Origin of the sequence: Streptomyces sp. NPDC051452 (assembly GCF_044454765.1) — a bacterium.
Taxonomy (GTDB): domain Bacteria; phylum Actinomycetota; class Actinomycetes; order Streptomycetales; family Streptomycetaceae; genus Streptomyces.
This window is the reverse complement of sequence record NZ_JBITEB010000010.1, coordinates 56,268-111,941: the sequence shown is the minus strand read 5'-3', so window position 1 is coordinate 111,941 and position 55,674 is coordinate 56,268. Positions and strand designations below refer to the sequence as shown.

The 55,674-nt window shown below is 70.8% G+C and carries 53 protein-coding genes and 1 tRNA gene (2 of these 54 running past the window's edge); 34 read left to right on the top strand and 20 right to left on the bottom strand.

Features of this window, described 5'->3' with window-relative positions:
* Positions 1-908, top strand: partial view of an MBL fold metallo-hydrolase gene (locus tag ACIBA9_RS23225; protein ID WP_399365773.1) — the 3' portion only. It extends 13 nt beyond the left edge of the window; the window shows 908 of its 921 coding nt (coding positions 14-921); its start codon lies beyond the left edge, outside the window; it ends in the stop codon at positions 906-908.
* A gap of 70 nt (positions 909-978) precedes the next feature.
* On the opposite strand, the gene ACIBA9_RS23220 is transcribed toward ACIBA9_RS23225, so the two are convergent.
* Positions 979-1,482 (bottom strand): flavin reductase family protein, encoded by a 504-nt coding sequence (locus ACIBA9_RS23220; RefSeq protein ID WP_399365771.1) that lies wholly within the window; start codon positions 1,480-1,482, stop codon positions 979-981.
* A 246-nt stretch (positions 1,483-1,728) separates the two neighbouring features.
* Here ACIBA9_RS23220 and ACIBA9_RS23215 point away from each other — a divergent pair, with 246 nt between their 5' ends.
* Both ACIBA9_RS23215 and ACIBA9_RS23210 read left to right on the top strand, forming a co-directional pair.
* The gene (locus tag ACIBA9_RS23215; protein ID WP_399365769.1) at positions 1,729-3,309 is read left to right on the top strand and encodes an acyl-CoA carboxylase subunit beta; all 1,581 of its coding nucleotides are present in this window, start codon (positions 1,729-1,731) and stop codon (positions 3,307-3,309) included.
* Positions 3,306-3,530 carry an acyl-CoA carboxylase subunit epsilon gene (locus tag ACIBA9_RS23210; protein ID WP_399365767.1) on the top strand — a complete coding sequence of 75 codons (225 nt, stop codon included), beginning with the start codon at positions 3,306-3,308 and terminating at the stop codon, positions 3,528-3,530. The genes ACIBA9_RS23215 and ACIBA9_RS23210 overlap by 4 nt, the downstream gene beginning before the upstream one ends.
* 43 nt (positions 3,531-3,573) lie before the next feature.
* Here ACIBA9_RS23210 and ACIBA9_RS23205 read toward each other — a convergent pair whose 3' ends face one another.
* The gene (locus ACIBA9_RS23205; RefSeq protein WP_399365765.1) at positions 3,574-3,936 is read right to left on the bottom strand and encodes a MerR family transcriptional regulator; all 363 of its coding nucleotides are present in this window, start codon (positions 3,934-3,936) and stop codon (positions 3,574-3,576) included.
* Positions 3,937-4,356: 420 nt separating this feature from the next.
* Here ACIBA9_RS23205 and ACIBA9_RS23200 point away from each other — a divergent pair, with 420 nt between their 5' ends.
* Positions 4,357-4,731: a hypothetical protein gene (locus tag ACIBA9_RS23200; RefSeq protein WP_399365763.1), complete on the top strand. Its 375-nt coding sequence runs from the start codon at positions 4,357-4,359 to the stop codon at positions 4,729-4,731.
* 208 nt (positions 4,732-4,939) lie between these two features.
* Here ACIBA9_RS23200 and ACIBA9_RS23195 read toward each other — a convergent pair whose 3' ends face one another.
* The 3 genes from ACIBA9_RS23195 to ACIBA9_RS23185 form a co-directional block, all read right to left on the bottom strand.
* The gene (locus tag ACIBA9_RS23195; protein WP_399365761.1) at positions 4,940-6,427 is read right to left on the bottom strand and encodes a DEAD/DEAH box helicase; all 1,488 of its coding nucleotides are present in this window, start codon (positions 6,425-6,427) and stop codon (positions 4,940-4,942) included.
* Between the two features lie 178 nt (positions 6,428-6,605).
* Positions 6,606-6,809, bottom strand: coding sequence for a cold-shock protein (locus ACIBA9_RS23190; RefSeq protein ID WP_398462404.1), 204 nt, complete (start codon positions 6,807-6,809; stop codon positions 6,606-6,608).
* A 462-nt stretch (positions 6,810-7,271) separates the two neighbouring features.
* Positions 7,272-7,646: a hypothetical protein gene (locus ACIBA9_RS23185; protein WP_399365759.1), complete on the bottom strand. Its 375-nt coding sequence runs from the start codon at positions 7,644-7,646 to the stop codon at positions 7,272-7,274.
* Between ACIBA9_RS23185 and ACIBA9_RS23180 the strand changes: the two genes are divergently transcribed.
* Positions 7,621-8,160: a hypothetical protein gene (locus ACIBA9_RS23180; protein WP_399365757.1), complete on the top strand. Its 540-nt coding sequence runs from the start codon at positions 7,621-7,623 to the stop codon at positions 8,158-8,160. The two genes, ACIBA9_RS23185 and ACIBA9_RS23180, sit on opposite strands and share 26 nt — an antisense overlap.
* On the opposite strand, the gene ACIBA9_RS23175 is transcribed toward ACIBA9_RS23180, so the two are convergent.
* From ACIBA9_RS23175 to ACIBA9_RS23165, 3 genes are read right to left on the bottom strand one after another with little or no spacing between them, the layout of a single operon-like run.
* Complete coding sequence (locus ACIBA9_RS23175; RefSeq protein ID WP_399365755.1) at positions 8,068-9,402, bottom strand: Dyp-type peroxidase; 1,335 nt, start codon at positions 9,400-9,402, stop codon at positions 8,068-8,070. The genes ACIBA9_RS23180 and ACIBA9_RS23175 overlap by 93 nt on opposite strands.
* Positions 9,403-9,422: 20 nt before the next feature.
* Positions 9,423-10,436: a hypothetical protein gene (locus tag ACIBA9_RS23170; RefSeq protein ID WP_399365753.1), complete on the bottom strand. Its 1,014-nt coding sequence runs from the start codon at positions 10,434-10,436 to the stop codon at positions 9,423-9,425.
* Positions 10,437-10,447: 11 nt separating this feature from the next.
* Positions 10,448-10,981: a hypothetical protein gene (locus ACIBA9_RS23165; RefSeq protein WP_399365751.1), complete on the bottom strand. Its 534-nt coding sequence runs from the start codon at positions 10,979-10,981 to the stop codon at positions 10,448-10,450.
* A gap of 501 nt (positions 10,982-11,482) precedes the next feature.
* On the opposite strand from ACIBA9_RS23165, the gene ACIBA9_RS23160 reads away from it, so the two are divergent.
* Both ACIBA9_RS23160 and ACIBA9_RS23155 read left to right on the top strand, forming a co-directional pair.
* The gene (locus ACIBA9_RS23160) at positions 11,483-11,749 is read left to right on the top strand and encodes a CopG family transcriptional regulator (protein WP_399365749.1); all 267 of its coding nucleotides are present in this window, start codon (positions 11,483-11,485) and stop codon (positions 11,747-11,749) included.
* Positions 11,746-12,189, top strand: coding sequence for a PIN domain-containing protein (locus ACIBA9_RS23155; protein WP_399365747.1), 444 nt, complete (start codon positions 11,746-11,748; stop codon positions 12,187-12,189). The genes ACIBA9_RS23160 and ACIBA9_RS23155 overlap by 4 nt, the downstream gene beginning before the upstream one ends.
* Positions 12,190-12,360: 171 nt before the next feature.
* Here the strand turns inward: ACIBA9_RS23155 and ACIBA9_RS23150 are convergent.
* Positions 12,361-12,434: transfer RNA gene (locus ACIBA9_RS23150), tRNA-Gly, on the bottom strand.
* Between the two features lie 554 nt (positions 12,435-12,988).
* Between ACIBA9_RS23150 and dcd the strand changes: the two genes are divergently transcribed.
* Positions 12,989-13,564 carry a dCTP deaminase gene (dcd, locus tag ACIBA9_RS23145; RefSeq protein WP_393902887.1) on the top strand — a complete coding sequence of 192 codons (576 nt, stop codon included), beginning with the start codon at positions 12,989-12,991 and terminating at the stop codon, positions 13,562-13,564.
* Between the two features lie 13 nt (positions 13,565-13,577).
* Positions 13,578-14,087, top strand: a complete 510-nt coding sequence (locus ACIBA9_RS23140) for a phosphoribosyltransferase (protein WP_399365744.1) — start codon at positions 13,578-13,580, stop codon at positions 14,085-14,087.
* 366 nt (positions 14,088-14,453) lie between these two features.
* Here the strand turns inward: ACIBA9_RS23140 and ACIBA9_RS23135 are convergent, their stop codons facing one another.
* Positions 14,454-17,042 carry an ATP-binding protein gene (locus tag ACIBA9_RS23135; protein WP_399365742.1) on the bottom strand — a complete coding sequence of 863 codons (2,589 nt, stop codon included), beginning with the start codon at positions 17,040-17,042 and terminating at the stop codon, positions 14,454-14,456.
* 342 nt (positions 17,043-17,384) lie between these two features.
* Between ACIBA9_RS23135 and ACIBA9_RS23130 the strand changes: the two genes are divergently transcribed.
* Positions 17,385-18,116, top strand: a complete 732-nt coding sequence (locus tag ACIBA9_RS23130) for a hypothetical protein (protein ID WP_399365740.1) — start codon at positions 17,385-17,387, stop codon at positions 18,114-18,116.
* Between the two features lie 104 nt (positions 18,117-18,220).
* Here the strand turns inward: ACIBA9_RS23130 and ACIBA9_RS23125 are convergent, their stop codons facing one another.
* The 3 genes from ACIBA9_RS23125 to ACIBA9_RS23115 form a co-directional block, all read right to left on the bottom strand.
* Positions 18,221-18,526: a hypothetical protein gene (locus ACIBA9_RS23125; RefSeq protein WP_399365738.1), complete on the bottom strand. Its 306-nt coding sequence runs from the start codon at positions 18,524-18,526 to the stop codon at positions 18,221-18,223.
* A 371-nt stretch (positions 18,527-18,897) separates the two neighbouring features.
* Positions 18,898-19,938 carry a YIP1 family protein gene (locus ACIBA9_RS23120; protein ID WP_399365736.1) on the bottom strand — a complete coding sequence of 347 codons (1,041 nt, stop codon included), beginning with the start codon at positions 19,936-19,938 and terminating at the stop codon, positions 18,898-18,900.
* 51 nt (positions 19,939-19,989) lie between these two features.
* Positions 19,990-21,471, bottom strand: coding sequence for an FG-GAP and VCBS repeat-containing protein (locus ACIBA9_RS23115; RefSeq protein WP_399365734.1), 1,482 nt, complete (start codon positions 21,469-21,471; stop codon positions 19,990-19,992).
* A 312-nt stretch (positions 21,472-21,783) separates the two neighbouring features.
* Between ACIBA9_RS23115 and ACIBA9_RS23110 the strand changes: the two genes are divergently transcribed.
* On the top strand, positions 21,784-22,110 hold the full coding sequence (locus tag ACIBA9_RS23110) for an antibiotic biosynthesis monooxygenase (RefSeq protein ID WP_362149990.1): 327 nt from the start codon (positions 21,784-21,786) through the stop codon (positions 22,108-22,110).
* Here the strand turns inward: ACIBA9_RS23110 and ACIBA9_RS23105 are convergent.
* Together ACIBA9_RS23105 and ACIBA9_RS23100 are read right to left on the bottom strand one after the other, a co-directional pair.
* Entirely contained in the window at positions 22,107-23,054 is a 948-nt protein-coding gene (locus ACIBA9_RS23105; RefSeq protein WP_399365731.1) for an RNA polymerase sigma-70 factor, read from the bottom strand. The genes ACIBA9_RS23110 and ACIBA9_RS23105 overlap by 4 nt on opposite strands.
* Positions 23,055-23,244: 190 nt before the next feature.
* Positions 23,245-25,524, bottom strand: a complete 2,280-nt coding sequence (locus ACIBA9_RS23100) for a heterodisulfide reductase-related iron-sulfur binding cluster (RefSeq protein ID WP_399365729.1) — start codon at positions 25,522-25,524, stop codon at positions 23,245-23,247.
* A gap of 298 nt (positions 25,525-25,822) precedes the next feature.
* Between ACIBA9_RS23100 and ACIBA9_RS23095 the strand changes: the two genes are divergently transcribed.
* The 7 genes from ACIBA9_RS23095 (at position 25,823) to ACIBA9_RS23065 (ending at position 33,724) form a co-directional block, all read left to right on the top strand.
* On the top strand, positions 25,823-26,842 hold the full coding sequence (locus ACIBA9_RS23095; protein WP_399365727.1) for an MraY family glycosyltransferase: 1,020 nt from the start codon (positions 25,823-25,825) through the stop codon (positions 26,840-26,842).
* Between the two features lie 94 nt (positions 26,843-26,936).
* Complete coding sequence (gene dnaK, locus ACIBA9_RS23090; RefSeq protein ID WP_362149994.1) at positions 26,937-28,784, top strand: molecular chaperone DnaK; 1,848 nt, start codon at positions 26,937-26,939, stop codon at positions 28,782-28,784.
* A complete protein-coding gene (gene grpE / locus ACIBA9_RS23085) occupies positions 28,781-29,443 on the top strand; it encodes a nucleotide exchange factor GrpE (RefSeq protein WP_399365725.1) in 663 nt (220 codons plus the stop codon). Before dnaK ends, grpE begins: the two co-directional genes overlap by 4 nt.
* Positions 29,444-29,482: 39 nt before the next feature.
* Entirely contained in the window at positions 29,483-30,658 is a 1,176-nt protein-coding gene (gene dnaJ, locus ACIBA9_RS23080) for a molecular chaperone DnaJ (RefSeq protein ID WP_362149996.1), read from the top strand.
* A gap of 5 nt (positions 30,659-30,663) precedes the next feature.
* Positions 30,664-31,113, top strand: a complete 450-nt coding sequence (locus ACIBA9_RS23075; protein WP_399365722.1) for a heat shock protein transcriptional repressor HspR — start codon at positions 30,664-30,666, stop codon at positions 31,111-31,113.
* Positions 31,114-31,403: 290 nt separating this feature from the next.
* Positions 31,404-32,510: a sugar ABC transporter substrate-binding protein gene (locus ACIBA9_RS23070; protein WP_399365720.1), complete on the top strand. Its 1,107-nt coding sequence runs from the start codon at positions 31,404-31,406 to the stop codon at positions 32,508-32,510.
* Positions 32,511-32,680: 170 nt separating this feature from the next.
* On the top strand, positions 32,681-33,724 hold the full coding sequence (locus ACIBA9_RS23065) for a LuxR C-terminal-related transcriptional regulator (RefSeq protein ID WP_399365718.1): 1,044 nt from the start codon (positions 32,681-32,683) through the stop codon (positions 33,722-33,724).
* Between the two features lie 9 nt (positions 33,725-33,733).
* On the opposite strand, the gene ACIBA9_RS23060 is transcribed toward ACIBA9_RS23065, so the two are convergent.
* Entirely contained in the window at positions 33,734-34,768 is a 1,035-nt protein-coding gene (locus ACIBA9_RS23060; protein WP_362150000.1) for a helix-turn-helix transcriptional regulator, read from the bottom strand.
* A gap of 333 nt (positions 34,769-35,101) precedes the next feature.
* Here ACIBA9_RS23060 and ACIBA9_RS23055 point away from each other — a divergent pair, with 333 nt between their 5' ends.
* Positions 35,102-35,398, top strand: coding sequence for a (2Fe-2S)-binding protein (locus ACIBA9_RS23055; RefSeq protein ID WP_393902429.1), 297 nt, complete (start codon positions 35,102-35,104; stop codon positions 35,396-35,398).
* Between the two features lie 138 nt (positions 35,399-35,536).
* Here the strand turns inward: ACIBA9_RS23055 and ACIBA9_RS23050 are convergent, their stop codons facing one another.
* The gene (locus ACIBA9_RS23050; protein WP_399365716.1) at positions 35,537-35,950 is read right to left on the bottom strand and encodes a pyridoxamine 5'-phosphate oxidase family protein; all 414 of its coding nucleotides are present in this window, start codon (positions 35,948-35,950) and stop codon (positions 35,537-35,539) included.
* A 123-nt stretch (positions 35,951-36,073) separates the two neighbouring features.
* Between ACIBA9_RS23050 and clpB the strand changes: the two genes are divergently transcribed.
* Together clpB and ACIBA9_RS23040 are read left to right on the top strand one after the other, a co-directional pair.
* On the top strand, positions 36,074-38,671 hold the full coding sequence (gene clpB, locus ACIBA9_RS23045) for an ATP-dependent chaperone ClpB (protein ID WP_399365714.1): 2,598 nt from the start codon (positions 36,074-36,076) through the stop codon (positions 38,669-38,671).
* A 211-nt stretch (positions 38,672-38,882) separates the two neighbouring features.
* Positions 38,883-39,413, top strand: a complete 531-nt coding sequence (locus ACIBA9_RS23040; RefSeq protein WP_362150004.1) for a YbjN domain-containing protein — start codon at positions 38,883-38,885, stop codon at positions 39,411-39,413.
* A gap of 24 nt (positions 39,414-39,437) precedes the next feature.
* Here ACIBA9_RS23040 and ACIBA9_RS23035 read toward each other — a convergent pair whose 3' ends face one another.
* The 3 genes from ACIBA9_RS23035 to ACIBA9_RS23025 all read right to left on the bottom strand — a co-directional run bounded on the left by ACIBA9_RS23035 (position 39,438) and on the right by ACIBA9_RS23025 (position 42,670).
* On the bottom strand, positions 39,438-40,628 hold the full coding sequence (locus tag ACIBA9_RS23035; RefSeq protein ID WP_399365711.1) for a hypothetical protein: 1,191 nt from the start codon (positions 40,626-40,628) through the stop codon (positions 39,438-39,440).
* A 132-nt stretch (positions 40,629-40,760) separates the two neighbouring features.
* On the bottom strand, positions 40,761-41,945 hold the full coding sequence (locus tag ACIBA9_RS23030) for a pyridoxal phosphate-dependent aminotransferase (protein WP_399365709.1): 1,185 nt from the start codon (positions 41,943-41,945) through the stop codon (positions 40,761-40,763).
* An 89-nt stretch (positions 41,946-42,034) separates the two neighbouring features.
* Positions 42,035-42,670, bottom strand: a complete 636-nt coding sequence (locus ACIBA9_RS23025; protein WP_399365707.1) for a DUF4360 domain-containing protein — start codon at positions 42,668-42,670, stop codon at positions 42,035-42,037.
* 352 nt (positions 42,671-43,022) lie between these two features.
* Here ACIBA9_RS23025 and ACIBA9_RS23020 point away from each other — a divergent pair, with 352 nt between their 5' ends.
* The 13 genes from ACIBA9_RS23020 to ACIBA9_RS22960 form a co-directional block, all read left to right on the top strand.
* Entirely contained in the window at positions 43,023-43,370 is a 348-nt protein-coding gene (locus ACIBA9_RS23020; RefSeq protein ID WP_399365705.1) for a hypothetical protein, read from the top strand.
* A 307-nt stretch (positions 43,371-43,677) separates the two neighbouring features.
* Positions 43,678-44,202 carry a DUF2617 family protein gene (locus ACIBA9_RS23015; RefSeq protein WP_399365703.1) on the top strand — a complete coding sequence of 175 codons (525 nt, stop codon included), beginning with the start codon at positions 43,678-43,680 and terminating at the stop codon, positions 44,200-44,202.
* Between the two features lie 379 nt (positions 44,203-44,581).
* Complete coding sequence (locus ACIBA9_RS23010; protein WP_399365702.1) at positions 44,582-46,219, top strand: polyamine aminopropyltransferase; 1,638 nt, start codon at positions 44,582-44,584, stop codon at positions 46,217-46,219.
* Between the two features lie 66 nt (positions 46,220-46,285).
* Complete coding sequence (locus ACIBA9_RS23005; protein WP_399365700.1) at positions 46,286-47,077, top strand: SRPBCC family protein; 792 nt, start codon at positions 46,286-46,288, stop codon at positions 47,075-47,077.
* 138 nt (positions 47,078-47,215) lie between these two features.
* Positions 47,216-48,004 (top strand): aldose 1-epimerase, encoded by a 789-nt coding sequence (locus ACIBA9_RS23000; RefSeq protein ID WP_362150011.1) that lies wholly within the window; start codon positions 47,216-47,218, stop codon positions 48,002-48,004.
* 10 nt (positions 48,005-48,014) lie between these two features.
* A complete protein-coding gene (pyrE, locus tag ACIBA9_RS22995; RefSeq protein WP_399365697.1) occupies positions 48,015-48,563 on the top strand; it encodes an orotate phosphoribosyltransferase in 549 nt (182 codons plus the stop codon).
* A gap of 143 nt (positions 48,564-48,706) precedes the next feature.
* Entirely contained in the window at positions 48,707-49,729 is a 1,023-nt protein-coding gene (gene fbaA / locus ACIBA9_RS22990; RefSeq protein ID WP_399365695.1) for a class II fructose-bisphosphate aldolase, read from the top strand.
* A gap of 62 nt (positions 49,730-49,791) precedes the next feature.
* Positions 49,792-51,249 (top strand): MFS transporter, encoded by a 1,458-nt coding sequence (locus tag ACIBA9_RS22985; protein ID WP_399365693.1) that lies wholly within the window; start codon positions 49,792-49,794, stop codon positions 51,247-51,249.
* A gap of 59 nt (positions 51,250-51,308) precedes the next feature.
* The gene (locus ACIBA9_RS22980; RefSeq protein ID WP_362150015.1) at positions 51,309-51,722 is read left to right on the top strand and encodes a DUF3151 domain-containing protein; all 414 of its coding nucleotides are present in this window, start codon (positions 51,309-51,311) and stop codon (positions 51,720-51,722) included.
* A 153-nt stretch (positions 51,723-51,875) separates the two neighbouring features.
* The gene (locus ACIBA9_RS22975; RefSeq protein ID WP_393901959.1) at positions 51,876-52,724 is read left to right on the top strand and encodes a tryptophan 2,3-dioxygenase family protein; all 849 of its coding nucleotides are present in this window, start codon (positions 51,876-51,878) and stop codon (positions 52,722-52,724) included.
* Entirely contained in the window at positions 52,717-53,910 is a 1,194-nt protein-coding gene (kynU, locus tag ACIBA9_RS22970; protein ID WP_399365690.1) for a kynureninase, read from the top strand. The genes ACIBA9_RS22975 and kynU overlap by 8 nt, the downstream gene beginning before the upstream one ends.
* Positions 53,911-54,132: 222 nt before the next feature.
* Entirely contained in the window at positions 54,133-55,038 is a 906-nt protein-coding gene (locus ACIBA9_RS22965; RefSeq protein WP_399365688.1) for an alpha/beta hydrolase family protein, read from the top strand.
* 104 nt (positions 55,039-55,142) lie between these two features.
* Positions 55,143-55,674, top strand: partial view of a sensor histidine kinase gene (locus ACIBA9_RS22960; protein WP_399365686.1) — the beginning only. Its footprint extends 818 nt past the window's final position; the window shows 532 of its 1,350 coding nt (coding positions 1-532); the start codon lies at positions 55,143-55,145; its stop codon lies beyond the right edge, outside the window.

Genomic DNA, 55,674 nt, shown 5'->3' with positions numbered 1-55,674 from the left:
AGTACGACCCCTCGGCAGCCACCCTGGAGGAGGTGGCCGACGGTGTGTTCGCCTATGTACAGCCGGACGGCGGCTGGTGTCTCAACAACGCCGGTCTGGTCGTCGCCGACGGCGAGGCCGCGCTGATCGACACCGCCGCGACGCAGGAGCGCGCCGAGCGACTGCGCACGGCCGTGTCGGCCGTCGCCCCGGCCCCGCCCCGGCTCGTCGTCAACACCCACTTCCACGGCGACCACGCCTTCGGCAACTTCGTCTTCCCCGAGGCCGTGGTCGTGGCGCAGCACCGGACGCGTACCGAGATGGCCGCGGCCGGGCTGCACCTGACCTCGCTGTGGCCGAAGGTCGACTGGGGGGACGTGCGTCTCGTGCTGCCCACGGTGACCTACGAGGACCGGCTGACCCTCCATGTGGGCGGGATACGTGCCGAGTTGGTGCACCTGGGGCCGGCGCACACCACGAACGACACGGTCGTCTGGCTGCCGGAGCAGCGGGTGCTGTTCACCGGCGATCTCGTCATGGCCGGGGTGACGCCGTTCTGTCCGATGGGTTCGGTGTCCGGTTCGCTGGCCGCCGTGGACCGGCTGCGCGCCTTCGGTGCACGTGTCCTCGTCACCGGGCACGGCCCGGTCGCCGGACCGGAGGTGCTCGACACGACCGAGGGCTATCTGCGCTGGATCCAGCGGCTGGCCGGGGAAGGCGTGGCGGCCGGCCTCGACCCCCTCGACGTGGCCCGCGAGGCCGACCTCGGTGAGTACGCCGGGCTGCTGGACGCCGAACGGCTGGTGCCGAACCTGTACCGCGCCTACGCGGAGGAGCGAGGCGCGGCCCCCGGTGACCCGCTGGACATCGGAGAGCTCTTCGGAAAGATGATCGAGCATCATGGGGGGCTGCCGGACTGCCACGCCTGAGACACGGGGGGTCGCGCCGTTGGGGCGACCCCCGCCCCGGATCACCCGGTGGCCGTGGCGAGTGCCCCGATCACCCCGTGGCCGTGGTGAGTTCGCCCGGCCGCCAGGCGCCGAACACCCCGCGCTGGTGCAGCACCGGCGGCCGGGGGAAGACCTCGGCCCCCTCCACCCTGCCGATGACGATCCAGTGGTCACCGGCCTGCACGGACCGCGTCACCGTGCACTCGGCGTATCCGACCGCGAGGTCCGACAGGACGGGCGCTCCCCCGGCGGCCGCCGAGGGCTGCCACCGTACGTCGGCGAACTTCCGCTCCGATCTGCTCGCGAAGACCCGCGCCACGTCCTGGGCGCCGTCGGCGAGCATGTTGACCACGAACGCTCCCGCCGACAGCAGCGGCCCGAGCGAGCGTGCGGAGCGGTCCAGGCAGACCAGCAGCAGCGGGGGATCCACCGAGACGGAAGTGACGGCGCTGCAGGTGAATCCGCGAGGAGTGCCGTCCGTGTCGACGGTCGTCACGACCGACACGGGCGTGGGGAACGAGCCGAAGAAGGCCCGGAATTCGTCTGGGGTCACCGACATCTCACACCGCCGCCTGGATCCGATTCAACGCGTCCGAGGGTCACTCTCCGCGACCACCCTGGAGCACCGGTGGATCCGGGATCGAGGCGGAATCAGGGCCCACGATGCCGGCAAGTACCGCAAGACGGGCCCTAGTTGGCTTCGAGCGGTGCTGTAGGGCCGCCACGGACGCTCGCCGTCACGGCAGCGTCACCGTATCGGGCTCACCCATGCGGCGTGTATTCCATCGGAAGGGCAGGCATGACCATCGTTGATGACGGGCGGCCGGCGGACTCGATGCGGCTCCGCGTCACCGAACTCGCCCGCTTGCGGGAGGAGGCCCACGGCGGCCCCGGTCCGCAGGCGACCGCGGCGCAGAAGGCCAAGGGCAAACTGACCGTCCGGGAACGCGTCGGGCTGCTCTTCGACGAAGGGTCGTTCACGGAGATCGAGCCCCTGCGCCGGCACCGGGCCGCCGGTTTCGGCATGGAGGCCAAGAAGCCCTACACGGACGGGGTGGTCACCGGCTGGGGCACCGTCGACGGCCGCACCGTGTTCGTCTACGCCCACGACTTCCGTGTCTTCGGCGGCGCCCTCGGCGAGGCGCACGCCGCCAAGATCCACAAGGTGATGGATCTGGCCGAGGCGGCCGGTGCCCCCATCGTGGGACTGTGCGACGGGGCGGGCGCGCGAATCCAGGAGGGCGTGACCGCGCTCGCCGGATACGGCGGTATCTTCCAGCGCAACGTCCGCAACTCCGGCGTCATCCCGCAGATCAGCGTGATTCTCGGCCCGTGCGCGGGCGGCGCCGCCTACTCCCCGGCGCTGACCGACTTCGTGTTCATGGTGCGCGGAACCGCTCAGATGTTCATCACCGGACCCGACGTGGTCAAGGCGGTGACCGGCGAGGTGATCAGCCACGACGCGCTGGGCGGCGCCGACGCGCACGCCGCCGTGTCCGGGGTGGCGAGCCTCGCCTACGACGACGAGGAGGAGTGCCTCGCGGACCTGCGCCACCTGCTGTCCCTGCTGCCCTCCAACAACCGTGAGCTGCCGCCGCACCTGCCCTCGGCCGACCCGCCGGGCCGGCTCACCGAGAGGCTGAACGACCTGGTGCCCGCGGACCCCAACCGCTCCTACGACATGCACGCCGTGATCGAGGAGATCGTCGACGACGGCGACTGCTTCGAGATCCAGCCGCTGTGGGCCACCAACATCATCTGCGCCCTGGCCCGGATGGACGGACACGTGGTGGGGATCGTCGCCAACCAGCCTGCGGCGCTCGCCGGGGTGCTGGACATCCACGCCAGCGAGAAGGCCGCCCGCTTCGTCGCCCTGTGCGACGCGTTCAACATCCCGCTGGTCACCCTGGTCGACGTACCGGGATTCCTGCCCGGTGTCGACCAGGAGCACGGCGGGATCATCCGGCACGGCGCCAAGCTGCTGTACGCCTACTGCAACGCGACCGTGCCGCGCGTCCAGGTCATCCTGCGCAAGGCGTACGGCGGCGCGTACATCGTGATGGACTCCCGCTCCATCGGCGCCGACGTGTCCCTCGCCTGGCCGACCAACGAGATCGCGGTGATGGGCGCGGAGGGGGCGGCCAACGTCATCTTCCGGCGCGAGATCGCGGCCGCGGAAGACCCCGAGGCGGTGCGCGCCCAGAAGGTCAAGGAGTACCGGAGCGAGCTGATGCACCCTTACTACGCCGCCGAGCGCGGCCTCGTCGACGACGTCATCGACCCGGCCGAGACGCGGCACCGGATCATCGGCGCGCTCGCCATGCTGCGCGCCAAGCACGTCCCGCTGCCCAGCCGCAAGCACGGGAACCAGCCCCAGTGACCGCCGAGGGCCCGCTGTTCCGGGTGGTCAGGGGCGTGCCCCTGGAACATGAACTGGCCGCGCTGACCGCGGTGATCTACGGCTTGGCCCGCCGTGAGGACGGCGAACCCGGCGACGCGGAGCCTCCCGCGGCCGGTTGGGGCCGACCGACGGCACAGGCCGTGCCTGCCGGTGCGTGGACCACCGCTCGAACACCGTCCTGGCGCCCGAACCTGCCGTGACCGGGCCGGCCTCACCCGGCGGACGCGGTCCCCGTCCGCACGATCAGCCGGAGCCGGAGCCGGAGCCGGAGCCGGAACCGTCCGCCGCCTCGCCGGTGCCGCGACGGTACTCCTCGTTGATCCGCTGGGCTTCCTCGAGCTGGTCCTCGAGGATGACGATGCGGCAGGCGGCCTCGATCGGCGTCCCCCTGTCGACGAGCTCGCGGGCGCGAGCGGCGATCCGCAGCTGGTAGCGGGAGTACCGGCGATGGCCTCCTTCCGAGCGGAGCGGAGTGATCAGGCGAGCCTCACCGATGGCTCGGAGGAAGCCCGGGGTGGTCCCGAGCATCTCGGCTGCCCGGCCCATCGTGTAGGCCGGGTAGTCGTCGTCATCCAGACGATCACCGAGAGGGTTGTCCGCTGTCATGTCACCTCGCTGTGCAACGCGTCGAGGGGCCCTGGTGCCGTACGGCACCAGGGCCCCGAAGGAAATTCAACACCATCAGTGGGCTACCCGGCCCGGCAGAGCGGGCGATCCTGATGGCGTTCGTTGCGTCCACCCGCCAGTTCGTGTCTGGCGGGTCTTGTTCGACCGTCGCTACGAGTTGAAGCCTAGCCACACCGCGAGCGAATGTCTACTCCGGCAAAGGCAGATTTCACCTTTCCTGTGGAGCAAGAAACCTGTCACCTGCGAAAATTGCTCTCGCGAGGCGCCGTCGTTGCGGCGATGCGGCGGCGGATCGGCCCTCACCGCCGGGGGCGGACGGCGGTCCTCCGCCGGTCTCGCGGCCGCTTCACACCCCCGGGGGGCGGTTGGGGGACAGCCGGTTGGATAGGCTCTGCCGACATGTCGAACCCTGATGAGCTGCTCGTCGCCCTGTCCGCCGCTGTGGAGTCCGAGCGAAGCAATCAGATGGCGCTGACCGTGGTCGTCGGCGGTGCCGTCATCACCGGTCGGCTGGCTCCTGAGGCCGTGTGGCGGGAGCGGGTGGCGGAGGTCCTGGAGGACTCGGACCGTCTCGGCCCGTTCGCCGGCATCTTCGCCGGCCGGCCGCGGGAGAACGGGCCCGCTCGCGGTGAGGCGCCCACGCATCTGCACTTCCATCTCGCCCGGATCCTGCAGGGCAGCCTCGGGATCCCGGAGACGGGTGGCATGTACCGAGTCGCGATCAAGGACGTCAGCGCGTGGACCGTGGGCGATCTCAGCTACTTCGACCGGTGAGACGCGTCGCCCTGCCGCGGGTCCGGGCTCTCCCAGGCATGCCGGAGCCCGGGTGACCTCACCGACGGTGTGGTCACCCGGGCCCTCGTACGTGCCGTCCTGGTCGAACGGGTGGCGGGCGCTGGACCGGTGGGGAGCCGGGAGTCGCTCGGGTCGGTGACCCTCGCGGTCCCGGCGGGACCACGGTGGTCCGGGCGCCGCGCCGTGCCTAGGCGGCCGATTCGTTGCCGGGCCGCGGCTGTCCCCTGCGCGCCCCCGCGCCGACGGGCCGGCCCTGACCGGGGCGGCCCCGGCGGCCCCGGGACGGCGAGGACGCACGGCGCGGGCGTTCCGCGACCGGCGCGGTGATGACCACCGGGACGCCGGAAGGCGCCTGGGCGCCGGTGATGCGGCTCAACTCCGCCTCACCCGAGCGGACCGGGGTGATCTGCGGGGTGATGCCGGCCGAGGCCATCAGACGGCTCATGCCGCGGCGCTGGGCCGGGGTCACGAGGGTGACGACGCTGCCGGACTCGCCGGCTCGGGCCGTACGGCCGCCACGGTGCAGGTAGTCCTTGTGGTCGCTCGGCGGATCCACGTTGACGACCAGGTCGAGGCTGTCGACGTGGATGCCGCGCGCGGCGACGTTGGTGGCCACCAGCACCGTGACGTGACCCTCCTTGAACTGCGCCAGGGTCCGGGTGCGTTGCGGCTGGGACCTGCCACCGTGCAGGGCCGCGGCGCGGACACCGCTGTCCAGCAGGTGCCTGGTCAGCCGGTCCACGGCGTGCTTGGTGTCCAGGAACATGATGACCCGGCCGTCCCGGGCCGCGATTTCCGTGGTCGTACGGTGCTTGTCCGCGTCGTGCACCTGGAGGACGTGGTGCTCCATCGTGGTGACGGCACCGGCCGACGGGTCGACCGAGTGGACGACCGGGTCGGTCAGATAGCGGCGGACCAGCAGGTCGACGTTGCGGTCCAGAGTGGCCGAGAAGAGCAACCGCTGGCCCTCGGGGCGCACCTGGTCGAGCAGGGCGGTCACCTGGGGCATGAAGCCCATGTCGGTCATCTGGTCGGCCTCGTCGAGGACCGTGATGCCGACGTCGGTGAGCCGGCAGTCGCCCCGGTCGATCAGGTCCTTGAGCCGACCGGGCGTCGCGACGACCACCTCCGCACCCGCGCGCAACGCCCCGGCCTGCCTGCCGATGGACATTCCACCGACGACGGTGGCGAGCCGCAGGCGCATGGAGCGGGCGTAGGGAGCGAGCGCGTCGGTGACCTGCTGGGCCAGCTCACGGGTGGGGACCAGCACCAGGGCCAGGGGGCTTCGGGGCTCGGCGCGCCGGCCCGCCGTACGGGCCAGTACCGCGAGGCCGAAGGCGAGGGTCTTGCCCGACCCGGTGCGACCGCGACCGAGTACGTCACGGCCGGCCAGGGAGTTCGGCAGGGTCGCCGCCTGGATCGGGAACGGTACGGTCACGCCCTCGTGGCCGAGTGCGGCCAGCAACGGCGCCGGCATGTCGAGATCGGCGAACGACTCGACGGCGGGCAATGCCGGGGTGACCGTCTTCGGCAGCGCGAAATCGGCCTGCGGGGCCTGTCGGGTTTTGTAACCGCCGGAACGGGGCGGAACACCGGAGCGGCCTGCCGCGGCACTTCCCCCGAAGCGATCGTATGTGCGAGTTGTGCGTGCGCGAGTGGTGCGTGTGCGGTTCATGCGGAACCTTCCTCGACGTGGGCACGTATCAAGGAAATTCCGCAGCGAAATGAGCGGCGCAGAGAATCGCGAGAACGAGCCGGAAATGACGGATGCGAAGCACCCGGAAAACAAAGCAAGCCGGGGCCCGCACCCAAGGTGCGGGCCCCGGCGGCAACGTGTGTCAGTTGCCGGCGCTTCAGGCAGGAACGATGTTCTCGGCCGTCGGGCCCTTCTGGCCCTGCGCGATGTCGAACGACACCTTCTGGCCTTCCTGCAGCTCGCGGAAGCCCTGGGCGGCGATGTTCGAGTAGTGGGCGAAGACGTCGGCGCCGCCGCCGTCCTGCTCGATGAAGCCGAAGCCCTTTTCGGAGTTGAACCACTTCACGGTGCCAGTAGCCATTTTGTTTCCCCTTCGGAGACGGTGTACAGGAATCCACCCTGTGCGGATTCCGTGTCGCCGTGATGATCAGCCGTCGGAAAAACCTTCTGGCAACCACACCTGCAACTGGCGTCGACAGTAGCACGTCGACACCGGCCCTGCCGGAGAAATAATTCCGCCCCGCCTCTCGCCTCAGGAATAGTTGTCGGACGCCGCGCCGGTTTCTCGCTTCGCGACCACAGATATTTTCTTCCGGGCCGCGGTACCACTGCCGGGCGTTTCCGCCCGCAACGCTGTGACCTCCTCCGACGGCATGAGGCGACCGCCCTCGCCGTCGCCGGACGAGACACCGCCGAAGGTGCCGTGAACCGAGGAGGAACGAGACGCAGACCACAGGCGAGGACGATGGCGCCTCGCCGAGGCGCAGCCTCTGCCGTAGAGGTGGGCGCTCGTCGGCCTGCCCCGTCGATGGGGATCAGCGAGTCATCGCCGGTCCTGCGTCAGCGCCTCGGTCTCCGCTGATGTGGAGGCCTTGCGCCGGCTGCTGAGGAACGTGGCGATCGGAAGGGCTGCCGCCAGGCCGCTGACGAGGATGGCCGCGAGTGCGCCGAGGATGGCGGGCTGGTCGTCGAAGACGATGCCGATCGCGGCCAGTGCGGGACCGGCGTTGCGCACGGACACGACGCCGCCCATGGTGGTGCGCCGCACGGCCGGCCCCGTGGCCAGCAGTGTTCCTGCGGCGAAGGCGATGGCCGAGAGCAGGAACCCGGCGAGGAGGGCGAGGGAGCCGAGGAGCGCGTACACATGTGCCCCGCTGCCCGAGGGGAAGCCGATGGAGACCCTGCACCTGGTACTCAACGCAGTCACCGTCATCTTCATAGCGGCCACCATGTTCGCCGCCGGCCTGGGCGGCCCCTTCGGAGCGAAGCTCGCCATGGTCCAAAGCGGTGACGTCTTCGCAGGCGCGGCGATGCAGGTGCTGCTCGCCGCCATCGGCAGCGTCACCTTCGCCCCCACCGTCAACGGCCTCCTCACCGCCGCCGACGCGGGCACCAACGTCTCCCTCGACGTGGGAGCACTGGTGCGGACCGTGGCCCTGCTGCAACTCGTCCCCTTCGCCATCGGCCTGCTGATACGCCGCTACGCCGAACCCACCGCACGGTCATGGCACCCCACGGCGGCGGCCGTCTCCAACGTCACGTTCCTGATCGTGCTGGCGGGGATGCTGCTCGGCAGCGGGGCACATGCGTACGGCGCCGGGACGTCCGTCCGCGGGCTGTCAGTCGTGCAGATCGCCGAGCCAGCGCAAGGCGGTCAGGCTCGGCAGGAAGCAGTACTCGCCGCCCCGCGTGACGACGAAGCGCGGCAGTGAGGCGAGGCGTCGGCGCAGCGGCCGCCGCGGGATGGTGAAGTCGTCGGAGCCGTCGCGGGTTCCGGTCACGGGGTCCTGGGCGTTGTTCGCGCCGAAGAAGACGCCGTCGTTCATCCACTGCGACTGGACGAACTCGAACTGCCGCCCCAGGTGCGCGCCGATGAACGCGAACATCAGGCCGCGGTCGGCTCCGTCGTCCTCCAGCACCCCCTCCGGCAGCGGCGGACCGTAGACGGCGCCGCGCCGGATCATGCGGTGCAGCCGCACCTCTCCCGCCACCGCGGCGTCACGGGGGTTGGCCCGGCGGATGTGGCAGCCGCCGGGAGTCTTGAACCCGGACGGGTCGTCGGCGTCGTACAGGAAGGTGTTACGTCGGTGCGGGTCGGCGCCGAGGGCAGGGTCGTCGGCCTGCGGTGCCAGCGCCAGGGGAGCGCCGCTGCGCCAGCGTCCCATGATCTTGGCGGCGACCAGTTCCTCGTCCTGGGGGCCGCTGGTGTTCTCCTTCAGATAGCGGCGGAACCCGGCGACGTTCTGGTGGAGCTTGCGGAAGACGGCGTAGCTGCCGTTACGTCCCAGCACGGTCGGCCGCGGGGTCTGGATGCCACCGAGTTCGTCCGGATAGCCGAGGACGAACTCACCGGCCTTCAGCGGTGTCTCCAGCTGGTTGGATCCCGGTATGCCGCTGCCTTCGACGGCCGGATGGCTGACTCCGTCGCGGTAGCCGAAGTGCTCGGTCTCGGTGGGCAGCGCGTAGCAGTCCTGCCGCCATATCGCCGTCACACCGGAAAGCCGGTCGTAGGCGGGTCGGGCGCGGTCGACGGCCGCCTCCAGACGGGCGGGGTCGGGCGCGACCGCCGTGATCACCACGTGCACGGCGGGGCCGCCCAGCGGCGCTTCCCAGTGCTCCGGGCCGCTGTCGCCCACATCGCCCAGTGCTTCGGCGCGCGCGGCCATTCCCTGCCGGAACTCCCAGGCGAACGTGTCCAGCGAGGCGCGCGGCACCCCCAGCACCTCCAGGCCGCGGCAGGTGACGGCCACGCTCACCCACGTCTGTCCGAGTGGGCTGACGGAGTCCGCCGCGGAGGTCACCGCGGTACTAGCGCGCCGCATCAACTTCCGCCCGTCACCCGGGTCGTCGATGCGGAAGGCGAGGTAGGTCGCCGCGTACGGCGTCGGCCGCGGACTGAGCACCCCACGCTGGATGTCCTCGAGTTCCAACCCGACGTCCGTGTGCACGCTCACCGTTGACCTCCAGGCCGGTCCTACGCGGAGACCAGGTTGCGCCAGAAGTTCCGCAGGCTGTCGTCGCCGCCGAACAGGGAACTGAAGATCGTCGAGTCCGCCAGCAGCAGGTCGGCCGCGCGGTCACCGCCGGGCGGCATCCACAGGAGCATGTTGAACTCGGTGTTGCCGGCCTCGGTGAACGGGTGCGGCCTCGAAGTGTCGATGGGCTGCCTGGCCAGCACACGGACCGCGTCCGGGTCGTCGGTCGTCACGTCGTAGTGCGGCAGGTGCATGTGGAAGTTGAAGTTCGTCACCCCTTCCAGCCAGCCCTTCGGATCCAGATCCCGGACCGTGGTCAGCGGGGCGATCTGATTGCCCTCGCGGGTGGCCGGCCGCAGTCCGTACCGGTTCATCACCGGCACGTCGAGGCCCTTCATCAGGTCCCTGACGTAGGTGGCGAACCGCTGCTGCCGAGGCACCAGTGGATCGCCGTGGTGCCGGTACTCCATCTCGCGGACCTTCAGGTCGTCCGAGGAACCGACATCGTGATGCGGACCCAGGACGAGACGGGCGTCCTCCCGGGCGAGGAACGCCCGCAGGGCCTCGATCTCCCCGGGCCGGGCCTCCTGCTCGGTGACCGCGTGGTCCAGCCCGAACACGAACAGCACGTCGGTGTCGTCGAGCACCCGCTCGTCGAGCGGTGTGAGGAAACCGGCCTGGTCGATGCGTTGATACACCGGGACGGGGTGTCCCGTGACCTCCTCGACGAAGTCCTGGAACGGCACCCACGCCCAGAAGAACAGCTCCAGGGAGCCGGCGATGCCCTGCTGGAACCGGTAGGGGTCCGACCACTTCGCATCCTCGTACGCGGGCCAGGTCGCCCGCCTGACCTCGGTCATCGTGGAGAAACGGTTGTCCAGCTCGGCCGCGTTCCGGCCGGCCTCGGCCGGATAGCTCCACGAGACGTACACGCTCACGCGCCGCCCGCCAGGGGTGTACTTCCGGGCAGCGTGCCGCTGGTTGTACGTGCGCGCGGTCCTGACCTCGCTCATTTCGCTCAGCCTCACTGCATCTGGTCGAGCATCTCCGACAGGGCGCTCTTGATCCGCAGAGCCTTCTTGATCTCGTCCGCCGTCACATACGGATACTCTCCGTACTCGATGAAGCTCGGACAGTGGTGTTCCCTTACGAAGCGCACGAACGCCTCGGGGTTCGTCCGCCAGTCCTCGGGAAATCCCTCGAGGTTCTCGAAGGCGGTGCTCACGCCCGCCCTGCTGAAAAGCGCGACCGCGTCCTCGGTGTATTTGTCGAAGTCGGTGTCGAAGATCCCCTGGTACATGAAGCGGGTGTCGTCGTCGAAGAGAACCCAGCGCAGATAGTGCAGTTTCAACGGCGCGAGCAGGTACGGATCCTGCTCCAGCGCCTTGGCCAGGATGTGGCCGTGCTCCCGGATCGCGTCGGCCCTGCCCGGTTTGACGTCCGCGATGATCGTGAACCCGTAGCAGGCCGGAGTCCTCGGAAAGACGGGGCCGTACTTCCCCTGCTCCAACTGGTCGGTCTCCTTGGGGATGACGACCGCTTGCGGTTTGATCTCCATGACCGCTCCTCCGCATTCCACGGGCCGGAATCCGCCTCCAGCGTGGCACCGGGGGGCCGCCCGCGCCTGCCGAGCGGGCGGGGGACTGACGGTCACGCCGGCCCGGGTACGGTCACGCGCCTTTCGCCTGTCTCGGCGGCCAGGTAGGCGGGCGCGTCCTGCTCCGCCCGTTGCTTGGCCGCAGCCCTCTCCGCGCGGGCCGGCCGCCCCACACCTTGAAGATGGAACATCCGGGCTTCGGCGAGCGCCCAGGACAGGCTCAGCTCGGGGGCGTCAGGGATGGCGGGCGGCTGCGCCGCGGGGAGATCGTGTCGTACGCCGCGTACGAGTGTGCCGTCGATCGCCGCCGAGAGAACTCGACGCGTAGAAGGGGCCGAGCCCGGTCGACCAACAGTCTGGCACCCGGAAGGGCCTGTGAGGTCGGCTGGGCCGCTCCTCCTCGGCCACGGGACACGGGAAAATCGGGATACATCAATCTGGTACATGGACTACGCTTGGTACATGTCCATGAAGCGCACCAACGTCTACGCCGACCCCGAGGATCTGGCCATCATCAAGGAGGCCGCCAAGCGCCGAGGTATAAGCGAGGCCGAGATCATCCGCCAGGGCATCCACCTTGCCGCCATGGCGAACAGGGTCTGGGACGAGCCGCTGTTCTCGCGCACCTTCGAAGGGCCGGGGCGCACCCTGTCCAAGTCGGAGGTCCGCGACACGGTCGGCGACGCCGTCCGGCGGGAGACCGGCTCGGACTCTGGATCCGCCGCGTGATCATTGTCATCGCCGATACGTCCGGCCTTCTGGCAGCCCTGGACTCGGCTCATCCTGAACACCGGGCGGCGAACGAGGCCATCATGGCGGCGGGCCTACTGGTCATGTCCCCGCTCCTGCTGGCCGAACTGGATCACGTGGCGACGCGCGAGCTCGGCAGGGAGGCTGCCCTCAGCGCGGTGGACGACCTGCGGCGCTGGATGAGCCGGGGTCGTGTCGTCATGCCGGAGATCACGGAGGACCACCTGGGCGCCGCCCAGTCCGTCCGTGTCCGCTACCGCGCGCTGGACCTCGACCTCGCCGACGCGGTGAACGTGGCGCTTGCCGCCGACTACGACACGGACGCGATTCTCACCCTCGACCGACGAGACTTCCGGGCCGTACGCCCGTTGGGCCGCCACAAGGCGTTCCGGGTGCTGCCCGGCGACCTCCCGCTCTGACACAGGCTCCGAGGGAGTCAAGTGCCTGCTCCTGCCATGGACTTGTGCGCCGCCCACGGCGAAAGCACGTGCAGGACGGGTGCCCGCCATCGCCCAGGGATGGTGAGCTGAGGCCTCGCCTCCAGTTCATCCCAACGAAAAAACCCCAGGCCGCTGACCTGGGGTTTCACATGGAGCGGGTGACGAGAATCGAACTCGCGCTCTCAGCTTGGGAAGCTGATGTTCTACCATTAAACTACACCCGCGTAACTCGGATTGATGGACCCGAAGATCCGGTGTTCCGACGCTCGCTCACTGTACATCATCGCGGACCCCGGGTGCTTCGACCCGGGGGCCCGGGGTCGTTTCAGGGGTGGGATCCGGCTGCGGGTGGCCGGAGTTGGGGCGTACGGTGGGGCGGTGGAAGAGGGGCCGGGCGTGGCCGGAGTGCCGCCTGGAGAGTCGTCTCTTTGATCCCGTAATGTGGCTTTTGTCGTCAGGCCGGTCGAGCCCGACGAGGCTCGTGGGGAAGGGACTTGAGGGACTTGATGGAACACACCGTCGTCCGTTGCGCGGATGGGCACGTCTTCAGCACCACGTCGTTCCCGATGCAGCAGGCCGAGCGCCTCGGGCCCGGGCGGCTCGTGAGGTGCCCCCGGTGTGCCCGGCTCCGCAGCGCCGTGCCGGTCACCCTGCAGAAGCGCTGACGGCGCCCTCGGCGGGACCAGCGGTGAGCGGGGCGTGACGCCCCGCGATACCGGCGGGCGCGCGGAGTCGCCGCGATTGTCGGTGCTCCGCGCGCCTTGCGTATCCTCGCTACGTGCTTCTCTCTGACAAGGACATCCGGGCCGAGATCGACGCCGGCCGGGTACGGATCGATCCCTATGACGAATCCATGGTGCAGCCGTCGAGCATCGACGTACGGCTGGACCGGTATTTCCGGGTGTTCGAGAACCACCGGTACCCCCACATCGACCCCTCCGTCGAGCAGACGGATCTGACGCGGCTCGTGGAGCCCGAGGGGGACGAGCCGTTCATTCTGCATCCGGGCGAGTTCGTGCTCGCCTCGACGTACGAAGTGATCTCGCTCCCCGACGATCTGGCCTCGCGGCTGGAGGGCAAGAGCTCGCTGGGCCGGCTGGGCCTCGTCACGCACTCCACCGCCGGGTTCATCGACCCCGGCTTCAGCGGACACGTGACCCTGGAGCTGTCCAACCTCGCCACCCTGCCCATCAAGCTGTGGCCGGGGATGAAGATCGGCCAGCTGTGCATGTTCCGGCTGACCTCGCCCACCGAGTTCCCCTACGGCAGCGAGCGCTACGGCTCCCGGTACCAGGGGCAGCGCGGCCCGACCGCCTCGCGGTCCTACGTCAATTTCCATCGGACCCAGGTGTGAGGGTGGCCACGGCATGAGCGACGTGCGGGAGAATCTGACGTACGAGGGCTTCGGCACCGCCGTGCGCGAACTGGCGCAGACCATCGCCGACGACGGGTACGAGCCGGACATCGTGCTCAGCATCGCCCGGGGCGGGGTCTTCGTCGCGGGCGGCCTCGCCTATGCCCTGGACTGCAAGAACATCCACCTGGTGAACGTCGAGTTCTACACCGGCGTCGGGACGACCCTGGACATGCCGGTCATGCTGGCACCGGTCCCCAACGTCATCGACTTCTCCGACAAGAAGGTGCTCATCACCGACGACGTCGCGGACACCGGCAAGACGCTCAAGCTCGTACGCGACTTCTGTCTGGACACCGTCGCCGAGGTGCGCTCCGCGGTGGTCTACGAGAAGTCCCACTCCCTCGTGAAGTGCGAGTACGTCTGGAAGCGCACGGACGACTGGATCAACTTCCCGTGGTCCGTCCTGCCTCCGTGCCGCAAGGCGGGTACGCCGATCACCCCGTCGAAGGACGCCCTGTAGAGGCGCTCGTACGGCTAGGACGAATGTCGTCCAGGCCGTCCACGATCCGCACGCTCGGCGGGTGTGCGGGCGTGGGCACCTGGATGAGAACGGGCACGTATTCGACGTCCCCGTGCCGGAACTCGGCCTTCCACGAATTCCGGTAACAGACGATCGTGCTCGCGTCGTCACGCGTCGCATAACACCGAAGCGCCGACCTCGCGGCCTCGCCCTCCCCCGCAGGTGCCGATGCCGTTGCCGCCGCCGATGTCGGGGCGCCCCATGTGCACAGGGACACGAAACAGGAGAGCGCGGCCATCAGGCCCGCACTTCGCGCGGCTGCCCTTCTCGTCGTCTTCGTCACCTGGCAAGGCCCCTTTCACCGTCTCAACGCTCGGGGTGGTGAAGTCTGCGGGCGGCTTCGTGGCGGGTGTGCACGCCGAGTTTGGTCAGTACGGCGCCCACGTGATGCCCCGCGGTCTTGGGCGTGATGTAGAGGCGGGCGGCGATCTCGGCGTCCGACAGGCCCTCGTTCAGCAGCTTCAGGACGTCCAGCTCCCGGTTGGTCAGCCCGTACGGGTTGGCCCGGGTGGCCGCGCGTGGACCGCGCCGGATCGGGCGGACGCCGCGCGTACGCATCACGGCCCGGGTGCGCGCCACGGCCGGCCTGGCACCGAGCGCCTCGAAGGCGGCGAGGGCCTGGTGCAGCGCCGGCGCGTCGCCGGACAGCCGGGCCAGCGCGGCGTCGTAGGGGCAGCCGAGCTCGTCCCAGTGTGCCGCCGCGCCGGCCCAGTCGCCGGCCAGCTCCAGCGCGTGGGGTTCGGCCGCCGGCACCCGCGGGGGCGTTGCTCCGGTACGGCGGATCCAGCAGGCCAGGGGACCGGACAGCCAGGGATGGGTGCGCTTCGCCAACGCGGCCAGACCGTGGTGGGCCTCCGCCCGCACCCGCTCGTGATCACCGGCCAGCCAGGCCGCCTCGACCCGGGCCTCCCAGCCCAGACCCGTGTCCAGCAGGCAGCTCTCGTCGACCAGGTCCGCCGCCTGCTCCAGCGGCGGCCACACCTGGGACATGCCCTTGCGGGCCCGCACCAGGCCGAGGACCGTCAGGGCCAGGGCCTTGCCGACCGGTGGCGAGCCGGGATGGGAGAGGACCCGCTGCGCGGCATCGGCGGCCTGTGTCCACAGGCCCTGGTTCAGCAGGCCCCAGCAGCCCCAGGCCCGCGCGCACAGCAGGTAGGACAGCAGGTCGCGATCGAGGCAGTAGGTCTCCGCCCGGCTCACGGCGGCCGCGCCCCGGCGGGCATCGCGCCGCAGCGCGGCAAGCCGGCACAGGCCGAGTGCCATGAAACCGGTGTCCACCGGCAGATCCCGCGCCATCGCACCGGACAGCGCCTGCTCGCAGTCCTCCCAGCCGTGCCCTTCGGTCAGCAAGCGGGCCGCCGCGGCATGGAAGCGTGCCTGGACGACCACCCCCGCGTCGCCGAAGCGCTCGCCCAGGGCGGCCGCCTGCTCGGCGTAGGCGGCGGCCCTCACCGGCCCCTCGTGTTCGTGGCAGGCCAGCTGGCAGAGATTCAGATGCGCCCGGCCCAGTTCCGCGCTCGGCCCCAGCCCTTCGAGCACCCGTACCGCTTCGAGGCCGGTCTGCCTGGCCTCGGCGGTCCGCCCGGCCGACCACAGCCAGTACGACAGCCGGCGCAGGTCCTCCCCCTCGTGCGGCCGGTCACCCAGCGCACGGCGCAGCCGCACCGCCGTACGGCCGGAAGCGATCCCCTCTTCCACCCGGCCGGACAGCAGACAGGCCCGCGAGTGGCCCTCCAGCAGAGCAGTCCGCTGCTCGGGGGGCAGATGGTCGGCGTAGCGCAGGGCGCGGGAGTACTGGGCGGCGGCTTCCCGGTGCGCCCCCGCCGAGGCGGCATGCGCGGCCGCCGCAGGCGCGTACTCGAGTACGGCGGCCGGGTCCCCGGCGCCCTCGGAGTGATCGGCCAGCAGTGCGAGATCGTCGGCCGCGACCGGGCCGGACCGCATCACCGCCAGCACCTGCCGGTGCACCTGAAGGCGGTAGGCGGCGGGAACGGTCTCCAGCACCGCCAGCCGGGTCAGCTCGTGGCGGAACTCCGTCACCTGCCCGTCGGTGCGTACGATTCCGCAGGCCACGGCCTCTACCAGCGCTGATTCGGGAGCCGGAAGGATGCCGGCCAGCAGCGGCGAGGAGGCCCGTCGCCCCAGGACGGCCAGCACGTCCACGACCAGCCGCGCCGAGGCCGACAGGCCGGACAACCGCCCCGCGACGGTCTCGCGCACCGTGGCCGGTATGGGCTCGGTGGGGGCGGCCAGGATCGCGGCGACGATGAACGGATTGCCGGCGGAGACGTGATAGAGCCGCTCGGCGTCGACAGCGTGCCCGGTGGCCAGCCGGGCCACGGCCCGGCGACTCAGGGGGGCCAGGTCGTGGCGGTACACCCACGGATAACCGGCCAGGGTGCCGAGCAGCGTCGTCAGGTGGTGGGTCCGACCGATCTCGTCGTCCCGGTAGGTGGCCGCGACGAGCGCCGGGACGCTCGGCAGGCGCCGGGCCAGGTAGCGCAGCAGGTCCATCGTGGCCTCGTCGGCCCAGTGGACGTCCTCCACGACCAGCAGGCTGGGATAGGCGCTGAGATCGGTGAGCAGACAGTCGAAGACCTCGTCGGGACGGCAGGTGCCGGCCTGCACCCCGGTCAGGGCGGTCCGCGCCGCCCGGCCCAGGTGTGGGGCCAGATCCATCAGGGGGCCCAGGGGGCGAGGAGTGGCCAGCGGGTCACAAGCGCCCACCAGCACCCGGATATGAGGATCGGCCAGTCGGGCCAGGTGGTGGACGACGGCGGTCTTACCGATGCCGGCCTCACCGCGCACAAGGGCCAGACGTCCAGGGCCGCCCACCGCCGCCTGCAGGTGACCGGCGAGGTCCTGGAGCACAGCATCTCGCTCTAGCAGGTCCATCACCTGCCAGTTTCCCTCCGTGGCCGTAGCCGCGCAAAAGATCCAGACCGATCAAGGCGGGTCGGCTGGTGGGGTGTCGTCGCCGAATGCCGGGCGGGACGTGGGGTGCGCCGGCTGGAACTTGGGGTGTTCACCCGATGTTTCCCCGGTGACCACAGCGCATGCTGGCGGAGGAGTTCCAAACCCCGGTTCCCCGCGCCTCCGAGAAAAGACTCCGCAGTCCGCTGCGTCTTGAGATCTCTGGGTGAGGCGGTGGGAGCCTCAGGGCTCCGGAGATCGCCTCCGTAATCGAATTGGGGCCGCGAATCGGCCGGTCTCAGTAGTCACCGGAAAGGAATCATCATGCAGAACTTCGCGAAGCGTGCGGCGCTGCTGACCGCATCGGCTGCCCTGGCTGCCGGGGGTGCCCTGGCGCCCTCCGCCGCCTTCGCCACCCCGGCGCCCACAGGAACTCACGCCGCAGCGCCGGCCGCCAGCGGCAACAACAACAACAATAACAATAACAACAACAACCGAAAGAGCCGCGCGAACAACAACAACAACAATAACAACAACCGGAAGGGCCGAGCGAACAACAACAATAACAACAATAACAACGGAGGACGGGGTAACAACAACAACAACAATAACAACAACGGCGGGCGGGGCGCGAACAACAACAACAATAACAACAACAACGGCGGGGGCGCGAACAACAACAATAACAACAACAACAACGGCGGGCGGGGCGCGAACAACAACAATAACAACAACAACGGCGGTGGCGGGAACAACAACAACAATAACAACAACAACGGCGGGCGGGGTGCGAACAACAACAACAATAACAACAACAACGGCGGGGGCGCGAACAACAACAATAACAACAACGGCGGAGGCGGCAACAACAACAATAACAACAACAACAACAACGGCGGGCGAGGCGCCAACAACAACAATAACAACAACAACGGCGGGGGCGCGAACAACAACAACAATAACAACAACAACGGCGGTGGCGGGAACAACAACAACAATAACAACAACAACGGCGGTGGGGGCGCGAACAACAACAATAACAACAACAACGGCTGAACTTCAGGATCCGGCGGCCAGGTGGGTGGAAGTCACCGGCCGCCGGACCTGCGCGTGCGTGGCGCCCCCTGGCGGAGTCCGGTGTTACCGCCGGGGCCGGCGCCTCAGTGCTGGTTGCAGTTGATGTTCTGGTTGCCGCTGAAGGTGTTGGTCGTCCCCTCCTGCCCCTTCGGGCAGATCTGCAGGTTGAAGAGCGACAGGTTGTCCAGGAGCGACAGCAGGCCGCCCGGGGCCTGGGCGCTGACGTTGTTGTTGTTATTGTTGTTATTGGTCGCAGCGCCGTTACCGTTGTTGTTATTGTTGTTGTTGTTCGCGATCCCGCCGTTGTTGTTATTGTTGTTATTGTTGTTGTTCGTGGCTCCGCCGTCGGTCGAGGTGCCGCCCTTCGCCTGCTTTGTCTGCGGCACCAAGTGGGAGAGCTTCAGGAGCGGCGTGTTGCCCAGAACCGACAGGAGACCCCCGTCTCCTTGTGCCTGAGCGCCGCCGGCGCTGAGGAGAATCGCTGCCGTCGCCGTCGCGCTGATCATGGAAAACCGCTTGGTGAGCTTCACCCTAACGACCTTTCGTCATTGTTGCCGGATTCCGAGTCGCAATGGACAGGATGACGACAATGGCTTTGAAGGAACGCCAGGCACGCGGCGACACCCGCCTTTTCCCCCGTACAGCCCCAGCCCCAGCCCCGACCCGTCCCCGGCCCGGGAACTCGTGGCGGGGCAGACGAAAGGGCCCCCGGCTGGTCGCGCCGGGGGCCCTTTCGTCTGTCGGGGGGGGATCCGCTGTGTCAGAACGTGCCCAGCTTCACGATCGAAAGCAGGGCGATCAGCTGGATCGCCGACGCGCCCAGCGCCTTCGGCCAGGGCAGGTCGTGGGAGCGGGAGACCATCAGGGTCAGCAGGAAGCCCGCACCGATCCAGGTGGCCCAGCCCAGCAGCTGGACGAATCCGGCGTCACCGCCGACGAACATGGCGACGACCAGACGGGGCGCGTCCGTGAGCGCCGAGATCAGCATGGACAGGCCCACCGTCGGCTGCCACGCGCCGTCGCCGCCGAGCTGGCGGGCGAGTGAGTGGGTGACCACACCCAGGACGAACAGGCCCAGCACCATCACGACCGCCGTCACGAGCACGATCGGGACGGCGTTGGAGAGTGTGGCGCTGATCGCGTCGGCACGGGCTCCGTCGAAGCCGAAGACGGCGAGCAGGCCGTAGAGGAAGGTGACGGTGAGGGCGGGGCCCCACATCGTGTAGTCCCGCATGCGCAGGAAGGTCTGGTTCGGGGACAGGACTATCCCCTTCAGCAGTTCCTTCCAGTGCAGGGGCGGGCCCAGGGGTGTCGAGGGTGCGGCGGCCGTGCCGGCCTGATAGGTCGCGCCCTGGGTGTAGTCGGCCGCTTCACCGACCGAGAACGCCTGGGTGTGACCCGGGTTGTTGGCCGCGTACGGATCCGGTGTGCCGTGCCCCGCGCCCGCGTATCCGGCGTTGTCGCCGAAGTACTCCGGCCCGTCGTCGGGCCGGCCCGGGTAGCCGTACGACTGCCCCGCCTGCGGGTACGGTCGCTGCGGCGCCGGCGGGTAGCCGTACGAGGGCCCGGCGGGCTGCCCGTACGAGGGTCCCGCGGGCTGTCCGTACGACGGGCCGCCCCCGGGCCGCCCGCGCCCCTGCGACGGTCGCTGCTGCGGCGCCTGCTGTCCTTGGGGGGTGCGGTTGTCCCGGCCCCCGCGTCCGATCCTGAATCCAGCCACGTCCTCGAACGTACCTGGTCCCGAAGGGCGGTGTGCCGGACCCGGGTGTCCGGGCCCGGCTTTGCTGCCGACCTGTGACATCCCCTAAGGGTGCGCCCCGGGGACGCTTCAGGGGTGGGTCGGCGGTCGGCGTCAGTCGGCGAAGATGCTGCCGACCTGCGGGGTGCCCGTGGTGGAGACGCCGAGGGTGCCTGCGCCGATGAAGCGGCTTCCCGAAGTGGTGATCTTCGTGCCGTCGGACGGCAGGTAGGTCAGGGCACCGTCGCCGGCGTCCTCGTTGGCGCCGATCACCAGATCGGCCTTGCCGTCGCCGGTGACGTCGTCGAGCTTGACGTCGACGCCGAAGAGGTCGTTCTTCTCGTTGCCGCCGGGGACGCCGGTGGAGTTCTGGTTGAACGACTGGGCGCCGGACGCGGTGTTCACGCCGGACGCCGAGCCGTACAGGACGGTGACCGCGCCGGTGTCGGTGACGCCGTCGATGTCCTCCAGCGGGGTGCTCACGACGAGGTCCTGGTAGCCGTCGCCGTTGACGTCGCCGAGGTCGAGGTCCCAGCCGAAGGAGTCGCCCTTCTCCGAGGTGCCGGGGACGTTGCCGGTGTTCTGGTCGATACCGGTGGTGGACGCCGGGCCGGAGGCGGAACCGTAGGTGACGTTCACCCGGCCTCCGGTGGAGGCGTCCGGGACGGGGGTGCCGTCGGACAGGGTGGCGTCCCAGCCGGCCCCGCTGACGATGTCGCCGAAGTGGTCGCCGTTGATGTCGCCGATCGCGGTGATGATGCCGGGCTTGAGGGCCTTGGCGGTGGAGCCGCTCAGACCGTTGGCGGAGCCGGGCAGCCAGTAGTTGGTGTTCCAGCCGTACTGCGACTTGGTCTCGTAGCCGTCGACCACGAGGTCGGTGCGGCCGTCGCCGTTGATGTCACCGGCGGTCAGGCTCAGCGGGCCGAACGGGTAGTCGTTGCTGCCGTTCTGGATGGGCGGTTTGACGGTCGTCAGGCTGCCCGGCGTACCGGAGCCGCTGAAGCCGCCCTTGTAGAGGTAGAGGGTGGCGGAGGAGCTGCCGACGACCAGGTCGGTCTTGCCGTCGCCGTCGAAGTCGCCGGCGGCGAGATCCTTGCCCCAGTAGTCGTGCGAGGAGGCGGCCGGGTCGACCACGTGACCGGACTTGCCGGTCAGGCCGTTCTTGGAGCCCCAGAGGATCACGACGTCGCCGCCGTTGGTGTCGCTGCCGACCTTCTCGTTCGGGCTGCCGATGGCGAGGTCGTCGTAGCCGTCACCGTTGAAGTCGCCGAACGCCGTCTCACGGCCGAAGCCGTCGCCGGCCTCGGCGGTGCCGGGGACGCCCGTGGTGTCCTGGCTGATGGTGGTGCGCTTGGCGGCGGAGACGCCGGTGGTCGTGCCGTACAGCACGACGACCTGGCCGGCGTCCTTGTGACCGTTGACGTAGGCGCCGGGCGCCGACGCCGCGACGTCGCCGATGTGGTCGCCGTTGAAGTCGGCCTTGGCGACCGTGGCCGAGTCGGCGGCGGTCGCGGGTGAGGCGGCGAAGGTGAGCAGGCCGCCCGTCAGCGCGGCCGCGGTGGCCGTCGCGAGGGCGAGACGCCTGTGCTTGTGCATGCGGGTTCTCCTGCGGCATGCGGGGGATGCCTGGCGGACATCCACAGTCGATGGGGTGCGGACTGCCCGCATTCGCCGCGAGTCGTACCGCGGTTCACCGGGCGGTCGGCGATCAAGAGACCTGCGCGGGGGCTGGAGGGTTGTACGCGGGTTCGGTGTTTCTTTCGAATCCGGTCGAACCCCCGAGGCCGCCGGCCCTTCCCCCCGGTACTCCCTCTGTTCGCTTCCCGATCCGCGTGGCGACCACGAGACCGGGAGGTACGGGACGGACCTTCGCGTGATCCGGGGACCGTGGTGGGACAGGATGGGTGCATGAGCGTAGTGAAGATCAACGTGCTGACCGTTCCCGCCGAGCAGCGGGAGACGCTGGAGAAGCGGTTCGCCTCGCGGGCCCACGCCGTGGAGAACTCCGACGGCTTCGAGTGGTTCGAGCTGCTGCGGCCCGTCGAGGGCACCGACCAGTACCTCGTGTACACGCGCTGGCGTGACGAGGAGTCCTTCCAGGCGTGGATGGAGGGGCCGATGAAGTCCGCGCACCAGGGCGGCGGCGAGGGCGGCGAGCGGCCCCGGCCCGCCGCCTCCGGCTCCACGCTGTGGTCCTTCGACGTGGTGCAGCAGGCGGGACCCAAGGGGGCCTAGGCGTCTCCCCGTCCCCCGGGGCCCGGTCGGCGGCTCGGCCTGCGGCGGATCTCGCGGTCGACCGCCCAGGCGTCTCCCACCGGGCCCAGATGGCCCAGCTTGTCGGGGTTGAGGACCGTGCGGATCGCCTGGATGCGGCCGTCCAGTACGTCGAGCGTCAGGGCGTTGAGGACCGCGCCGTCGCGGTCCCGGACGATCGCGCCCGGCTGGCCGTTGATCTCCCGCGGTTCGAGGGTCACCTCGGCCCGGGCCATCCGGGGGAAGGCGACGGCGAGCAGCCGGGCCACCTTCTCGGCGCCGACGACGGCACGCGCCAGCTGGGGGGCCTTCCCGCCGCCGTCGCCGGTCATCGAGACGTCGGCGGCCAGGAGGACCTGGAGGCCGGCGACATCGCCCTCGCGGAGAGCCTCGAAGAAGCGCGACGCCAGTTCCTGACGCTCCCGGCGGTCCGCCTCGAAACGGGGCCGCCCCTCGGACATATGGCGCCGGGCCCGCACGGCCAGCTGGCGGCACGCCGCCTCCGAGCGGCCCACCGCCGACGCGACCTCGGGAAAGTCGAAGTCGAACACCTCCCGCAGGACGAACACCGCCCGCTCCAGCGGGCTGAGCCGTTCGAGCAGCAACAGGGCGGCCATCGACACCGAGTCGGCCAGCTCCGCGGACCGCGCCGGGTCCTCGTAGGGGTCGGCGAGCAGCGGCTCGGGGAACCAGGGTCCGACGTACGCCTCCCGGCGGACCCGGGCCGAGCGCAGTACGTCGATCGCGATCCGGGTCACCGTGGCCGAGAGGAACGCCTTGACCGACCGGGGGCGCGTCGGGGAGGCCTCGTAGCGCAGCCAGGTCTCCTGGACCGCGTCCTCCGCCTCGCCCACCCGGCCGAGTATCCGGTAGGCGATCGAGAACAGCAGCGGCCGTAGCTCCTGGAACTCCTCGGTACTGCTCATCGCGGTTCCCCCTCCGTGCTCGCCGGTGGCCATGACCCTGGCCGTACGCCCTGGGGACGAGACGGCGGTCCCGTCTGTGACATGCGCGGGGACGCACGCGCGTAGACCCACCCGTGCACACCGCGCCGTACATGCGACGGCGCCCCCTGCCTGTGCGGGTCAGGGGGCGCCGTACGTGGGTGGGCCGTCGTCACTTCACCGGCTCGGGCTCCGGCTCGTTCTGCGAGTCGGCGGTGCCGGCGGGGGGCTCGTCGTCGGGGACCGGGGTCCGGACGGAGTCCAGCAGGAGCTGGGCGACGTCCACGACCTGGATCGACTCCTTGGCCTTGCCGTCGTTCTTCTTGCCGTTGACCGAGTCGGTGAGCATGACCAGGCAGAACGGGCAGGCGGTGGAGACGATGTCGGGGTTGAGGGAGAGGGCCTCGTCGACGCGCTCGTTGTTGATGCGCTTGCCGATCCGCTCCTCCATCCACATCCGCGCGCCGCCGGCGCCGCAGCAGAAGCCGCGCTCCTTGTGGCGGTGCATCTCCTCGTTCCTGAGGCCCGGGACCTTGCCGATGATCTCGCGCGGCGGCGTGTAGATCTTGTTGTGGCGGCCCAGGTAGCAGGGATCGTGGTAGGTGATGATGCCCTCGACCGGGGTGACCGGAACCAGCTTGCCCTCGTCGACCAGGTGCTGGAGCAGCTGGGTGTGGTGGATGACCTCGTAGTCGCCGCCGAGCTGCGGGTACTCGTTGCCGAGCGTGTTCAGGCAGTGCGGGCAGGTCGCGACGATCTTCTTCACGGACTTGGGCTTCCTGGTGCCCTCGTCCTCGTCGTCCTCGCCGAACGCCATGTTCAGCGCGGCGACGTTCTCCATGCCGAGCTCCTGGAAGAGGGGCTCGTTGCCGAGGCGGCGGGCGGAGTCACCGGTGCACTTCTCGTCGCCGCCCATGATCGCGAACTTGACGCCCGCGATGTGCAGCAGTTCGGCGAAGGCCTTGGTGGTCTTCTTCGCGCGGTCCTCCAGGGCGCCGGCGCAGCCGACCCAGTACAGGTACTCGACCTCGGTGAGGTCCTCGATGTCCCTGCCGACGACCGGGACCTCGAAGTCGACCTCCTTGGTCCACTCCAGGCGCTGCTTCTTCGCCAGGCCCCAGGGGTTGCCCTTCTTCTCCAGGTTCTTGAGCATCGTGCCCGCCTCGGACGGGAACGCGGACTCGATCATCACCTGGTAGCGGCGCATGTCGACGATGTGGTCGACGTGCTCGATGTCCACCGGGCACTGCTCGACGCAGGCGCCGCAGGTGGTGCAGGACCACAGCACGTCCGGGTCGATGACGCCGTTCTCCTCGGCGGTGCCGATCAGCGGGCGCTCGGCCTCGGCCAGCGCGGCGGCGGGGACGTCCTTGAGCTGCTCCTCGGAGGCCTTCTCCGTGCCCTCCATGGTCTTGCCGCCGCCGGCCAGCAGATAGGGCGCCTTGGCGTGGGCGTGGTCCCGCAGGGACATGATGAGCAGCTTCGGGGAGAGCGGCTTGCCGGTGTTCCAGGCGGGGCACTGCGACTGGCAGCGGCCGCACTCGGTGCAGGTGGAGAAGTCCAGCAGGCCCTTCCAGGAGAACTGCTCGACCTGGGAGACGCCGAACACGTCGTCGTCACCGGGGTCGGTGAAGTCGATCGGCTTGCCGCCCGACGTCATCGGCAGCAGGCCGCCCAGCGAGGTCTCACCGTTCGCGTTCCGCTTGAACCAGATGTTCGGGAACGCCAGGAACCGGTGCCACGCCACACCCATGTCGGTCTTGAGCGCGACCACGATCATCCAGATGAAGGAGGTGGCGATCTTCAGGCCGGCGAAGAAGTAGGTGAGGTTCTGGAGCGTGGAGACGTCCATGCCGCGGAACCAGGCGACGACCGGGTACGAGATGAAGAACGAGGCCTCGTAGCCGTCGACGTGGTGCTGGGCGCCCTCCAGGGCGTGCAGCGTGAAGATGCAGACGCCGACGATGAGGATGACGGTCTCGACGAAGTACGCCTGGCCGAAGTTGGATCCGGCGAACCGGGACTTGCGGCCGGGCCTGCTCGGCTTGCTCAGCTGCCGGACGGCGATCAGGACGAGGATGCCCAGCACGGTCATCGTGCCGATGAACTCGACGAAGACGTTGTACGGCGCCCAGTCGCCGATGACCGGCAGGATCCAGTCGGCCTGGAACAGCTGCCCGATGGCGTTGACGATCGTCAGCAGCAGGGTGAAGAAGCCCACCGCCACGAACCAGTGCGCCACCCCGACGATGCCCCAGCGGTTCATGCGGGTGTGGCCGAGGAACTCCTTGGCCACGGTGATGGTGCGCTGTGTGGGATCGTTGGTCCTCGTGCCGGCCGGGACCGGCTGGCCCAGCCGCATGAAGTTGAAGATCTGCAGGAGGGCGCGGCCGAACAGTGCCGCGCCGACCACGATCAGGACCAGCGACACGATGATCGCGGCGAGTTGCATTGGGGCTCCTGGGGCGGCCTCGATATTGAACCGAGCGACATTACTAAGCGGTAACTTATGCAGTCCGTCTGAGACTACCCTCATCTTCCTTCCGGATGCAGCGGCCCGCGGGGTGATCTGGGTCGCTGAGGGTCGCCTTTCCTGCGCCGATCGGGCCCGCGAGCGGTCCACGCACGGCCCACGCGCGCGCGGCCACGCGTGGACCCCGAGTGGGCCATACGTACGACTGGCGTAGCCGGCAGGCAATCCGATCGTGTTATTCATACCGAATTGCTACATTCGCCCCTACCTTAGAGCCGTGCTCTACGGGATCGCAGCCGCAACCGCCGCCCTCCTCCTCGCCGCCGTGCTGGCGGCGCTGCTCAGGGTGCCCGCGCTGCGGCTGGGCATCCTCGACCGGCGCCGACAGCGGCCCCTGCCGGTGCTCGGTGGGCTCTCCGTGGTGATCGTCACCTGCCTGGTCGCCTGGGTGGGGGAGTGGACCCGCGTCGCGCCCCTCGGGGACGGGGTCGGCAGGCTGCTGGTCGCCGCCGCCGCGCTCGCCGCGCTGGGGCTGGTCGCGGACGTGTGGCGGCTTCGCGCGCGCGTGTTCGTCGCCGGTACGGTCGTCGCCGCGGCCTGTGTGGTGCCGTACGACGAGACGGGGGTGCTGGGCGGGGCCGCGGCCGTGGCCTGGATCGTGCTCTCCGCCCTCGCCTTCAGGGGGCTCGACCACGCCGACGGGTTGGCCGGGACGGTCGGGGTGATCACCGCGTTCGGGGCGGGCGCCTGCGCGGCCGCCGAGGTGATGGACGGGCTCGCCGTGCTGCTGAGCGTGTTCGCCGCCGCCCTCACCGGGTTCCTGATGCATAACTGGCACCCCGCGCGGGTCGGCCTCGGCGCCTGCGGGTCGCTGTTCACCGGTTTCCTGCTGTCGTCGTCCGTGGTCTTCACGCGCGCGGGGTACGCGATCGGGCCGAGCGCGGCGGTGGTGTTCTGCCTCGGCGCGGTCGCCGCCGCCGACGCCGCCCTGGTGGTCCTGGCCCGGACGGCGGCCCGGCATCCGCTGCTGAGGCGGCGGCCGGACCATCTCGCGCACCGGCTGCGCCGACTGGGGCTCACCCCGCAGGCGTCCGTCGTGCTGCTGGGCGCCGCGTCCTTCGCCTCGGTGGTCGTGGGGGTGCTCGTGCACTCCGGATGGACCGGGAGCGAGGCCGCGCTGTGGGTGGGGGGAGGGGCGCTACTGGTGGTGCTCGCCCTCTTCCGGCTCCCGGTTCAACCACCCCGGCGAGCGGCATCCCCGCAGGTCACGGGGCAGTTGCGTGTAAGGAACGGATAAGACTTGAGTCCGGTTGGCTCAGGTCTGTTGACCCATGGCGTCCGCTCGTGCACACTTGAGTCTGTTCCACTCAAGTCAGCTGGAGGAATCAACCATGGCACGTGCGGTCGGCATCGACCTGGGCACGACTAACTCCGTCGTCAGCGTTCTGGAGGGCGGCGAGCCCACCGTCATCACCAACGCCGAGGGTGCCAGGACCACGCCGTCCGTCGTCGCCTTCGCGAAGAACGGTGAGGTGCTCGTCGGCGAGGTCGCCAAGCGCCAGGCGGTCACGAACGTGGACCGGACCATCCGCTCGGTGAAGCGCCACATGGGCACCGACTGGAAGATCCAGCTGGACGGGAAGGACTTCAACCCCCAGCAGATCTCCGCGTTCATCCTGCAGAAGCTGAAGCGGGACGCCGAGTCCTACCTGGGCGAGAAGGTGACCGACGCGGTCATCACCGTCCCGGCGTACTTCAACGACTCCGAGCGTCAGGCGACCAAGGAGGCCGGCGAGATCGCCGGTCTGAACGTCCTGCGTATCGTGAACGAGCCCACCGCGGCGGCGCTCGCGTACGGCCTCGACAAGGACGACCAGACGATCCTCGTCTTCGACCTCGGTGGCGGCACGTTCGACGTGTCCCTGCTGGAGATCGGCGACGGCGTCGTCGAGGTGAAGGCCACCAACGGTGACAACCACCTCGGTGGTGACGACTGGGACCAGCGCGTCGTCGACTACCTGGTCAAGCAGTTCCAGTCCGGTCACGGCGTGGACCTGTCCAAGGACAAGATGGCCCTCCAGCGCCTCCGCGAGGCCGCCGAGAAGGCCAAGATCGAGCTGTCCTCGTCCACCGAGACCTCGATCAACCTGCCGTACATCACCGCGTCCGCCGAGGGCCCGCTGCACCTGGACGAGAAGCTCACCCGAGCCCAGTTCCAGCAGCTGACGGCCGACCTGCTGGAGCGCTGCAAGACGCCGTTCCACAACGTCATCAAGGACGCCGGCATCCAGCTCGGCGAGATCGACCACGTCGTCCTCGTCGGCGGCTCCACCCGTATGCCCGCCGTCGCCGAGCTCGTCAAGGAGCTGACCGGCGGCAACGAGGCCAACAAGGGCGTCAACCCGGACGAGGTCGTCGCCATCGGCGCCGCGCTCCAGGCCGGTGTCCTCAAGGGTGAGGTCAAGGACGTCCTGCTGCTCGACGTCACCCCGCTGTCCCTCGGTATCGAGACCAAGGGCGGCATCATGACCAAGCTGATCGAGCGCAACACCACGATCCCGACCAAGCGGTCCGAGATCTTCACGACGGCCGAGGACAACCAGCCGTCCGTGCAGATCCAGGTCTACCAGGGTGAGCGCGAGATCGCGGCGTACAACAAGAAGCTCGGCATGTTCGAGCTGACCGGTCTGCCGCCGGCCCCGCGTGGCGTCCCGCAGATCGAGGTCGCCTTCGACATCGACGCCAACGGCATCATGCACGTGACCGCCAAGGACCTGGGCACGGGCAAGGAGCAGAAGATGACCGTCACCGGCGGCTCCTCGCTGCCGAAGGACGAGGTCGACCGGATGCGCCAGGAGGCCGAGAAGTACGCGGAGGAGGACCACGCCCGCCGCGAGGCCGCCGAGACCCGCAACCAGGGCGAGCAGCTCGTCTACCAGACCGAGAAGTTCCTCAAGGACAACGAGGACAAGGTCCCCGGTGAGATCAAGACCGAGGTCGAGGCCGCGGTCGGCGAGCTGAAGGAAGCCCTCAAGGGCGAGGACACCGCCGGGATCCGCACGGCCACCGAGAAGGTCGCCGCCGTCTCGCAGAAGCTGGGCCAGGCCATGTACGCCGACGCCCAGGGCGCGCAGGCCGCGGGCGGTGCCGGTGAGGCCGGTGCCGGCGAGGCCAAGGCCGACGACGACGTCGTCGACGCCGAGATCGTGGACGACGAGCGCAAGGACGGTGCCGCGTGACGGAGGAGACCCCGGGCTTCGAGGAGAAGCCCGACGTCCCCTCCGGCGCGACCCCCGAAGACGCCGAGCCGAAGGCCGCTCCCGAGGAGGGGGCGGCCCCGGCCGGGGACGTAAACGCAGACGCGGGTCTGGTGGCCCAGCTGGACCAGGTGCGTACGGCGCTCGGCGAGCGCACTGCGGACCTCCAGCGCCTCCAGGCCGAGTACGCCAACTACCGCCGCCGTGTCGAGCGTGACCGGGTCGCGGTCAAGGAGATCGCCATCGCGAACCTCCTGACCGAACTCCTGCCCGTGCTCGACGACATCGGCCGCGCGCGGGAACACGGCGAACTGGTGGGCGGTTTCAAGTCCGTCGCCGAGTCGCTGGAGACCGTCGCGGCCAAGATGGGCCTTCAGCAGTTCGGCAAGGAGGGCGAGCCCTTCGACCCGACGATCCACGAGGCCCTGATGCACTCCTACGCGCCGGACGTCACCGAGACGACCTGCGTGGCGATCCTGCAGCCCGGGTACCGCATCGGCGAGCGCACCATCCGCCCCGCGCGGGTGGCCGTGGCCGAACCGCAGCCCGGCGCGCAGACCGTGAAGGCCGAGGACGCCGAGGAGAACACCGAGGCGGCCAAGGCCGACGACAAGGAGAACGGTGGCCCGGAGGAGGGCTGACGTAATCACCAGCGAGGCAGGAGAGGAGGGACGTCGAGGATGAGTACCAAGGACTTCATCGAGAAGGACTACTACAAGGTTCTCGGCGTCCCCAAGGACGCCACCGAGGCCGAGATCAAGAAGGCGTACCGGAAGCTCGCCCGCGAGTTCCACCCGGACGCCAACAAGGGCAACGTCAAGGCCGAGGAGCGCTTCAAGGAGATCTCCGAGGCGAACGACGTGCTCGGTGACCCCAAGAAGCGCAAGGAGTACGACGAGGCACGCGCCCTGTTCGGCAACGGCGGCTTCCGCCCCGGGCCGGGCGCCGGCGGCGGCTCCTTCAACTTCGACCTGGGCGACCTCTTCGGGGGCGCGGGCGGCGGCGCGCAGAGCGGCGGCTTCGGCGGCGGCATCGGCGACGTCTTCGGGGGTCTGTTCAACCGCGGTGGCGCGGGGACGACACGCACCCAGCCGCGGCGCGGCCAGGACATCGACACCGAGGTCACCCTCAGCTTCACCGAGGCGATCGAGGGGGCGACGGTCCCGCTGCGGATGACGTCTCAGCAGCCCTGCAAGGCCTGTTCCGGCACCGGCGACAAGAACGGCACACCGCGCGTGTGCCCGACCTGTGTCGGCACCGGGCAGGTCGCCCGGGGCTCGGGCGGTGGCTTCTCGCTCACCGACCCCTGTCCGGACTGCAAGGGCCGCGGGCTGATCGCCGAGCACCCCTGTATGGAGTGCAAGGGCAGTGGCCGTGCCAAGTCCTCCCGCACGATGCAGGTCCGCATCCCGGCCGGCGTCACCGACGGGCAGCGCATCCGGCTGCGCGGCAAGGGCGCTCCCGGCGAGCGGGGCGGACCGGCGGGCGATCTGTACGTGGCGGTGCACGTCGGCGAGCACCCGGTGTTCGGGCGCAAGGGCGACAACCTCACCGTCACCGTGCCCGTCACGTTCACCGAGGCGGCCCTCGGCGGCGAGGTGCGGGTACCGACCCTGGGCGGACCCCCCGTCACCCTGAAACTGCCACCCGGCACCCCCAACGGCCGTACGATGCGGGCGCGGGGCAAGGGTGCGGTCCGCAAGGACGGCACGCGTGGCGATCTGCTGGTCACCGTCGAGGTGAGTGTTCCGGGTGACCTGTCGGGGAAGGCTCGTGACGCGCTGGAGGCGTATCGCGAGGCGACCGCGGGCGAGGACCCGCGGGCGGAGCTGTTCGAGGCCGCGAAGGGAGCCTGAGAGTGATGGACGGCCGTCGGCGTAATCCGTATGAACTGACCGAGGAGACCCCGGTCTACGTCATCTCGGTGGCGGCCCAGCTGTCCGGACTCCACCCGCAGACGCTGCGCCAGTACGACCGCCTGGGCCTGGTCTCCCCCGACCGCACCCCCGGCCGGGGCCGGCGCTACTCGGCCCGTGACATCGAACTGCTCCGCCAGGTGCAGCAGTTGTCACAGGACGAGGGCATCAACCTGGCCGGCATCAAGCGGATCATCGAACTGGAGAACCAGGTCGCCGCCCTGCAGTCCCGCATGGCGGAGATGCAGGCGGCGCTGGACGGCGCGGCGACCGCGATGCGCCAGCGCGAGGCCGCCGTCCACGCCTCCTACCGCCGGGACCTGGTCCCCTACCAGGAGGTCCAGCAGACCAGCGCGCTGGTGGTGTGGCGGCCCAAGCGGCAGCACGCGGACTGACCTCCGCCGGGGTCTCGGAACAGCGTGGGAAGGGCCCGCGGGCGTCAGCGTCCGCGGGCCCTTCCCTGTCCCGTTCTTTGCCCATCCGGTGGACTTCCTTTACGTGGAGGGTCCGTAAAGAGTGCTTGCAGGTGATTCCGCGCAATCTTCACAGGCGCAGCTGAGCGTGGTGTTGCGGACTCGTTAAGTGATTCCGCTTGACGCCGGGTGTGGCCTGCGCGTTGTCTTTTCAGACACCTGGGTCGTATTGCAGCACCCACGTCCGGAACGCACCTGAAGTGAGCCCTCGAATGCGTCGTATCGCCATATCCGTGGCCGCGTCCACGATGACCCTTTCGCTCGCCGGCTGCGGCGTGCTGAACGCGACGGGGGACAGCGCGAGCGCGAGCCCGAGCAAGGGCAACGACATCACCGTGGGCCTGTTGCTCCCGGAGAAGGCCAACTCCCGCTACGGCAAGTTCGACTACCCCATCATCAGGGACAAGGTGGCCGAACTCACCCGGAAGCACGGCAAGGTCGAGTACGCCAACGCCGACGCCAGCGCCACCCGGCAGGCCGATCAGCTGCAGCAGATGATCGCCGACAAGGTCGACGTCATCCTGCTCGACGCCGTCGACGCGCACGCCGTCGTCGACGGGGTGAAGAAGGCGAAGGACGCGGGCATCCCGGTCATCGCCTACGACCGCCTCGCCGAGGGTCCGATCGACGCCTACATCTCCTTCGACAACGAGCTCGTCGGCGAGGTGCAGGCCCGTTCCCTGCTGGCGGCGCTGGGGTCGCAGGCGGGCACCTCCAACAAGATCGTCATGATGAACGGCTCGCTCACCGACCCGAACGCCAAGCAGTTCAAGCAGGGTGCCCTGTCCGAGCTGACCGGCAAGGTGACGATCGCCGACTCCTACGACACCAAGGACTGGAAGCCGGAGAACGCCCAGGCCAACATGGCCAAGGCGATCGCCAAGATCGGCAAGGGCAACATCGCCGGCGTCTACGCCGCCAACGACGGGATGGCGGGGGGCGTCATCAAGGCCCTGGAGGCGGCCGGCGTCACCCACATGCCCCCGATCACCGGCCAGGACGCCGAACTCGACGCGGTCCAGCGGGTGGTGACAGGCGAGCAGTACATGAGCGTGTACAAGTCCTACCCGGACGAGGCCGAGGCCGCCGCGCAGATGGCCGTCGCCAAGATCCAGGGCAAGGACATCCAGTTCGACGCCCTCACCCAGGACAAGGTCGACAGCCCCACCACCAAGAACATCCCGTCCAAGCTGGTCCAGGTGAGCGCCCTGACCAAGGACAGCATCAAGGACACGGTCATCGAGGACGGCATCTACACCGTCGCCGACATCTGCACCGCCAAGTACAAGGCGGCCTGCGCGGCGATTGGCCTGAAGTGATCCGATGCCGGCGGGCTCCCCGGGTCTCGCCGACGTCCGAGGCCCTGGCGGAAACCGGTCGGAACAGGGGTTTACGGCGACCCTTGTGAGGAGAGCCGTGTTGCGGACCCGGTCGGCGCCGCGCATAGTTGCGCTGCGGAAGTGGCAGCACACCGGGGGTGGAATGGGCGATGGCCGGGCACGGGGCGGAGGAACACCCTCACGGTGCCGACCGGCTGTGCGGGGCCGGGGACCGTGTCTATTCCCGCGCCGTACGCCGGGGGCGGGTGCCGCGCACGGACGCCGAACCGGTGCCCTGTCTGCTGGAACTGGCCCTGCTGCACCCGGATCCCGACGACATGGACTGGCTGGTGCCGACCTCCCCGCAGGAGGTCATGACCAGGCTGCTGCGCGGGGTCTACGACGAGGTCAGCGAGAGCCAGCGGCGGGTGGGCTCGGCGGTGGCCGCGTTCGAGTGGTACGCGGACCTGGGCCGGCAGCTCAACGCGCTGGCGGCACCGGCCGAGGGCAGTGCCATCCGGGTGCTGGACGGGCTCCCCCGCATCCAGGCCGCGATGGACGAGGCGACCGAGGCGTGCACCACCGAGGTGCTCACCGTGCAGCCCGGCGGCATCCGGCGTGAGGCCGAGCTGACCGAGGGGCTGCACCGGGCGCTGGCGCTGCGTGGCCGGGGCGTGCGGATGCGCGACCTGTACACGCATGTGGCCCGGCACGGGCAGGGGTTGCTCAACTATCTGGAGCTGATGGGCGACACGGTCGAGGCGCGCACCCTGGACGAGGTGATCGACCGGCTCATCCTCTTCGACCGCACGGTGGCCTTCATCCCCGCCAACACCGACCGTACGGTGGCCCTGGAGCTGCGCCACCCGGCGCTCGTGGAGTACCTGGTGACGGTCTTCGAGCGGCTGTGGCGGCTGGCGATCCCGCTCACCGCCGCGCTGCCCGACACCGGGATCGAGGGCATCTCGCACCGTGAGCAGTCCATCGCCGCGCTGCTCGCGGAGGGCCACCAGGACGCGGTGATCGCCGAGCGGCTGGGCATCAGCGTGCGCACCTGCCGGGCGCACATCGCCCGGCTGTCGGAGACGCTGGGCGCCGCGAGCCGCACCCAGCTGGGTGTACGCATCGCCCAGGTGGGCCTGGACGGCCACCGCCCGAGTCGCCCGGCCGGCGCCCTCACCGCCCCCGACAAGGACGCCCCGACCGCCCTGTGAGGCCGGGCCCTAGGCCGGGTCGGTCGGTGGGAGGGCGGTGGTCTTGTCCAGGAGCCCCGACTGCGCGATGAGATAGCCGAGCTGGGCGCGGCTGCCGCTGCCCAGGGCCTGGGCGAGCTTGGCGATATGGGCGCGGCAGGTGCGCACGTTCATGCCCAGCCGGCGGGCGATGGCCTCGTCGACATGGCCCTCCACCAGCAGCTTGGCGATGGAGTGCTGGATGTCCGTGATGCCGTCGGCGGCCGTCTCGTAGGGGGTGCCGGCGCTCAGCGGGACCGCCCGGCTCCACATGAACTCGAAGACCTTGACCAGGTAGCGGACCAGTCCGGGGTGGCGCAGCTCCAGGGCGACCTGGCGGTCGTCGCGTATGGGGATGAAGGCGACCGTCTCGTCGCAGATGATGAGGCGCTCGACGAGTTCGTCGATGGTGCGGTACTCGGCCTTGCCGTTGGCGAACTGGTCGACGTACGCCAGCCGTTCGGGGCTGTACCTGGCGGTGTGCTGGTAGAGGGTCCGGATCCGGACACCGCGTTCGATCAGTGGTTTGTCGCGCTCCAGGGCCGCTACGAGCCGGCGTTCCGGGTGGCGGTGGCTCGGCTGGACCGTGAGCATCTCGCTCTGGCACTGTGCGGTCGCCAGGTCGAGCGCGGTGTTGATGCGGTCGAGACCCTCCAGCACCGTGATGGAATGCGTGGAGGTGGTCGCCTGGGCGCTCAGCGCCATGAAGGGCTCGAAGACACCGGCGAGTTCTATGGACAGCTGCCGGCGTTCGGTGATCTCGCGTTCCAGGGGGCCCAGCCGCTGGGCGAGGGCGACCGTCGGGGGAACCGGGCGGAGCCAGTTGGCGTCGTCGGGATCGGGCTGGAGCAGGCCGAACTCCATCAGGCACGGGGCGGATTCCGCGTCCGCGCGTGCGATGCGTCCCGTGCGCAGTGCGTTCGCGTAGAGACGTCCACCTGCCTCGCACATCTCCGTCACCGCATGGGGATGTCCCGCTTTGGTCTGGTCTGACACTAAGTCTCCACCCCCCAGGGTCCTGAACATGCAGGAACATGATGCACTGATTGTGTGGTCATGACGTGCCTGAATGAGCCATCGTCTTATCCGACGGGGGAAGAGGGGACCTTCAAGTGAGGACGAAGCCGACTATGCGTAAGAGAATGCTTCGCTCGGTGCTTGTCGCCGCCTTCTCCGCCGTTGTGGCCTTCGGAATGCTGAACGGCCTCTCCAATGCGAAGGGCGACAGCCGGGCGGACAGTGCCTGGTCGTTGACGGCGACCACTGGGGTTGTGAGTGGTGACAGCTCTGTCGGTACGGACGACAGCGCCTGGAGTTGACGTGACCACTCCACCAGACGACCGATCCTTCCGGCGTGAGATGGCCACCGCCTATCGCTCGGGGTGGCACTTCATCGACCTGGTCACCGCCATCCCCCACAGCGGTGACTCGTTGATGGTGACCGTCTTCGGTGAGCCCGTCGTCGTCACCCGCGACGACGACGAGGACCTCCGGGCCTATCGGTGCCTGCGCAAACCGCGCGGCGCACCGCAACCGGTACGGTGCGCCATCCGGTACGGAATGATCTTTGTGAACCTGGACCAGCGGGACCACCGGCTGACCGAGCCGGCGGATCCCGATCTGACGACCATCTCGGCCACCCCCCGCAGTGCCTGACGCGATTCCCCCGTCGTAAAAGATCGCTCAGGCGCTTCCCCCCGCAGCGGCGTCACCGTGACCTGAACACGGTGACGCCGCTGCAGTTTTCAGGGGACATTTCGCGCTATCGACGGGTTCCACGGTGTCTGAAACCGTTCACCCGTGCCCCAGCGCCCGGTCGACCTCGATCTCGATCACCACCCGGGACGGATTCGGTCGCGGTGTGCGCTCGTAGCGCTCGGCGTAGCGCCGCTCCGCCTCCGCGACCCGCTCCGGTTCCGTGCGTACCCGCGCCCGCCCCTCCAGCGTGGCCCAGCGCCGGCCGTCCAGCTGGCACACCGCGACCCGGGCGCCGTCGGGGCCGGCCGCGCGCACATGGGCGGCCTTCGCGGACGTGCTGCTCGTGATCACCCGGGCCAGCCGCGTCCCGGGGTCGTAGGTCACCCCGACCGGTACCACGTGCGGAGTGCCGTCGCGCCGCAGCGTGGTCAGCGTGCACAGATGCCGCTCGCGCCAGAACGCGAGGAAGGGCTCGTCCGGGGCGGCCGGGTCTACGGAGTGCTTCACCATGCCCGCAACCTAGCCCGAAAGCCGGCGTCCCGGCCTTGACCCTTACCTTGAGTGGAATAGACTCAACTTTGTGTACGCTGGTGTAGTCAGCAGTGGACAGAGGCCGAGGAGGAGAACGGACACGTGGACGCCGAGCTGACCAACAGGAGCCGGGACGCGATCAACGCGGCAAGCAACCGGGCCGTGACCGAGGGGCACCCGGACCTCACCCCCGCCCACCTGCTGCTGGCTCTCCTCCAGGGGCAGGACAACGAGAACATCACCGACCTGCTCGCGGCCGTCGGCGCCGACCAGGCCGCCGTGCGCGCGGGCGCCCAGCGGATCCTGGCCGGGCTGCCCAGCGTGACCGGCTCCACCGTGGCGCCCCCGCAGCCCAGCCGCGAGATGCTGGCCGTGATCGCCGACGCCGGCGAGCGCGCGAGCGACCTCGGGGACGAGTACCTGTCCACGGAACACCTGCTGATCGGCCTCGCCGCGAAGGGCGGCGCGGCCGGCGAGGTGCTCGGGGAACAGGGCGCCGACGCCAAGACACTGCTGGAGGCCTTTCGCAAGGCCAGGGGAGGACGCCGCGTGACCACCGCCGATCCCGAGGGTCAGTACAAGGCCCTGGAGAAGTTCGGCACCGACTTCACCGCCGCCGCCCGCGCGGGCCGCCTGGACCCCGTCATCGGGCGGGACCAGGAGATCCGGCGGGTCGTGCAGGTGCTCAGTCGCCGCACCAAGAACAACCCCGTGCTGATCGGCGAGCCCGGCGTCGGCAAGACCGCCGTCGTCGAGGGGCTCGCCCAGCGGATCGTCAAGGGTGACGTGCCCGAGTCGCTGAAGGACAAGCGGCTGGTGTCCCTCGACCTCGGTGCGATGGTGGCCGGTGCCAAGTACCGCGGCGAGTTCGAGGAGCGGCTGAAGTCCGTGCTCGCCGAGATCAAGGACTCCGACGGGCAGATCATCACCTTCATCGACGAGCTGCACACGGTCGTGGGCGCGGGCGCCGGCGGGGACTCGGCCATGGACGCGGGCAACATGCTCAAGCCGATGCTGGCCCGCGGCGAACTGCGCATGGTCGGCGCGACCACGCTGGACGAGTACCGCGAGCGGATCGAGAAGGACCCGGCCCTGGAGCGCCGCTTCCAGCAGGTGCTGGTCGCCGAGCCGACCGTCGAGGACTCCATCGCGATCCTGCGCGGTCTCAAGGGCCGCTACGAGGCGCACCACAAGGTGCAGATCGCCGACAGCGCGCTGGTGGCCGCGGCCACCCTCTCCGACCGGTACATCACCTCCCGCTTCCTGCCGGACAAGGCCATCGACCTGGTCGACGAGGCCGCCTCCCGGCTGCGCATGGAGATCGACTCCTCGCCGCTGGAGATCGACGAACTCCAGCGTTCGGTCGACCGGCTGAAGATGGAGGAGCTGGCGATCGGCAAGGAGACCGACCCGGCCTCCCGCGAACGCCTGGAGCGGCTGCGCCGCGACCTCGCCGACAAGGAGGAGGAGCTGCGCGGCCTGACCGCCCGCTGGGAGAAGGAGAAGCAGTCCCTCAACCGGGTCGGTGAACTGAAGGAGCGGCTGGACGACCTGCGCGGCCAGGCCGAACGGGCCCAGCGCGACGGTGACTTCGACTCCGCCTCCAAGCTGCTCTACGGCGAGATCCCCGAGCTGGAGAAGGAGCTGGAGGCGGCTTCCCAGGCCGAGGAGGAGGTCGCCAAGGACACCATGGTCAAGGAGGAGGTCGGCTCCGACGACATCGCCGACGTCGTCGCCGCCTGGACCGGTATCCCGGCCGGCCGCCTGATGGAGGGCGAGACGCAGAAGCTGCTGCGCATGGAGGACGAGCTGGGCCGCCGGCTCATCGGCCAGGGCGAGGCCGTGCGGGCGGTCAGCGACGCCGTGCGGCGCTCCCGGGCCGGCATCGCCGACCCCGACCGTCCGACCGGATCGTTCCTGTTCCTCGGTCCGACGGGCGTCGGCAAGACCGAACTGGCCAAGGCGCTCGCCGACTTCCTCTTCGACGACGAGCGGGCCATGGTCCGCATCGACATGTCGGAGTACGGCGAGAAGCACAGCGTGGCCCGGCTGGTCGGCGCCCCGCCCGGCTACATCGGCTACGAGGAGGGCGGCCAGCTGACCGAGGCCGTGCGGCGGCGCCCGTACAGCGTGGTGCTGCTGGACGAGGTGGAGAAGGCCCACCCCGAGGTCTTCGACATTCTGCTCCAGGTGCTGGACGACGGGCGCCTGACGGACGGCCAGGGCCGCACCGTCGACTTCCGCAACACCATCCTGGTGCTCACCTCCAACCTGGGCAGCCAGTTCCTGATCGACCCGGTCACGAGCGAGGCGGAGAAGAAGGAGCAGGTCCTGGAGGTCGTGCGGACCTCCTTCAAGCCGGAGTTCCTCAACCGGCTCGACGACCTCGTGGTCTTCTCCGCGCTGACCAAGCCCGAGCTGGAGCGGATCGCGAAGCTCCAGATCGACCGGCTCGCCAAGCGGCTTGCCGAGCGGCGCCTCACCCTGGAGGTCACCCCGAAGGCGCTGGCCTGGCTCGCCGAGGAGGGCCTGGACCCGGCCTACGGCGCCCGCCCGCTGCGCCGCCTGGTGCAGACCGCCATCGGCGATCGCCTCGCCCGCGAGATCCTGTCCGGCGAGATCAAGGACGGCGACACGGTCCGTGTCGACCGCTCCGAGGAGGGCCTGCTGGTGGGCCCGACGACCGCCAAGACGCTGTAACCGCACGACGCGCCGCCCGCGGCCCCCGTTCCGGTCCCCGGACGGGGGCCGCGAGGGCGTGGAAGCGGGTCCCCCCGGTGCCCCGGCGCGTCGGATCCCCACCCGTCCAGCCGGATCGTGTCAGCCCATGGCTGACAGGCCCCGTCAGGGCTTGCCACCCCCCTCCCCGCATGGGGGAGGATGGCGGGATCCGTACGAAGGGAAAATCACGGTGACCATCGACCCGTCCTCGATTCCGAATTTCGGGGGCCAGCCCGAACCGCAGCCGCAAGGACCGGCGGGCCCCGTCGTCCCGGATCAGGACCTCGTGAAGCAGCTCCTCGACCAGATGGAGCTGAAGTACGTCGTCGACGAGGAGGGTGACCTCGCGGCGCCGTGGGAGCAGTTCCGCACGTACTTCATGTTCCGCGGGGAGGCCGAGCAGGCCGTCTTCTCGGTGCGGACCTTCTACGACCGCCCCCACCAGATCGACGAGAAGACCCAGCTGCTGGAGTCCGTCGACGACTGGAACCGCCGCACGCTGTGGCCCAAGGTGTACACCCACACCCACGACGACGGCACCGTCCGGCTGATCGGCGAGGCCCAGATGCTGATCGGCACGGGCGTCGACATCAACCACTTCGTCTCCTCCACGGTCAGCTGGGTGCGGGCCGCGATCGAGTTCGACAAGTGGCTCGTCGAGCAGCTCGGCCTGGAGCAGGAGGTCGACGAGACGGAGAAGCCCGAGGACGACGGCGAGTAGTCCCGCCCGCCCCTTCCGGGCCCCTCACAGCGGCGCGCTTCCGAACACCACCAGGTACGCGCCGTAGCCGTAGCCGAGCCCGGCCAGGGCCGCGACCACCACGGTCGCGTGCCAGGGCCGGGCTCTCGCCGTGCGCACCAGCGCCCGGGCGAGTGGCAGCAGCAGCGGGAAGGCCGGCAGCAGGAAGCGCGGCTTGGACTCGAAGAAGCCCGACCCGCCGAGCACCACCAGCAGCAGCACCCCGCTGTACACGAGCAGTGGCAGCGGGGCGCGCTCCACCAGCAGCAGCGCGTAGAGCAGCACCCCGACCGCCACGATGACCAGTGCCATCGGGAGGGCGAACCGGCTGCCGTGCAGCAGCGAGCGGTGCAGGAGATCCAGCGCGCCCCGGCCGAGGTCGAAGCGCGAGCCCCAGCGCCGCTGCACCTGGAAATAGCCGTCCAGCGGGCGGCCCGTGCGCCGGCCGACCCACAGCACGTACGCCGTCCAGCCGAGCGGGGCGAGCGCCGCGCCCGTCCACAGCCTGTGGGAAACCCGGCCGCGCCGCCGCCACGCCGCACAGCCGGCCGCGGCCATGACGGCGGCGGCGACCGCGAACCCGTTCGGCCGGGCGAGCCCCGCCAGTGCCGCCAGGGCGCCCGCCCACAGCCAGTTGCCGGCCAGCACCGCGTACAGCGACCAGGCCGCCAGCGCGGTCAGCACCGGCTCGGTGTACGCCATCGACAGCACCACGGAGTGCGGCAGCAGGGCCCACAGCAGCACCAGCGTGACGCCGACCGAGCGCCCGTACAGCCGGGAGCCGACCGCGTGGATCCCGGCGGCGGCGACGGCGGCCGACGTCCACGACACCAGCAGTCCGGCACCGATCCAGCCGAGCGGCGTCAGCGCGACGACCGCCCGCACCAGCGCCGGGTACAGCGGGAAGAACGCCAGATCGCTGACGATCGTGGAGCGCAGGTGCAGGGAGTGGCCGTAGCCGTGCGCGGCGATGCCCAGGTACCAGACCGAGTCCCAGGACCGGCCGAGCAGCATGAGGGGGTCTTTGCCGGCGGCGTGCCCGACGAGGGCGAGTACGGCGGCCCCGGCGAGCCGCACGCCAAGGAAGAGGCCCACGGCGAGGGCGCCCGCGCCGCCGGGGCGGGGCCCGGCGACCTTCCCGGGCGCCGGCTGCGGGGGGACGGCGGGTGGGGCGAGGACGGTGCTGGCGTGAGTCACACCACCGCACCTTGCAAGGGCCCGGCCGCCGACGCGAGCGGCGTTCGGCCGAGTGCCCCACCGTTCACCTGAGGCGAGTACAGCAACCGGGCCACATGGGTCTGGTGCGGCCCGGCCGGACCGGTGACGGCGTCAGAGGGAACGCAGCCGCCGGGCCGCCTCCAGGAGCACCTCCTCGCGCTTGCAGAAGGCGAACCGCACGAAGGGGGCGCCCGCCTCGCGGTCGTCGTAGAAGACCGCGTTGGGGATGGCGACGACGCCCGCCCGCTCCGGCAGGGCACGGCAGAAGGCGAAGCCGTCCTTCTCGCCCAGGGGGCGGATGTCGGTGGTGATGAAGTACGTACCGGCCGGCTTGAAGACCTCGAAGCCCGCCGCGCTCAGCCCCTCGGCGAGGATGTCCCGGCGCCGCAGCATGGACCGGCGGAAGTCCTCGAAGTAGGAATCGGGCAGGGCGAGGGCCTCCGCGACCGCGTACTGGAAGGGGCCCGAGGAGACGTACGTCAGGAACTGCTTCACCGAGCGGACGGCGCTCACCAGCTCCGGCGCGGCCGTCACCCAGCCGACCTTCCAGCCGGTGAAGGAGAAGGTCTTGCCGGCCGAGCCGATGCTCACCGTGCGCTCGCGCATCCCCGGGAACGAGGCCAGCGGCAGATGCCCGGCGTCGTCGAAGACCAGGTGCTCGTAGACCTCGTCCGTCACCACCAGCAGATCCCGCTCCACCGCGAGCTGCGCGATCGCCGCCAGCTCGGGGCGGGTGAGGACCGTACCGGTCGGGTTGTGCGGGGTGTTGACGAGCAGCAGACGGGTGCGGTCGGTGACCGCCGCCCGCAGCTCGTCCAGGTCCAGCCGGAAGCCGCCGTCGCGCGGCCGCAGCGTCACCGGCACCCGCTTGCCGCCCGCCAGCGCGATGCTCGCCGCGTAGGAGTCGTAGTACGGCTCCAGCGCGACGACCTCGTCCCCGGGCTCGACCAGCGCCAGCAGCGAGGCCGCGATCGCCTCCGTCGCGCCCGCCGTGACGAGCACCTCGGTGTCCGGGTCGTACGACAACCCGTACCGGCCCAGCTGGTGCTCGGCGATCGCGGTCCGCAGCTCGGGGATGCCCGGGCCCGGCGGGTACTGGTTGCCGCGCCCGTCGCGCAGCGCCCGTACGGCGGCCTCCCGCACCTCCTCGGGACCGTCGGTGTCGGGAAAGCCCTGGCCCAGGTTGATCGCCCCGGTGGCCACGGCGAGGGCGGACATCTCGGCGAAGATCGTCGTCCCGAACTCGGCGAGGCGACGGTTCAGATACGGGCGCTCGGTGGAGGTCATGCCGGTCATCCTGCGCCCAGACTCCGGAGTTCCTCAACACGGCTTCGCGGATCGAGAGCGCGTGTTCCCGACGCGCCGCCCATCGCGGCGTCAGGAGATCACTGACACCGCTTCACGGCCACGTGGTACACGGTGGTGATCGTGCCGTCCGTCGAGTCCATCTCCAGGAAGCTGGTGGCGCTCGGGCTCGAGGTGCCGGGGTCGACCCGAAGTTCCGTGTCGATGTCGAGGTTGCGCTCCTCCCCGCAGGGCGCGAAGACCAGGGCGGCGACGGGCACGGTGTCGGTCGTCTGCCAGTCGCCGGTGAACCCGCCCTGGAAGTGATGAGTCCTGACGGTGGTGGCGTTGCCCTGGAAGTGGTAGCCGGCCCGCTGGGTCCCGGACGCACCCGGCGCCAGTGACGCGAAGCCGCGGTAGTCCGCGGACACGATCGCGTAGGTGAAGCCACCGGGGACGTGCACGCGCAGGTTGAGCTGACAGTTCTTCCGGAAGTCGGTCGGCGCCGAGCCGGGCCCCACCTTGGCGAGGTAGTTGCTGTAGGTGACGCTGAAGGCGGTGTTGTCAGGGGAGACGGCCACGGCGGCCGTCCCCGGCGGGCAGCCGGTACCGTTGGCCGCCACGCTGTCGATGACGATCCGGTCCGGCGGCGGGGGCGCAGCCGTGCCGGCGCCGAGGGCCGACGAGCCGAACAATGACGTGGCGACACCAGTCGCCGCCAGCGCGCGAAGCAACATGGGCTTCCCTTCCACCGTCCATGGATCCAGGGCGGGCGTCACTGTCCGAGCCCGGCCAACCGGATTTGACGTGGGGATCGCACCACACGGCGCGCGTCCGTTTACGGAACGTGACGCTCCGGTCACTCAATCGGCCTTCGAGCGGGAGGCCTCGTTCACCCATGCGCGGGGACGGAGTGGTGCGCGCCCGGATGCGGCGGCAGAACCCTGTGGAGTTGAACCCTCTGGAGTTCCTCAACTCTGCTTTGCGTCTCGCGGCGGCCGGGCATCTCCCGGTCACCGCGCGAGACGCGGCACCAGACGAGGCGCCCATGGGGGGCCGCCTCGGGGGGAACGAAAGGAGGGTGACGCCATGGAGATCGGCATCATCCTGGCCATGGCCGCGGTCCTGCTCATCGCGGCGGCGACGGGCCGGTCCCGCCGCAACCGGTCCGTCAAGGTGTCACTCGGCAAGGGCGGCCGCGGCCGGCCGCATCGCTCGTCGTCCTCTTCGTCGTCCTCCTCGTCCGGCAGCGGAACCAGCTGGTGGGTCATGGGCGGCGCGGCCGACTCCGGCTCGTCCTCGGGCGGACACGGGGGCCACGGCGGGCACAGCGGCGGTCACCACTCCTGCGGGGGTCACTCCTGCGGCGGGGGTTCGTCCTGCGGCGGCGGTTCGTCGTGCGGCGGCGGCGGGGGCGGCTGCGGCGGGGGCAGCTGAGACAAGGGGGCGGCCGAGGCCGTCCGGCCGCCCGCGCGCGCCCGTCGGACCCGGCGTCCGGCGGGCGCACGTCTGTCCAATCCCGCGCCTGGGCGTACGCCGTAGTTGAACAGTTGAACTGTGCAGCCCTCTGAGGGATGGAAACCGCACGAAGTTGGGTAAAAACGCTGTGGGGGCGCCTCTGTTCATGATTCCCTCTAAATCGCCAACGCAGCCCCTCGGACGTCCCACAGACTCCCCTCCCGGCCGAGCCGGCTGGGCTGACATGGCCGATCTCCCCCTCATTGCGTGCTAGCGGAGCCGATCCATGCTCACGACCCTGAACACCTCCTACACCGATACACGGGCTGCCGACCTCGCCTGGGCGCTGGGACGCGAGCCGCTGCCCGCACTGGCCACCCTGGACCTCGAACTCGCGGGCAGCAGATTGCAGTTGAGACTGCTCGGCGCGTCCCACCAGGTGCTGCTGGAGGAGGAACGCGGCATCTGTTCGGAAACCGTCGCCTGCATCCCCGGCTCCAGCACCCCGCTCCCGCTGGGCGTCGCCAAGCGGGTCGGCGACTGGGAGTACGAGTTCGCCGCCCGCGTCGAGGTGCTCACCCCCGGCTCGTTCGCGGGGAGAGCCCAGGAACTGCTCGCCCTGGTCTCCGACCATCCGCACGGGCTCGCCGGCGTCTTCCCCGGCAGCCCGCACGCCTTCACGGCGTTGCTCGCCCAGCAGTGCGAGGGCCAGGTGCACTGGCGCACCTGGCACGCCTACCCGCAGGACGGACAGTTGGTGGCCACCCGGACCCGGGTCGGGGCACGGGTGGCGGTGGGGCGGCCGGGCTAGGTCCTGTCTGACAATTCGCGTCGTCGCCCGAAGGGCGGCCGCGCGGCGTCAGGTGCGTGCTCTGGGGGTCCCCCCGGCCGGAGGCTGGGGGAGTGCCGGCCCCAGGCCCTCGTACTGGACGTACTCGGGTCTGGGGCCGGTGCGGCGAGTGGGGGTCCCCCCGGCCGAAGGCTGGGGGAGCGTGCATGGCGTCGCGCGGCAGACGCGAATTGTCAGACAGGGCCTAGGTCCTGTCGTCCGGCCGGCCGCGTCATCAAGGCCGCCCGGACAGCACGTCCAGGGCGAGTTCGGGCGACATAAACCCGCGCCGCGTCGACTGCCGGCATTTCCACACGTGTGGGTGACGAAGCGTACCGAGTGAGTGACGTAACGTCGCAGAGTGATCGAACCGCACGCCCCCGCGCCCCCGGGCGCCCCGCCCTCCTGGACCGGCCCAGCGCGGCTGCCCGTGCGGCCCGGTACCGGGCGGTTCCTGGTCCTGGTGTGCGTCTTCGTCTGCGCGGCCTGCGGGCTGGTGTACGAACTGGAACTCGTCGCCTTCGCCTCGTACCTGATGGGCGACTCCGTCACCCAGGCCTCCGTGGTGCTCTCGGTGATGGTGTTCGCGATGGGCATCGGCTCCCTGGGCGCCAAACGGTTGCGCTGGCACGCGGCCGCCGCTTTCGGCGCGGTCGAGTCGGCCCTCGCGCTGGTCGGCGGCTGCAGCGCCATGGCCCTGTACGCGGTGTTCGCCTGGACCGGCGGCTGGGGCGGGGTGTGGGCCGAGGGCCCGCGCTGCCTCCTGGTCGCCTTCTCCCTCGGCATCGGCCTGCTCATCGGCGCCGAGGTCCCCCTGCTGATGGAGCTGATCCAGCGCATCCGCCGCCAGGACGCCGGCGGCGCGGTGGCCGACCTGTTCGCCGCGGACTACGTCGGCGCCCTCGTCGGCGGACTGGCCTTCCCCTTCCTCCTGCTGCCCTTCCTGGGCCAGTTGACCGGCGCCCTGCTCACCGGGACGGTCAACGTCGTCGCGGGCGGCGCCCTCGTCCTCGGCCTCTTCCGCCGCGACCTCAACCGCCGCGCCCAATGGACCCTGCTCCTCGTCGGCCTCACCGTCCTCGGCGTCCTCGCCTCGGCCGCCGCCCTGGCCGACGACTTCGAACGCGCCGCCCGGCGGGCCGTCTACGGCAAGGACGTCCGGGTGGCCGTGCAGACCGGCGTCCAGGAGATCGTGCTGACCGGCGGCACCGGCGGCAGGCCTCTGGACCTCTTCCTCGACGGCCGTCTGCGCGTCGGCGGCCGCGACGACCACCGCTACCACGAGGCCCTGGTCCAGCCGGCGCTGGCCGACGCCCCCGACGCGCGCGTCCTGGTCCTCGGCGGCGGCGACGGCCTGGCCGCCCGCGAGGCGCTGCGTCAGCCCCGGGTGCGCCACGTCGACGTCGTCGACCTCGACCGCGGTCTGATCCGTCTGGCCCGGCGGGACCCCGGCCTGTCCGCCGCCAACCGCCACGCCTTCGCCGACCCCCGCGTCCACGTCACCGCGGCGGACGCCCTGGGCTGGCTGCGCGGCGCCCCGGCGGCGGCGTACGACGTCGTGATCGCCGATCTGCCGGACCCCGCGATCACCGCCAGTACCAAGCTGTACTCGCAGGAGTTCTACGGCCTGGCCCGGCGCGCGCTGGCCCCGCACGGCCGGCTCGTGGTGCACGCCGGATCCGTCACCACCCGCCCCCGCGTCTTCTGGACGGTCGCCGCGACGCTGCGCGCGGCCGGCTTCACCGCGGTGCCCTACCGGGTCCTGGGGCACGACTCCGGATTCGGGCCGGGCCCGGACCGCTCCACGGGCGCGTCCCGGGCGCCGTACGACTGGGGCTTCCTGCTGGCGGCCCCGGGCCGCACCCCGCCCGCCCTGGGGCCGGGCCCGGGCCACCCCCGGACCCTGACCCGGGCCGGCCTGGCGGCGGACGAGCGGGCGGCGCAGCGGACGCGGACCGACGGGGTGTCCGCGTCGACACTGGTGCATCCGCGGTACTGAGGTTCCCGTCACGAGCCCGCTCCGGGGAGGGTACGTTCCGGCCCCTCATGGGTAGGCTCAGCGGACATGGAGCACCAGGTCTACGTCCCGGTTCCCGCCGAGCGGCTCGAAGCGGCACTGGCCGACCCCGCTCGCGTCGCCCGGGCGGTCCCCGGCCTGCAGCAGGACGCCGGTGCCGAACCCGTCGCCGGGCGGCTGAAGCTGCGCGTCGGCGGACACTCCGTCACCTACCGGGGAGCGGTGCGAGTGGCCGCCCGGGAGGACGGGGCGTACGCCGTCGAGGGCGACGCCACCGAGGCCCGCGGCACCGGCTCGGTCAAGCTGGCCCTGACGCTGCGCCTCGCCGACACCGACGGCGGCTGCACCGTCACCGTCGAGGGCACGGCCCACGCGGACGGCCGGCTCGCCCAGCTGCCGCCGGAGGCGGTCACCACGGCGGCGACCAGACTCCTGACCCGCTTCGTGGAGACCCTGGCCGAGGCGGGAGACCCGCCGGAGTCGGAGTCGGAGTCGGAGTCGGCGGAAGCGCCGGAGCCGAAGGCGCCCTCCGAGCCCGGGTCGTCCGTCTTCGACACCGAGGTGCCGCCGCCCTCGCTGGGCCCCGAGGCCGACGGTCTCACCGAGGACTTCCCAGGCGCCGCCGAGCCCCCCGCCGAGGCCGCGCACGCGCGCCGGACGATGATCGGCCGCAGCGCGGAGGAGGTCGACCACGCCCCGCCCCGCGGCCGTTACGCCCCCGTGCCCGCCCCGCAGACGGTCGGCGCCAACGCGGCCGTGCGCTGGGCGGCCCCCGCCGCGGCCCTGGCACTGGCCTCGGCGATCGTCGTCAGCCGAGCCCTGCGCCGACGCAGGCCCTAGGGGTCTTGCTTCCAGACCTTGCCGCGGTCGCGGGAACCCGCGCATTCGCGTGCGGTGCCTCGTGTCGCCGGAGCACCCGCAGGCCGCGCCGGAACGCGTGGCCCGACGCCCTCTTGATCGCCCCAGTAGGGTCGTGGCGTGAGTAACGAAGACATCACGCTGACCGCGGGCGACGCGGAGGTGAGCGTGCGGCCGGACAACGGCGGCCGTATCGGTGGGCTGCGGATCGGCGGCCTGGAGCTGCTGCGGCAGGGCGAGCGCTACGGCTGCTTCCCCATGGTGCCCTGGTGCGGCCGGATCGCGGAGGGCCGTTTCCTGGACGGCGTCACCGTCCGCCAGATGCCGCTCAACTCCCCGCCGCACGCCATCCACGGCACCGCGCGGGACAGCGCCTGGCGCACCGCGCGTGTCTCGGCGGACGAGGCGGTGATCACCTGTGAACTGACCGACCCCTGGCCGCACCGGGGCCGGGTCACCCAGGTCGTCGCGCTCGCCGAGGACAGCCTGACACTGACGATGAGCGTCGAGGCGTACGACGACTCCTTCCCGGCGCAGATCGGCTGGCACCCCTGGTTCCACCGCACCCTCGACGGCCAGGACGCGACCCTCGACTTCAAGCCCGCCTGGCAGGAGGAGCGAGGCGCCGACCACCTGCCCACCGGCAACCGCGTCGACCCGAGGCCCGGCCCGTGGGACGACTGCTTCGGCATGCCGGGCGGTGTCGACGTCACCCTCACCTGGCCCGGACGACTGGAGTTGAAGGTGGCCAGCCGCGAGGAGTGGGTGGTCGTCTACGACGAACAGGCCGAGGCCGTCTGCGTGGAGCCGCAGACCGGCCCGCCCAACGGTCTGAACACCCACCCGCGACTGGTCACTCCCCTGGAGCCGCTGGAGGCCACGACCACCTGGAGCTGGCGGCGCCTCTAAGCTGGTCGGCATGACGGACGCACGCGCAGCGCTGCTGCAGCAGATCAAGGACAAGGCCGTGGTGCACGGCAAGGTAACGCTCTCCTCCGGTCTGGAGGCCGACTACTACGTCGACCTGCGTCGCGTCACCCTCGACGGTGAGGCCGCGCCGCTCGTCGGCCAGGTCCTCCTGGACCTCACCGCCGACCTGGAGTTCGACGCGGTGGGCGGGCTCACCATGGGCGCCGACCCGGTCGCGGCCTCGATGCTGCACGCCGCCGCCGCGCGCGGGCGGAAGCTGGACGCGTTCGTCGTCCGCAAGGCCGCCAAGGCGCACGGATTGCAGCGCCGGGTGGAGGGTCCCGACATCACGGGCCGACGGGTGCTCGTCGTCGAGGACACCTCCACCACCGGCGGCTCCCCGCTGACCGCGGTGGAGGCCGTGCGCGAGGCGGGCGCGGAGGTCGTCGCCGTGGCGACCATCGTGGACCGGGCGACCGGTGCCGCCGAGAAGATCGAGGCCGGCGCGGGCGTTCCGTACCGTTTCGCCTTCTCGAAGGATGAACTGGGGCTGGACTGACGACCCGGACCGGTCTGGACTTGACCGAAGCATGGACCATCGGTCCGTGTCTGGAAAGATGGGGCCGACGATGACGTCACACCCCAGGTCTAGGTCAGGGCCGTAGTACGCAGATCGCCAACCGCACACTCAAGGAGCGGACCATGCCCATCGCAACCCCCGAGGTCTACAACGAGATGCTCGACCGGGCGAAGGCAGGCAAGTTCGCCTACCCGGCCATCAACGTCACCTCGAGCCAGACCCTGAACGCGGCCCTGCGCGGCTTCGCGGAGGCGGAGAGCGACGGCATCGTCCAGATCTCGACCGGTGGCGCCGAGTTCCTCGGTGGCCAGTACAACAAGGACATGGTGACCGGCGCGGTCGCGCTCGCCGAGTTCGCGCACATCGTCGCCGAGAAGTACCCGGTCAACATCGCGCTGCACACCGACCACTGCCCGAAGGACAAGCTCGACGGGTACGTGCGTCCGCTGATCGCGCTGTCCAGGAAGCGCGTCGAGGCCGGTCTCGACCCGCTGTTCCAGTCGCACATGTGGGACGGCTCGGCCGAGACCCTCTCCGACAACCTGGAGATCGCGCAGGAGCTGCTGGAGCAGGCCCGCGCCGCGAAGATCATCCTTGAGGTCGAGATCACCCCGACCGGTGGCGAGGAGGACGGCGTCTCGCACGAGATCAACGACTCCCTCTACACGACGGTCGACGACGCGATCCGCACCGCCGAGGCCCTCGGCCTGGGGGAGAAGGGCCGCTACCTGCTGGCCGCGTCCTTCGGCAACGTCCACGGCGTGTACAAGCCCGGCAACGTCGTCCTGCGTCCGGAGCTGCTGAAGGAGCTGAACGAGGGCGTCGCCGCCCGGTTCGGCAAGGAGTCCCCGTTCGACTTCGTCTTCCACGGCGGCTCCGGCTCCAGCGAGCAGGAGATCCAGACCGCGCTGGAGAACGGCGTCGTGAAGATGAACCTGGACACCGACACCCAGTACGCCTTCACCCGTCCGGTCGCCGACCACATGTTCAAGAACTACGACGGCGTCCTGAAGGTCGACGGCGAGGTCGGCAACAAGAAGGCCTACGACCCGCGCACCTGGGGCAAGCTGGCCGAGGCGTCCATGGCCGCGCGCGTCCTGGAGGCCACGCAGCACCTGCGTTCGGCGGGCAACAAGATCAAGTAAGCGGTGCCCGCGGTGGGCCCGGCGGCTGTTCCGGCCGCCGGGCCCGCTGTATACCTGGGAACGTGCCCGACGTCCGGCTCGCCTCGTCCCAGGGCAAGTGGATTCTGCTGACCACGGTCCTCGGCTCCACCATGGCCCTGCTCGACTCCACCGTCGTCAATGTGGCGCTGCCCCGCATCGGCGCCGACCTGAACGCGAGCCTGGCCGCGCTGCAGTGGACGGTCAACGCGTACATGGTCACCCTGGCCGGTCTGATCCTGCTCGGCGGTTCGCTCGGGGACCGCTTCGGCCGCCGCAGGATCTTCGTCGTCGGGGTGGTGTGGTTCGCGGTCGCGTCGCTGCTGTGCGGCCTCGCCCCGTCCTCCGGTGTCCTCATCGCCGCCCGTGCCCTGCAGGGGATCGGCGGGGCGCTGCTGACCCCCGGCTCCCTCGCCCTCATCCAGGCCTCGTTCCACCCGGACGACCGCAGCCGGGCCGTGGGGCTGTGGTCCGGGTTCGGCGGGGTCGGTGCGGCGGTGGGCCCGTTCCTGGGCGGCTGGCTGGTCACCGGGCCCGGCTGGCGCTGGGTGTTCCTGCTGAACATCCCGCTGGCCGTGCTGTGTGTCCCGGTCGCGCTCCGGCATGTGCCGGAGTCCGCCGATCCGCATTCCCACGGCCGTTTCGACGTCCTCGGCGCGGCCCTGGGCGCGCTGGCCCTCGCCCTCGTGACCTACGCGCTCATCGAGGCCCGCTCCGGCTCCCTGGCCGTGGCGCTGACCGCGGCGGCGGGCCTGGCCGCCGCCGGGGCGTTCGGGTACGTCGAGCGCCACCGCCAGGACCCGATGCTCCCGCCCGACATCTTCGCCTCCCGCCAGTTCACGGCGGTCAACCTGGTCACGCTGTGCGTGTACGCGGCCTTCGGCGGCTTCTTCTTCCTCACCGCGCTCCAGCTCCAGGTGGTGGCCGGCTACTCGCCCCTGCGCGCCGGTACGGCCCTGCTGCCCACCACCATCCTGATGCTGCTGTTCTCGTCCCGCTCGGGCGCCCTGGCCGACCGCACCGGCCCCCGGCTGCCGCTCACCGTCGGCCCGCTCTTCTGCGCGGCGGCGATGCTGCTGATGCTCCGGGTCGGCCCGGACGCGGACTACCTGACGGACGTCCTGCCCGCCGTGCTGGTGATGGGCGTCGGCATGGTCACCCTGGTCGCCCCGCTGACGGCCACCGTCCTCGCCTCCGTCGACACCGCCCGGGCCGGTCTGGCCAGCGGCGTGAACAACGCGGCGGCCCGGGCGGCGGGCCTGGTGGCGGTGGCCGCGCTGCCGTTGCTGGCCGGGATGGGCCCGCAGGTGTACCGGCGGCCGGCGGCGTTCGACGCGGCGTTCGGGCGGGCCATGCCGATCTGCGCGGGGGTGCTGCTGCTGGGCTCGGTGCTGGCGGCCACCCTGGTGCGGCACCGGCCCGCCGAGGACTGCCGTCGCCCGGACTGCCGGACCCACGGCAACGTGACGGCACCACCCCTGGAGGCGGGCGGCCGCGGCTAGGTGGTTCCCCGGGGTGGTACCGGGGTAGCGGCCGGACCGCCCGGTGTCAGACTGAACCCATGACGATTCACGAGAACCTTCTCGGCGGCCCGCCCCCGACCCACCTTCCCGACGACCCGGGGCCCCGTGAGCTGCTGGCCGGCGGCACCGCCCCCGCGGAGGTCGCCGCCAAGTACCCCACCTCCTCCCTCGCCTGGGCCCAGCTGGCCGACGAGGCGTTCGAGCGCGGCGCGGTCGTGGAGTCGTACGCCTACGCCCGGACGGGCTACCACCGCGGACTGGACGCCCTGCGCCGCAACGGCTGGAAGGGGCACGGCCCCGTCCCGTGGGAGCACGAGCCGAACCGCGGCTTCCTGCGCGCCCTGCACGGCCTCGCCCGCGCCGCCGGGGTCATCGGTGAGCAGGACGAGTACGAGCGCTGCACGCAGTTCCTGAAGGACTCCTCCGCGACGGCGGCCCAGACCCTGGGCTGACCCGCAGGACGGGAGACCGGTGTGGCCCGTCTGGCAGCAGACGGGCCTTGCCGTATCCGGGGGGATTACGGAGGATTCCGCTTGGGGACCGGGGCCCCCGTGCCGGCATCGGCAGGGGCGGACCGCTACCCGGAGTAACAGCAGGAGACAGCGATGTCCCAAAAGGCTCACCCCCCTGCCGAGGCCGCTGAGCCCGAGACCCCGCATCTCGACTTCGCGGGCACGACGCCGTACGAGGACTACGTCAAGGCGGACGTGCTCACCCACCTCCAGCACACCCTCTCCGACGACCCCGGAGAGATGGTCTTCCTGGTCACCACCCAGGTCATGGAGCTGTGGTTCACGGTCGTCGTCCACGAGTGGGAGACGGCCGCGCGGGCCCTGCGCTCGGACGACGTACCGACCGCGGTCGCCGCGCTGAAGCGGTCCGTACGGGAGCTGGAGGCGCTGAACGCCTCCTGGAAGCCACTCGGCCAGCTCACCCCGGCGCAGTTCAACTCCTACCGCGGCGCCCTCGGCGAGGGCTCCGGATTCCAGTCGGCGATGTACCGGCGCCTGGAGTTCCTGCTCGGTGAGAAGTCCGCGTCCATGCTCGTACCGCATCGCGGCGCCCCGCGCGCCCACGCGGAACTGGAGAAGGCGCTGCACGAGCCGAGCCTGTACGACGAGGTGCTGCGGCTGCTGGGCCGCCGCGGCCACGCGATCCCCGAGTCCGTGCTCCGCCGTGACGTGACCCGGCGCTACGAACACTCGGACGCCGTCGAATCGGTCTGGGCGCAGATCTACTCCGGCGACCAGGACGCCGAACTCGCCCGTCTCGGCGAGGCGCTGAGCGACGTGGCGGAACTGGTGTGGCGCTGGCGCAACGACCACCTGGTCGCCACCCGCCGCGCGATGGGCGCCAAGGCCGGCACCGGCGGGTCCGCCGGCGTGGCCTGGCTGGAGAAGCGGGCCCGCAAGAACGTGTTCCCCGAGCTGTGGACGGCGAGGTCCCATGTCTGAGCTGGCACTGCTCGCGGAGAAGGCGGACGCCGCGGACGAACTGGCCGCGATCCGCTCCCGCTTCGTCCTCGACGACCAAGACGACGTCGTCTACCTGGACGGCAACTCCCTCGGCGCCCTGCCCGCCGGGGTGCCGGGCCGGCTGGAGGACGTCGTCCGCCGCCAGTGGGGCCGACTGCGCATCCGTTCCTGGGAGGAGAGCGGCTGGTGGACCGCCCCCGAGCGGATCGGCGACCGCATCGCCCCGCTCGTCGGCGCGGGGCCGGGCCGGATCGTGGTGGGCGACTCCACGAGTGTCAACATCTTCAAGGCACTGGTGGCGGCGATCCGGATGGCCGGCGACGGCCGCGACGAACTCCTGGTCGACGCGAGCACGTTCCCGACGGACGGCTACATCGCCGAGTCGGCGGCCCGGCTGACCGGTCGCACCCTGCGCCCGGTGACCCCCGCCGAGGTGCCGGAGGCGCTGGGCGACCGCACGGCCGCGGTGCTGCTCAACCACGTCGACTACCGCACCGGACGGCTGCACGACCTGCCCTCGCTGACGGCCTCGATCCACGCCCACGGCGCCCTCGCGGTCTGGGACCTGTGCCACAGCGCGGGCGCGCTGCCGGTGGGCCTGGACGAGCACGGGGTCGACCTGGCCGTCGGCTGCACCTACAAGTACCTGAACGGCGGCCCCGGTTCGCCGGCGTTCCTGTACGTGCGCGATGCGTTGCAGGACCGCTTCGACTCCCCGCTGCCGGGCTGGAACTCCCACGCCGACCCGTTCGGCATGAGCCCTGCCTACGCCCCGGCGGCGGGCGCTCCGCGCGGTCGCGTCGGCACGCCGGACATCCTCTCCATGCTGGCCCTGGAGGCGGCACTGGAGGCCTGGGACGGCGTCTCGATCACCGCGGTCCGCGCCAAGTCCCTCGCCCTGACGGACTTCTTCCTGAAGTGCGTCACGGCCTACACCGAGCCGGGCCGGGTCGAGTCGGTGACTCCGGAGCCGCACGAGGAGCGCGGCAGCCAGGTCGCCCTGCGCTGTGCGGACGCGGGCGAGGTCATGAAGCGCCTGATCGAGCGGGGCGTGGTCGGCGACTTCCGGCGACCTGACATCCTCCGCTTCGGCTTCACCCCGCTGTACGTGAGCTTCACCGAGGTGGAGCGGGCGGCGCGGGTGCTGGGGGAGGTCCTGGCGTAACGGAGGCGGGGCGGGGGCCGGCCGGTGGGGCGGGCCGGGGCGCGCACCGAGGCGTGCGTGCCCCGGCCGCCCGTCGGCCTCCGCCGCTCCCCGCCCGTGTCCTCGCACGTCACCTGCCTGGTACCGTCCCGCCGACGGCCGCCGAGTGATCCCGAACCCCCGCCCGGAACCCCGGTTCGAGAGCCGTCCCCGGAACCCGTGGCACCGCTGAGAGGTTGGAGCATGCCGGACGACGCCGCGGCGGCCCGTGCCGCCGCCGAGGAGGAGTCGGCCTTCTCGCACCCCCCGGTCGAGCCCGACGCCACCGCCGCCTACGGCGACCATCCCGACCAGGTGATCGACTTCTACGGCCCCCGCACCGACGACCCGCTCGTCCCGCTGGTCGTCGTCCTGCACGGCGGCGCCTGGCGCGCCCCCTACGACCGCCGGCACATCAGCCCCTTCGCGGAGTTCCTCGCCCGCCGGGGCTTCGCCGTGGCCAGCGTCGAGTACCGGCGCGGCGGCGACCCCCGCGTCCCCGGGCAGAACACGGGGTTTGCGGCCGGTACGGCGGCGCCGGCCCCCCTGGCCGGCCGCTGGCCCGACACCTTCGACGACGTGGCCGCCGCCCTGGACGCCCTGCCCGGCCTGGTCCGCGCGGCGGTCCCGAGGGCCGACCCGGGCCGCACGGTGCTCACCGGCCACTCGGCGGGCGGCGCCCTCGCCCTGTGGGCGGCGGCCCGGCATGTCCTGCCCGCCGACGCCCCCTGGCGCGTCGACCGCCCGGCCCCGTTGCGCGGTGTGGTCGCCCTCGCCCCGATCGCGGACTTCGCGGTCGCGGAGCGGCTGGACACCTGCGGCCACGCGGCGCTGCAACTCCTCGGCGGCGAAGGCACGTTCGCCGCACGTCGGCCGTACGCCGATCCCGTGCTGCTCCTTCCGACGGGCATCGCGACCACCCTGGTCCACGGGGGCGCCGACCTCACCGTGCCGCCGGCGGTGGCCGAGTCGTACGCGGACGCCACGGCCGAGGCGGGGGAGCCGGCCGGTCTGACCCTGCTGGCGGACGTCGGCCACTTCCCGCTGATCGACCCGGTGGCGGACGCCTGCGCCGTGGCGGCGGAGGAGATCGCCCAACTGGCCTGGTGAGGCGCGCTGTCCCGCCCGGGGCGGCCGTAGTACCTGAGAGGGACGCCCCAGGACCGTTCTCCAAGGTGACGACCGTGGTCCACGGGCGGCCTACCGTTCTCCCCGTGACCCAGACGACGCACACGCAAGCGACACCGGCGGGCGGAGCCGAGCGGCCGCGCAGCCCCGAGTTCCGGCTCGCCGCGGACGCCCTGCGCGGCCTGCGGCAGGAGCTGTTCCACGACGCCTTCGCCTATCGCCCACTCCCCCGGGCCAAGGCGGACGGCCGGCTCGCCCGCCGCTCCGAGCGGGTGCGGGAGGGGGCGTCCTGGACACCGCACGTGACGGTGGCCGGCCTCGGCCTGCTGGCGATGCTGATCGGCGTGAGCACCACCAGCCGCTCCGGCCCGCTCGCCCTGCTGTGCGGGGTGCTGGCACTGGGTCCGGTGCTGCTGACCCTGGTCCGTCCGGTGGGCGCCTTCTGGGTCTCGCTGGCCGCCACGACGATCACCTCCGTCGTCGGCGGGGCGACCGGTTTCGACTGGCCGTGGGCGCCCGGCAGCTTCCTGTCCCATCTGACGGTGCTGACGGTCGTGGCGCTGCGCACCCACCCGCGCGTGGCGGCCTGGATGTGGGTGGTGACCGCGGCCTACGGCT

What these genes read in the sequence shown, in the direction of transcription:
- ACIBA9_RS23100 (WP_399365729.1), bottom strand. Translation starts at nt 25,524, where the DNA reads ATGCAACTCGCCGCGATCATCGTGTCGCTGGTCCTGATCGTGGTCGGC.
- ACIBA9_RS22965 (WP_399365688.1), top strand. Translation starts at nt 54,133, where the DNA reads ATGCCGGACGACGCCGCGGCGGCCCGTGCCGCCGCCGAGGAGGAGTCG.
- ACIBA9_RS23205 (WP_399365765.1), bottom strand. Translation starts at nt 3,936, where the DNA reads ATGACAGCGGACAACCCTCTCGGTGATCGTCTGGATGACGACGACTAC.
- ACIBA9_RS23215 (WP_399365769.1), top strand. Translation starts at nt 1,729, where the DNA reads ATGACCATCGTTGATGACGGGCGGCCGGCGGACTCGATGCGGCTCCGC.
- ACIBA9_RS23025 (WP_399365707.1), bottom strand. Translation starts at nt 42,670, where the DNA reads ATGTTGCTTCGCGCGCTGGCGGCGACTGGTGTCGCCACGTCATTGTTC.
- ACIBA9_RS22980 (WP_362150015.1), top strand. Translation starts at nt 51,309, where the DNA reads ATGACGATTCACGAGAACCTTCTCGGCGGCCCGCCCCCGACCCACCTT.
- ACIBA9_RS23115 (WP_399365734.1), bottom strand. Translation starts at nt 21,471, where the DNA reads ATGCACAAGCACAGGCGTCTCGCCCTCGCGACGGCCACCGCGGCCGCG.
- ACIBA9_RS23005 (WP_399365700.1), top strand. Translation starts at nt 46,286, where the DNA reads ATGGAGCACCAGGTCTACGTCCCGGTTCCCGCCGAGCGGCTCGAAGCG.
- ACIBA9_RS23065 (WP_399365718.1), top strand. Translation starts at nt 32,681, where the DNA reads ATGGCCGGGCACGGGGCGGAGGAACACCCTCACGGTGCCGACCGGCTG.
- ACIBA9_RS23055 (WP_393902429.1), top strand. Translation starts at nt 35,102, where the DNA reads ATGGCCACCGCCTATCGCTCGGGGTGGCACTTCATCGACCTGGTCACC.
- ACIBA9_RS23180 (WP_399365757.1), top strand. Translation starts at nt 7,621, where the DNA reads ATGGAGACCCTGCACCTGGTACTCAACGCAGTCACCGTCATCTTCATA.
- ACIBA9_RS23195 (WP_399365761.1), bottom strand. Translation starts at nt 6,427, where the DNA reads ATGAACCGCACACGCACCACTCGCGCACGCACAACTCGCACATACGAT.
- dnaK (WP_362149994.1), top strand. Translation starts at nt 26,937, where the DNA reads ATGGCACGTGCGGTCGGCATCGACCTGGGCACGACTAACTCCGTCGTC.
- ACIBA9_RS23110 (WP_362149990.1), top strand. Translation starts at nt 21,784, where the DNA reads ATGAGCGTAGTGAAGATCAACGTGCTGACCGTTCCCGCCGAGCAGCGG.
- ACIBA9_RS23050 (WP_399365716.1), bottom strand. Translation starts at nt 35,950, where the DNA reads ATGGTGAAGCACTCCGTAGACCCGGCCGCCCCGGACGAGCCCTTCCTC.
- ACIBA9_RS23140 (WP_399365744.1), top strand. Translation starts at nt 13,578, where the DNA reads ATGAGCGACGTGCGGGAGAATCTGACGTACGAGGGCTTCGGCACCGCC.
- ACIBA9_RS23130 (WP_399365740.1), top strand. Translation starts at nt 17,385, where the DNA reads ATGCAGAACTTCGCGAAGCGTGCGGCGCTGCTGACCGCATCGGCTGCC.
- ACIBA9_RS23075 (WP_399365722.1), top strand. Translation starts at nt 30,664, where the DNA reads ATGGACGGCCGTCGGCGTAATCCGTATGAACTGACCGAGGAGACCCCG.
- ACIBA9_RS22975 (WP_393901959.1), top strand. Translation starts at nt 51,876, where the DNA reads ATGTCCCAAAAGGCTCACCCCCCTGCCGAGGCCGCTGAGCCCGAGACC.
- pyrE (WP_399365697.1), top strand. Translation starts at nt 48,015, where the DNA reads ATGACGGACGCACGCGCAGCGCTGCTGCAGCAGATCAAGGACAAGGCC.
- ACIBA9_RS23060 (WP_362150000.1), bottom strand. Translation starts at nt 34,768, where the DNA reads ATGTTCAGGACCCTGGGGGGTGGAGACTTAGTGTCAGACCAGACCAAA.
- ACIBA9_RS23160 (WP_399365749.1), top strand. Translation starts at nt 11,483, where the DNA reads ATGTCCATGAAGCGCACCAACGTCTACGCCGACCCCGAGGATCTGGCC.
- ACIBA9_RS23135 (WP_399365742.1), bottom strand. Translation starts at nt 17,042, where the DNA reads ATGGACCTGCTAGAGCGAGATGCTGTGCTCCAGGACCTCGCCGGTCAC.
- ACIBA9_RS23200 (WP_399365763.1), top strand. Translation starts at nt 4,357, where the DNA reads ATGTCGAACCCTGATGAGCTGCTCGTCGCCCTGTCCGCCGCTGTGGAG.
- ACIBA9_RS23105 (WP_399365731.1), bottom strand. Translation starts at nt 23,054, where the DNA reads ATGAGCAGTACCGAGGAGTTCCAGGAGCTACGGCCGCTGCTGTTCTCG.
- ACIBA9_RS23030 (WP_399365709.1), bottom strand. Translation starts at nt 41,945, where the DNA reads ATGACCGGCATGACCTCCACCGAGCGCCCGTATCTGAACCGTCGCCTC.
- kynU (WP_399365690.1), top strand. Translation starts at nt 52,717, where the DNA reads ATGTCTGAGCTGGCACTGCTCGCGGAGAAGGCGGACGCCGCGGACGAA.
- ACIBA9_RS23015 (WP_399365703.1), top strand. Translation starts at nt 43,678, where the DNA reads ATGCTCACGACCCTGAACACCTCCTACACCGATACACGGGCTGCCGAC.
- ACIBA9_RS23020 (WP_399365705.1), top strand. Translation starts at nt 43,023, where the DNA reads ATGGAGATCGGCATCATCCTGGCCATGGCCGCGGTCCTGCTCATCGCG.
- ACIBA9_RS23190 (WP_398462404.1), bottom strand. Translation starts at nt 6,809, where the DNA reads ATGGCTACTGGCACCGTGAAGTGGTTCAACTCCGAAAAGGGCTTCGGC.
- ACIBA9_RS23070 (WP_399365720.1), top strand. Translation starts at nt 31,404, where the DNA reads ATGCGTCGTATCGCCATATCCGTGGCCGCGTCCACGATGACCCTTTCG.
- ACIBA9_RS23170 (WP_399365753.1), bottom strand. Translation starts at nt 10,436, where the DNA reads ATGAGCGAGGTCAGGACCGCGCGCACGTACAACCAGCGGCACGCTGCC.
- ACIBA9_RS23120 (WP_399365736.1), bottom strand. Translation starts at nt 19,938, where the DNA reads ATGTCACAGGTCGGCAGCAAAGCCGGGCCCGGACACCCGGGTCCGGCA.
- dnaJ (WP_362149996.1), top strand. Translation starts at nt 29,483, where the DNA reads ATGAGTACCAAGGACTTCATCGAGAAGGACTACTACAAGGTTCTCGGC.
- ACIBA9_RS23165 (WP_399365751.1), bottom strand. Translation starts at nt 10,981, where the DNA reads ATGGAGATCAAACCGCAAGCGGTCGTCATCCCCAAGGAGACCGACCAG.
- fbaA (WP_399365695.1), top strand. Translation starts at nt 48,707, where the DNA reads ATGCCCATCGCAACCCCCGAGGTCTACAACGAGATGCTCGACCGGGCG.